Origin of the sequence: Microcoleus sp. B3-A4, from assembly GCF_036705385.1 — a bacterium.
In the GTDB taxonomy this organism is placed as follows: domain Bacteria; phylum Cyanobacteriota; class Cyanobacteriia; order Cyanobacteriales; family Microcoleaceae; genus Microcoleus.
In genome coordinates, this window is the sequence record NZ_JAUBUI010000042.1 from 1 (window position 1) to 51,323 (window position 51,323).

The 51,323-nt window shown below is 45.1% G+C and carries 43 protein-coding genes and 1 riboswitch; of the genes, 18 read left to right on the forward strand and 25 right to left on the reverse strand.

The genetic code is table 11. The features are described from left to right. Nucleotides 1-240: 240 nt before the first annotated feature. On the forward strand, nucleotides 241-1,005 hold the full coding sequence (locus QUB33_RS17300) for a sulfotransferase domain-containing protein (protein ID WP_333351877.1): 765 nt from the start codon (nucleotides 241-243) through the stop codon (nucleotides 1,003-1,005). A gap of 270 nt (nucleotides 1,006-1,275) precedes the next feature. Here QUB33_RS17300 and QUB33_RS17305 read toward each other — a convergent pair whose 3' ends face one another. Genes QUB33_RS17305 through QUB33_RS17315 form a run of 3 tightly spaced genes read right to left on the reverse strand, consistent with a single transcriptional unit; the run spans nucleotide 1,276 to nucleotide 2,159 of the window. Continuing rightward, on the reverse strand, nucleotides 1,276-1,683 hold the full coding sequence (locus tag QUB33_RS17305; RefSeq protein ID WP_333351879.1) for a hypothetical protein: 408 nt from the start codon (nucleotides 1,681-1,683) through the stop codon (nucleotides 1,276-1,278). Further along, nucleotides 1,673-1,888 carry a hypothetical protein gene (locus QUB33_RS17310; protein WP_333351881.1) on the reverse strand — a complete coding sequence of 72 codons (216 nt, stop codon included), beginning with the start codon at nucleotides 1,886-1,888 and terminating at the stop codon, nucleotides 1,673-1,675. Before QUB33_RS17310 ends, QUB33_RS17305 begins: the two co-directional genes overlap by 11 nt. Before the next feature lie 55 nt (nucleotides 1,889-1,943). Then, nucleotides 1,944-2,159: a plasmid partition protein ParG gene (locus tag QUB33_RS17315; RefSeq protein WP_333351883.1), complete on the reverse strand. Its 216-nt coding sequence runs from the start codon at nucleotides 2,157-2,159 to the stop codon at nucleotides 1,944-1,946. Between the two features lie 228 nt (nucleotides 2,160-2,387). On the opposite strand from QUB33_RS17315, the gene QUB33_RS17320 reads away from it, so the two are divergent. The 3 genes from QUB33_RS17320 (at nucleotide 2,388) to QUB33_RS17330 (ending at nucleotide 3,975) form a co-directional block, all read left to right on the forward strand. Then, a complete protein-coding gene (locus QUB33_RS17320) occupies nucleotides 2,388-2,600 on the forward strand; it encodes a hypothetical protein (protein ID WP_333351885.1) in 213 nt (70 codons plus the stop codon). Nucleotides 2,601-2,700: 100 nt separating this feature from the next. Further along, nucleotides 2,701-3,603 (forward strand): 3-deoxy-7-phosphoheptulonate synthase, encoded by a 903-nt coding sequence (aroF, locus tag QUB33_RS17325; RefSeq protein ID WP_333351887.1) that lies wholly within the window; start codon nucleotides 2,701-2,703, stop codon nucleotides 3,601-3,603. A gap of 174 nt (nucleotides 3,604-3,777) precedes the next feature. Further along, entirely contained in the window at nucleotides 3,778-3,975 is a 198-nt protein-coding gene (locus QUB33_RS17330) for a heavy-metal-associated domain-containing protein (protein WP_333107044.1), read from the forward strand. A 121-nt stretch (nucleotides 3,976-4,096) separates the two neighbouring features. Here QUB33_RS17330 and QUB33_RS17335 read toward each other — a convergent pair whose 3' ends face one another. After that, a complete protein-coding gene (locus tag QUB33_RS17335) occupies nucleotides 4,097-4,507 on the reverse strand; it encodes a metalloregulator ArsR/SmtB family transcription factor (RefSeq protein ID WP_333351889.1) in 411 nt (136 codons plus the stop codon). 146 nt (nucleotides 4,508-4,653) lie between these two features. On the opposite strand from QUB33_RS17335, the gene QUB33_RS17340 reads away from it, so the two are divergent. Then, nucleotides 4,654-4,821 (forward strand): metallothionein, encoded by a 168-nt coding sequence (locus QUB33_RS17340; protein ID WP_333351891.1) that lies wholly within the window; start codon nucleotides 4,654-4,656, stop codon nucleotides 4,819-4,821. Between the two features lie 289 nt (nucleotides 4,822-5,110). Then, nucleotides 5,111-5,371: a DUF7219 family protein gene (locus QUB33_RS17345; protein WP_333351893.1), complete on the forward strand. Its 261-nt coding sequence runs from the start codon at nucleotides 5,111-5,113 to the stop codon at nucleotides 5,369-5,371. A 113-nt stretch (nucleotides 5,372-5,484) separates the two neighbouring features. Here QUB33_RS17345 and QUB33_RS17350 read toward each other — a convergent pair whose 3' ends face one another. Beyond that, complete coding sequence (locus tag QUB33_RS17350; RefSeq protein WP_333351895.1) at nucleotides 5,485-6,558, reverse strand: metal ABC transporter solute-binding protein, Zn/Mn family; 1,074 nt, start codon at nucleotides 6,556-6,558, stop codon at nucleotides 5,485-5,487. 90 nt (nucleotides 6,559-6,648) lie between these two features. Between QUB33_RS17350 and QUB33_RS17355 the strand changes: the two genes are divergently transcribed. Next, complete coding sequence (locus QUB33_RS17355) at nucleotides 6,649-7,368, forward strand: metal ABC transporter ATP-binding protein (RefSeq protein WP_333351897.1); 720 nt, start codon at nucleotides 6,649-6,651, stop codon at nucleotides 7,366-7,368. Between the two features lie 157 nt (nucleotides 7,369-7,525). Further along, nucleotides 7,526-8,362 carry a metal ABC transporter permease gene (locus QUB33_RS17360; protein WP_333351899.1) on the forward strand — a complete coding sequence of 279 codons (837 nt, stop codon included), beginning with the start codon at nucleotides 7,526-7,528 and terminating at the stop codon, nucleotides 8,360-8,362. Nucleotides 8,363-8,623: 261 nt separating this feature from the next. On the opposite strand, the gene QUB33_RS17365 is transcribed toward QUB33_RS17360, so the two are convergent. The 4 genes from QUB33_RS17365 to QUB33_RS17380 all read right to left on the reverse strand — a co-directional run bounded on the left by QUB33_RS17365 (nucleotide 8,624) and on the right by QUB33_RS17380 (nucleotide 12,638). After that, the gene (locus QUB33_RS17365; protein WP_333351901.1) at nucleotides 8,624-9,712 is read right to left on the reverse strand and encodes a WD40 repeat domain-containing protein; all 1,089 of its coding nucleotides are present in this window, start codon (nucleotides 9,710-9,712) and stop codon (nucleotides 8,624-8,626) included. A 137-nt stretch (nucleotides 9,713-9,849) separates the two neighbouring features. After that, complete coding sequence (locus QUB33_RS17370) at nucleotides 9,850-10,821, reverse strand: GTP-binding protein (RefSeq protein ID WP_333351903.1); 972 nt, start codon at nucleotides 10,819-10,821, stop codon at nucleotides 9,850-9,852. Nucleotides 10,822-11,002: 181 nt separating this feature from the next. Beyond that, on the reverse strand, nucleotides 11,003-12,037 hold the full coding sequence (gene cobW, locus QUB33_RS17375) for a cobalamin biosynthesis protein CobW (RefSeq protein ID WP_333351905.1): 1,035 nt from the start codon (nucleotides 12,035-12,037) through the stop codon (nucleotides 11,003-11,005). A 190-nt stretch (nucleotides 12,038-12,227) separates the two neighbouring features. Continuing rightward, nucleotides 12,228-12,638, reverse strand: a complete 411-nt coding sequence (locus QUB33_RS17380) for a DUF1636 domain-containing protein (RefSeq protein ID WP_333351907.1) — start codon at nucleotides 12,636-12,638, stop codon at nucleotides 12,228-12,230. Nucleotides 12,639-12,660: 22 nt separating this feature from the next. Next, nucleotides 12,661-12,807: riboswitch (cobalamin riboswitch) on the reverse strand. A gap of 269 nt (nucleotides 12,808-13,076) precedes the next feature. Here QUB33_RS17380 and QUB33_RS17385 point away from each other — a divergent pair. Both QUB33_RS17385 and QUB33_RS17390 read left to right on the forward strand, forming a co-directional pair. Continuing rightward, the gene (locus tag QUB33_RS17385; protein WP_333351909.1) at nucleotides 13,077-15,062 is read left to right on the forward strand and encodes a serine/threonine-protein kinase; all 1,986 of its coding nucleotides are present in this window, start codon (nucleotides 13,077-13,079) and stop codon (nucleotides 15,060-15,062) included. 88 nt (nucleotides 15,063-15,150) lie between these two features. Next, nucleotides 15,151-16,425 carry a serine/threonine-protein kinase gene (locus QUB33_RS17390; protein WP_333351912.1) on the forward strand — a complete coding sequence of 425 codons (1,275 nt, stop codon included), beginning with the start codon at nucleotides 15,151-15,153 and terminating at the stop codon, nucleotides 16,423-16,425. Here QUB33_RS17390 and QUB33_RS17395 read toward each other — a convergent pair. From QUB33_RS17395 to cynS, 3 genes are all read right to left on the reverse strand, one after another. Further along, nucleotides 16,417-17,025, reverse strand: a complete 609-nt coding sequence (locus tag QUB33_RS17395; RefSeq protein ID WP_333351914.1) for a type IV pilin-like G/H family protein — start codon at nucleotides 17,023-17,025, stop codon at nucleotides 16,417-16,419. The two genes, QUB33_RS17390 and QUB33_RS17395, sit on opposite strands and share 9 nt — an antisense overlap. A gap of 55 nt (nucleotides 17,026-17,080) precedes the next feature. After that, a complete protein-coding gene (gene clpX / locus QUB33_RS17400; protein ID WP_333105768.1) occupies nucleotides 17,081-18,463 on the reverse strand; it encodes an ATP-dependent protease ATP-binding subunit ClpX in 1,383 nt (460 codons plus the stop codon). A 227-nt stretch (nucleotides 18,464-18,690) separates the two neighbouring features. Continuing rightward, on the reverse strand, nucleotides 18,691-19,134 hold the full coding sequence (gene cynS, locus QUB33_RS17405) for a cyanase (protein WP_333351916.1): 444 nt from the start codon (nucleotides 19,132-19,134) through the stop codon (nucleotides 18,691-18,693). Nucleotides 19,135-19,578: 444 nt separating this feature from the next. Between cynS and QUB33_RS17410 the strand changes: the two genes are divergently transcribed. The 3 genes from QUB33_RS17410 (at nucleotide 19,579) to QUB33_RS17420 (ending at nucleotide 23,029) form a co-directional block, all read left to right on the forward strand. After that, nucleotides 19,579-19,923, forward strand: a complete 345-nt coding sequence (locus QUB33_RS17410; protein ID WP_333139100.1) for a slr1659 superfamily regulator — start codon at nucleotides 19,579-19,581, stop codon at nucleotides 19,921-19,923. Nucleotides 19,924-20,069: 146 nt separating this feature from the next. Continuing rightward, nucleotides 20,070-22,208: an ATP-binding protein gene (locus tag QUB33_RS17415; RefSeq protein ID WP_333351919.1), complete on the forward strand. Its 2,139-nt coding sequence runs from the start codon at nucleotides 20,070-20,072 to the stop codon at nucleotides 22,206-22,208. Between the two features lie 545 nt (nucleotides 22,209-22,753). Next, on the forward strand, nucleotides 22,754-23,029 hold the full coding sequence (locus QUB33_RS17420) for a hypothetical protein (protein WP_333351921.1): 276 nt from the start codon (nucleotides 22,754-22,756) through the stop codon (nucleotides 23,027-23,029). A 78-nt stretch (nucleotides 23,030-23,107) separates the two neighbouring features. Here the strand turns inward: QUB33_RS17420 and QUB33_RS17425 are convergent, their stop codons facing one another. Next, nucleotides 23,108-23,233, reverse strand: a complete 126-nt coding sequence (locus QUB33_RS17425) for a hypothetical protein (protein WP_333351923.1) — start codon at nucleotides 23,231-23,233, stop codon at nucleotides 23,108-23,110. 13 nt (nucleotides 23,234-23,246) lie between these two features. Between QUB33_RS17425 and QUB33_RS17430 the strand changes: the two genes are divergently transcribed. After that, nucleotides 23,247-25,745 carry a PAS domain S-box protein gene (locus QUB33_RS17430; protein ID WP_333351926.1) on the forward strand — a complete coding sequence of 833 codons (2,499 nt, stop codon included), beginning with the start codon at nucleotides 23,247-23,249 and terminating at the stop codon, nucleotides 25,743-25,745. Between the two features lie 93 nt (nucleotides 25,746-25,838). Here QUB33_RS17430 and QUB33_RS17435 read toward each other — a convergent pair whose 3' ends face one another. From QUB33_RS17435 to QUB33_RS17490, 12 genes are all read right to left on the reverse strand, one after another. Next, entirely contained in the window at nucleotides 25,839-26,300 is a 462-nt protein-coding gene (locus QUB33_RS17435; RefSeq protein WP_333351928.1) for a VOC family protein, read from the reverse strand. Nucleotides 26,301-26,792: 492 nt separating this feature from the next. Beyond that, entirely contained in the window at nucleotides 26,793-27,278 is a 486-nt protein-coding gene (locus QUB33_RS17440; protein ID WP_333351930.1) for a glutathione peroxidase, read from the reverse strand. A gap of 290 nt (nucleotides 27,279-27,568) precedes the next feature. Beyond that, a complete protein-coding gene (locus QUB33_RS17445; protein WP_333351932.1) occupies nucleotides 27,569-28,462 on the reverse strand; it encodes a DUF2382 domain-containing protein in 894 nt (297 codons plus the stop codon). 221 nt (nucleotides 28,463-28,683) lie between these two features. Beyond that, nucleotides 28,684-29,544 carry a DUF2382 domain-containing protein gene (locus QUB33_RS17450; protein ID WP_333351935.1) on the reverse strand — a complete coding sequence of 287 codons (861 nt, stop codon included), beginning with the start codon at nucleotides 29,542-29,544 and terminating at the stop codon, nucleotides 28,684-28,686. A gap of 389 nt (nucleotides 29,545-29,933) precedes the next feature. Continuing rightward, entirely contained in the window at nucleotides 29,934-30,449 is a 516-nt protein-coding gene (locus QUB33_RS17455; protein WP_333351937.1) for a DUF1499 domain-containing protein, read from the reverse strand. Nucleotides 30,450-30,517: 68 nt separating this feature from the next. Beyond that, nucleotides 30,518-32,176 carry an adenylate/guanylate cyclase domain-containing protein gene (locus tag QUB33_RS17460; protein ID WP_333351940.1) on the reverse strand — a complete coding sequence of 553 codons (1,659 nt, stop codon included), beginning with the start codon at nucleotides 32,174-32,176 and terminating at the stop codon, nucleotides 30,518-30,520. Next, a complete protein-coding gene (locus QUB33_RS17465) occupies nucleotides 32,151-34,721 on the reverse strand; it encodes a response regulator (protein ID WP_333351942.1) in 2,571 nt (856 codons plus the stop codon). The genes QUB33_RS17460 and QUB33_RS17465 overlap by 26 nt, the downstream gene beginning before the upstream one ends. Continuing rightward, nucleotides 34,718-35,110, reverse strand: a complete 393-nt coding sequence (locus QUB33_RS17470) for a response regulator (protein ID WP_333351944.1) — start codon at nucleotides 35,108-35,110, stop codon at nucleotides 34,718-34,720. The genes QUB33_RS17465 and QUB33_RS17470 overlap by 4 nt, the downstream gene beginning before the upstream one ends. A 210-nt stretch (nucleotides 35,111-35,320) precedes the next feature. Then, nucleotides 35,321-36,745 carry a response regulator gene (locus QUB33_RS17475; protein WP_333351947.1) on the reverse strand — a complete coding sequence of 475 codons (1,425 nt, stop codon included), beginning with the start codon at nucleotides 36,743-36,745 and terminating at the stop codon, nucleotides 35,321-35,323. A gap of 7 nt (nucleotides 36,746-36,752) precedes the next feature. Then, the gene (locus QUB33_RS17480; protein ID WP_333351963.1) at nucleotides 36,753-40,697 is read right to left on the reverse strand and encodes a PAS domain S-box protein; all 3,945 of its coding nucleotides are present in this window, start codon (nucleotides 40,695-40,697) and stop codon (nucleotides 36,753-36,755) included. Between the two features lie 514 nt (nucleotides 40,698-41,211). Beyond that, nucleotides 41,212-43,953 (reverse strand): family 10 glycosylhydrolase, encoded by a 2,742-nt coding sequence (locus QUB33_RS17485; protein ID WP_445299534.1) that lies wholly within the window; start codon nucleotides 43,951-43,953, stop codon nucleotides 41,212-41,214. Between the two features lie 387 nt (nucleotides 43,954-44,340). Further along, nucleotides 44,341-47,079, reverse strand: coding sequence for a DEAD/DEAH box helicase (locus tag QUB33_RS17490; RefSeq protein ID WP_333351952.1), 2,739 nt, complete (start codon nucleotides 47,077-47,079; stop codon nucleotides 44,341-44,343). 189 nt (nucleotides 47,080-47,268) lie between these two features. Between QUB33_RS17490 and QUB33_RS17495 the strand changes: the two genes are divergently transcribed. The 4 genes from QUB33_RS17495 to QUB33_RS17510 all read left to right on the forward strand — a co-directional run bounded on the left by QUB33_RS17495 (nucleotide 47,269) and on the right by QUB33_RS17510 (nucleotide 51,166). Continuing rightward, on the forward strand, nucleotides 47,269-47,436 hold the full coding sequence (locus tag QUB33_RS17495; RefSeq protein WP_333351954.1) for a hypothetical protein: 168 nt from the start codon (nucleotides 47,269-47,271) through the stop codon (nucleotides 47,434-47,436). Between the two features lie 147 nt (nucleotides 47,437-47,583). Continuing rightward, nucleotides 47,584-49,542, forward strand: coding sequence for an adenylate/guanylate cyclase domain-containing protein (locus tag QUB33_RS17500; RefSeq protein ID WP_333351956.1), 1,959 nt, complete (start codon nucleotides 47,584-47,586; stop codon nucleotides 49,540-49,542). An 88-nt stretch (nucleotides 49,543-49,630) separates the two neighbouring features. Beyond that, entirely contained in the window at nucleotides 49,631-50,764 is a 1,134-nt protein-coding gene (locus tag QUB33_RS17505) for a succinylglutamate desuccinylase/aspartoacylase family protein (RefSeq protein WP_333351958.1), read from the forward strand. A 228-nt stretch (nucleotides 50,765-50,992) separates the two neighbouring features. Beyond that, complete coding sequence (locus QUB33_RS17510; protein ID WP_333351960.1) at nucleotides 50,993-51,166, forward strand: hypothetical protein; 174 nt, start codon at nucleotides 50,993-50,995, stop codon at nucleotides 51,164-51,166. Nucleotides 51,167-51,323: the final 157 nt, after the last annotated feature.

The window sequence follows — 51,323 nt, forward strand, 5'->3', positions numbered from 1 at the left end:
GGAGAAAACTGCGGAGTCTTTTGGGTTTGAGCTAATTGCTAAAACTCCGCAGTTAGATTAAGTTTCTTAGGAGGACTAATCAAATATTAAAATATTAGATAAATAAATACATCTTCAGTCATTTTCAAAGGACTTGCGCTAGGAGACAGGGGTTTTAACCGCCGGCGGACTATCGGTACAAATGCCAAATCCGAAACACTGTCAGTACAAGTGCAAAATATAAACCTACCATACCCACCCATGAAACAACCCCCCAAACCCCCCGAATTCATCATCATCGGTGCCCAGAAAGGCGGCACAACATCCCTGTACAATTACTTAATTCAACATCCCCAAATCGCCCCCGCCGCCCAAAAAGAAATCCATTACTTCGACTTCAACTTCGACAAAAGCCCAGACTGGTACTGTTCCCAATTTCCCCAGCCCCAAACAGGGGAAAATCTACTAACCGGAGAAGCCAGCCCCTACTACATCTGTCACCCCCAAGTTCCCCAGCGAATTTATTATTTATGTCCCCAAGTTAAAATAATCGCGCTGCTGAGAAACCCCGTAGAGCGGGCAATTTCCCACTATTATTACTATATCAAAATAGGCTACGAATCTCTCTCATTAGAAGAGGCGATCGCCGCCGAGCCCGAAAGACTCAAAGGCGAAATAGAAAAACTCCTAGCCAACCCAAACTACTACAGTTACGAACACCAACACCACAGCTATCTAACCCGCGGCATTTACGCCGATCAACTCCCAGCCTGGATGAAACTTTTTCCCAAATCACAACTTTTAATCCTCAAAAGCGAAGACTTGTATAGCCACCCATCGGAAATCCTCAACACCGTCCTCGAATTTTTAGACTTACCGCCCCACCAACTACAAACCTACGAAAAGTACAACGCCACCCAATATCCCCCCATCAGCGAGACAGTATACGAGCAATTGAGAGCATATTTTCGATCGCACAACCAAAGACTAGCCGAATTGTGCGATCGAGATTTCGGGTGGGATTAATAATGTCATTCGTGTCAACAATCGCCTAAAAACCTTTGTGTCTCTCGTTTATAGCCAAGACCATATCCCCCTCGCATCCCCCCTAAAAAGACCATTTGGACACGGCACCCTGTCCTCCAACCCAATCGCGCGATCGAATATCCGTAGTGTGCAATAGTTAAAGATTTGTGAGGTACATAGTTGCCAAGAGAGCGCTCTTTCATAGATATTAAGAGCGCCCAAGCGCAACTACGTACCTTTTTTGTGCCAGTTGCGCTCAGGACTAAAATATTAAGCAGCGGCCGTAGCATTTGCTTCCAGAGGCTCGATTTCCTCCGGCGTAGCGTGACGGCGCGGATCGTCAAAGCTGCGTGCCGCTAGCCAGTTAGAATTTTGCGCCGCCTCGCAACCAATCACGTAAAGCGAAGATTCGTTAAAAGCAGCCCAGAGAGCATCACAAGCCTGTTTATCCATCAGTGAATCGGCAATCGGGCGATCGTGAATCAGAGCAAATAAATCAAACTCATTTCGTTTTGGATTCCACTGATATTGCAAAGTAGGAGCATAACCCATTTCGATCAATTGTGCGATCGCGCGATCGGGCGTATATCCGTCCAAATGCACCCGATTGAGATAGATAGACACTTGGACATACTCATCTCTGGCAGGTAGCAGTCGGTAATTCGAGTTAGTCATCATTATTTGTCTCCGTGCAGTAGTAATAAGAACGGCCTGCAATATCGGGGCGTTTTTCAGCCTTCATTTTATGCTCAGCACATCGTCGCTTAGCATAAAGGTCTTTTTCAATTTCAGTCTCGCCAGGGGCATAAAAAGGACGTTGAGGAAGCAGTTCGGCTTCTAAATCCTCCCAAGATTTCTCTGGGTTGTCTGAATCTCTCAGCATTTGTCCCTCGCGGTTTGCTCGAGGATGCCATTTATTCGATATAGTCGATCGGTCATCAGTCTGTTTCCTCAGTTTTGGCGCTCGTCTTGACACGCTGGGGCTTTGGCTCTAAAACGGGTTCGTTTTCCTGTAACCAAGTTTCGATGTACTCCAACAGAACCTCATTCATGCTGAGGCTACGCATGGCGCAAGATGCTTTGAACTTGGCTCTTGTCTCTTCAGGTAGATAGATTTTTACAGACACAGTTTTACTTGTACTCAAAGTTTCCATATCGCTATATCGATTTGTCTATGTGTCTAGCCTGACACACAGGCGCGCGATCGGATAGGGTCGCTTGTCGATATAAGGACTTATCGGCTTGTCCCTATATCGATATAATAACAGACATAGCCAAAAAACGACAACCGCGCCGAGTTAAACGGCATTGCCGTTTCCGTACATTTTGCAAAAAATAACTTGACATCCCCCTCTCCCTGTGCTAGCTTGTCGAATAGTATTGTGTTTAATCCACAAATCGCAGCACTTCAGCTATGTTCACAGCCAGCAGCTATTTTTATTTTTGGTACAGCCAAGTTCGCCCGGAGTGAATTGGCAATTCACTGTGAACATCCGGGCGAACCGCAGATTAACACCTGCGGTTTTGTTTTTTCTACTTCTTTCCCCAACAACCAATCGAGTACAAGCGAAAACAGCAATGACATTATTCAGTAACTGGTACTACAGCTTTTATTTTTGGCCCAACAAAAGTTCTGGGTAAATTGTCGCGCTGTCTTTTCGCACGAACCCGGAACTCTTAAAAGTTCCGGGTTTTTTGTTCTCAACCACCAACTTAAAATTCCAGGAGAATTCCCCCATGTTAGAAGCCAAACTCGTAACCAAATCTCATCCAGAACACCAAACAATTGTCAAACTCTCAGAAACAGTCTCAGTCGGCGGCGAAGAATTATTAATCATCGGCGGCCCCTGTACCGTGGAAAGTCCCGCACAAATGGAAACAGTCGCCCGCCAACTATCCGCCGCCTCCGTGCAAGCTTTGCGGGGCGGAGTCTACAAACCTCGCACATCTCCCTATGCTTTCCAAGGGATGGGAATTGAGGGACTCGAAATTTTAGCCGATGTCAGCCGGCGTTACCGTTTGCCCGTCGTGACAGAGGTAATGTCGATCGCCCAAATCGAGCCAGTTGTCACCTATGCTGATATGCTGCAACTAGGCAGTCGGAATATGCAAAACTTCGAGTTACTAAAGGCGATCGGTCAAGCCGGAAAACCAGTCCTGCTAAAACGCGGCTTGTCAGCCACAATCGAAGAATTTGTGATGGCCGCCGAATACATTCTCAGTCACGGAAATCCTCATGTAGTTCTCTGCGAAAGAGGCATCCGCAGCTTCGACAATTACACCCGGAATGTATTAGATTTAGGTGCAGTCGTAGCGCTGAAACAGTTAACTCATTTGCCAGTAATTGTAGACCCTTCTCACGCCGTCGGCAAGCGAGAATTAGTCGCACCACTAGCCAAAGCAGCGGTTGCTTGCGGTGCAGACGGATTGATTATTGAGTGTCACCCGCAACCGGAAAAATCGGTTTCTGACGCGCGGCAAGCTCTTTCTTTGGCAGATATGGTTGATTTAGTTGTTAGTTTGCGGCCTGTAGCCGCGGCCGTTGGGCGGTGCATACCCGAGATTAATGTACCTTCAGAGGTATTAAGTTTGAAGTGATATTGGTAGGAAATAATCTATAACTTTTAACGTCAAACTCTACAGTCGGTTTTAACCGAATTGAGCTTTGAGGCAGGGGGCTTAAACCCCTGCCTCAATCGGGAACAGCGCGTGTTTCACGAATTTAGATTAAAATAAAAAATAATACTGTCATCTACGAAAATTTGCTTAATTATGGCAATACTACTTAACGTTCCCTCGATCGTCTGCTCCGGCTGCGGTGATACAATTACCAAAGCCATCAAAACTGTTGACTCCGAAGCTACTGTCAATGTGGATGTCGCAGCTAAGACTGTTACAGTAGAAGCTCAAGCTTCTGAAGAGTCAATTACACAGGCTGTTGTTGCTACGGGTCACACCGTCCAAGATTGATATTGAGTTTGGTGAGGGCGGGTTTACAAGATTATTGGTCTTAGGCTGAAATTATTGGTAAAAGCCGCCCCTACACAATTTTAAATCCATTATCAATGCCCAATGCCCAATGCCCAAAAGCTTATTCTGCTTCGTCTAAGTGTTCGGCGACTGCTTGGTAAAGTTCAAAAACGTGGCGATCAAGTAAACTATAAAAAACTTGTCTCCCAACCTTGCGGTAACTTACCAACCGCATCGCCCGCAATGCCCGCAACTGGTGCGATACTGCTGACTCGCTCATACTCAACGCCGCAGCTAAGTCACACACGCACAGTTCTTGTTTTGCCAAAACCGACAGCAGTCGCAGGCGATTCGCATCTCCCAAAAGACTGAAAAACTCTGCCATCCGCTGAGCTTTTGCGGTGTTGAGAACTTGTGTTTGGATGTCCCCGGCCCGCAAACAGTCAACTAGGTGCGATGGATCGCACGTTGGTGTATCGTTTTGTTCGCGAGGCTGACTTATCGCTCCATTAACAGCAGAGTTGGGTGACATCTTTTCCCGCCTGGTTTTAATTCTCATTTTCATTTTAGTGCGATCGGCAAACCTTTTGTAACAAAACTTTTACATTCCCTTGACTAATGTCTGAATATGTGTTCAGATATTAGTAGAGACAAACAACCCCACCAGGAGAATTTAAAATGACTACCGCCACCCAAACAAAATGTGCCTGTCCTTCATGCTCGTGCGTTGTCAGCCCCAGTGAAGCCATTGAAAAAGACGGCAAAACATACTGTTCCAGTGCTTGCGCTGACGGCCACCCCAACGGCACTGGCTGCGGCCACACCGGCTGCGAATGCCACAAATAAATATTTGGCTGCAAAATAGATTAATCAACCATTCTAAAATCTATCGAAAGGGAGATGCGAACAGCGCATTTCCCATTTTTTGCGTTTTTAGGTTAAAGAAAAGTTAACATAAAGCTAAATTAAGGTTAAAATTGCATTAATAGACTCAATACAGAGCGAAAAAGCACAATTGCTACTTACGCCATACAATAGAAGCAAGTTAGCGCCGCGATACTGAGTACCAATAGTGCTATTAAAAACAGAGACCGAACCAAAAGTTGAATACCAAAAGTTTAATTAGGAGGGGGCAATGAAAGAGCGGGAAGATTTTTTACATCCTCGCAATCGCTACTACGGTGATTTCACGCCAGAAAACTTGGCGTTTAATGCCAACTTGCAGGAGTTTGCTCAGAAAATAACTTATATTTGCTCGCTGGAAACCGGGGGAAAAATTAGCGCTGAGAAAGCCTATAAAGATATTAAGGCGCTTTGGAAAGACTTAAAATCCTCTAAAAAGCAATTGGGAATTGGTCAAAAACCCCCCAGTACCGAGGAGAAAAATTCACCTTAAAGTCATCGCTGCAAACGCAGCGTTTGCAATCGAAAACCCCTGCGATTGGGAGCGCTGCGTTTTGCTGTGTACCCCGCAAATGTAAGGTGCTTGCTAGGCGCACTTTAGAAATTCTATGGTTTGGGATTTGGTGAAGTTTCTCCTGCAAAGGAAGTACAATTGCCACCGAGGCCAGAAATAATCGCGCAAGTATTAGTTTTCAGCATTCCCTGATATGTATCAGCACCGGTGCCGAGGCCGCCTAACTCGTCGCTGTAAAGTTCCTTGTCGGAAATTTCGACATTTGCCTCCCTCGCCACAGTCTCCATCAACTTCGGATTAGTTGTAGTTTCGGCAAAAATTGTCGGAACTCCTGCGGCCTTAATTTCTGAGGACAATTCGGCAATTCTTGCTGCTGTGGGCTGTTCCTCTGTTGTCACACCCTGCAAAGCTCCAGCAATCTCCAAACCGTAAGCATCGGCATAGTAACTCAGAGCATCGTGAGTTGTGACTAACTTCCGTTTTTGGGCGGGAATAGTCGCAATCTGAGCTTTTATCCAAGTATCTATTTTTTGCAACTCATCTGTTAAGCTTGCCGCATTGTTTGTATAAAGTTGAGCATTGGTGGGGGAAACTTTGATCAATTCATCCCGAATTGTTTTTACCATACGGATGCCATTTTGAGGGTTATGCCAAACGTGAGGGTCAGGGACTTTTTCGCCTTCTGCATGGGATTGGTTTGCCGTTTTCTCTTCGCCGTGTTCGTGCTCGTCTTTGCCTATCAGGGGTTTGGGAACTGCGAGTTCGTGTACGGCGATTTTGCGTGCGGAATTACTGCTGGATTGAATTAATTTAATGATGCTGGGTTCGTGGTTGTAGCCGCCGTATAAAATCAGATTTGCTGTTTCAATCGCTTTGCGGTCTTCCGGCTTGGTTTGATAGGCGTGGGGATCGTCTCCCGGCTTGATTAGACAGGTGGTGTCGATCGAACTTTGAGCGATTTCTTTAGTTAGGTCGCAGATAACGCCTGTCGTGGCGACGACTTTGGGCAAGTTGGCGACGGGACTGGCTTGAGTTTGAGTTGTGGCGGGACTCTCTGGCGCCCGGCTTGCGTTCTGTCCTCCACTGCACCCAACCAGCCCGCAGCCAATTGCCAAAACAGCCGCGCCCCACAATCTGCCAGTTTTTCCAGCCCAGTTCGTTAACATTTTCACCTTTGGAACGATAATCGTTATTGCTTTTTCGAGTTATCCTATTCTAGTAGCTACGAACAAGAATCGTTCTCAAAATCTCTAATTATGCTAGAAGTGCAAGACTTGGCTGTCAATTATCGCGGAATTGCGGCCCTCAACAGCGTGAATTTCCAGTTAGATCCCGGACAATTAACCGGTGTGTTCGGCCCCAACGGCGCAGGGAAAAGCACGATGGTGAAAGCGATGCTGGGATTGATCCCGGCCTGTCGGGGTTTGGTGAAATATCAGGGGCGACTGCTGAAGGAACAGTTGTCGCGGGTGGCTTATGTGCCGCAGCGATCGCAAATTGACTGGGATTATCCGATTACGGTGTGGAATGCGGTGATGATGGCGCGAACCGTCCAGACTGGTTGGTTTCGATCGCCCTCGAAGCAGTCGCAAGAATTGGTGAAAGCTGCTTTGCTGCGGGTGGGAATGTGGGATTTGCGCGCTCGGCAAATTGGCGAACTGTCTGGCGGGCAGCAGCAGCGGATTTTCTTAGCAAGGTCGATCGCGCAACAAGCCGATTTATTCTTTTTCGACGAGCCTTTTAACGCGATCGACAAAGCAACCGAAGAGATTATTTTCGATATTTTTGCCGAATTGAAATCAGAAAATAAAACATTGCTAGTAATCAGCCACGATTTAGGCAAAACTTTAAAACAGTACGACAATTTATTGTTGCTAAATAAGCATTTAATTGCAACTGGTTCCTGCCGGGAAGTCCTCACGGCAGCCAATATTCAAAAAGCCTATGGATACGATTTAAGTTTAGTTTCAGCGTAAGCAAAAAAAAAATATCTTTAAAATTGATTGTGACACGGGCGTCCCGCCTGTGCAGTTGATTGTGGCACGGGCGTCCCGCCTGTGCAGTTGATTGTGGCACGGGCGTCCCGCCTGTGCAGTTGATTGTAGTTGAAAAACCTATTATTGACCTAATTCAATGTTAAACCTACTAATTGAGCCACTACAGTTCGAGTTCATGCGAAATGCGATCGCCGTCGGCATTTTGCTAGGAATTCTCTGCGCCGTTGTCGGTTCCTACTTAATTGTACAGCAAATGGGAATGATGGTTGACATGATTGCCCATTCGGTATTAGCAGGATTGCCGGTGGCTTTTTCTTTAGGTTTCAATATTTCGATTGGCGCGTTTATATCGGGAATTATCAGCGCTGTGATTATGGCGTGGATTCAATCACAATCTCGTTTAAAAATTGATGCTGTAATGGCATTAATTTTATCTACATTCTTAGCAATTAGCGTCACGCTGATTAGCCTGTTGCGGACAACCAAATTAGATTTAGACGGTTTTCTGTTCGGGAATATCTTGTCAGTTGCACCTGCTGACGTGCAGCAGACTTTGGTCATAACTTTGATTATTTTGGTAGGGGTTAAACTCCTTTACAAAGAATTGCTCTTTTATACTTTTGACCCGCTGGGGGCGCAAGCGTCCGGTTTGCCTGTAAACTGGATTTATTTGGGGATGATTTCGGCGATTACCCTGACGATTGTTGCGAGTTTGCAAACTGTGGGTGCGCTGTTAGTAATTTCTCTGTTAATCGGGCCGGGAATAACCGCGTATTTGTTGGTAAAGGAGCTACATTTAATGATGGGATTAGGAGCCATCATTGGGAGTACAGCTAGCGTGACTGGTATGTACCTCAGCTATTATTTGAATATGCCATCTGGAGCGGCAATTGTATTAGTTGTTTTTGGGTTATTTTTAGTGGCTTTGCTGTTGAGTCCCAGTCAAGGAATTTTGACAAGAAAGAGAGGATAACAGTCCTGGACGCACTCTATCTGTTGTGCGATTGCGAGGTCGAGTTTACCTTCGTTCCACATTTGGTAGAACGGGTGTTTCAGCAGGTGGTTTTGGTCGAGAATACTGTGGAGTTGTTCGAGAAATTGCTGTTGAGTGACAATTGTCGATCGCCTTTGAGGATAGTGCAGCCACTAAAATGTTATTGTAATCTAGCATTTTGTCAAGACCAAGTTTTCAATTTTTATGTTGTGGTCAAACTGGTGCGATCGCTGTGCGAACTTAAGGCCCCCCGAACCCTTTGCTGCCCATAGATTGTGACCAAACCAGCAATTCACCTCCACAGCCGCCCGCGACCAGAAACTGACCTTCGGGATGCCATGCGAGACAGGAAAAACCGCCCTCTGCACCTTCTAGAATTTGCAGCAATTGTTCTGCTTCGTCCCACAAACAAACTTGACCGTCTGCGGCTGCGGAAGCTAATAAAAATGTGTTAGGTTGAAACGCGATCGCATTTACCACTTTTTCATGAACTTCTAACCCCCAAGAATCCCAACCGACACTTTCATCAGCGTGTTTTTCCCACACCGAAATGCCTTCCGAACTCGCAGCAGCTAACAAAGGCGCACCCAAGGAATTAGTTTTATCCGACCAAGCTAACTGCCGAACTTTCCCCGGAAAACCCTGCATTACCCAGGGTTCAAAATTGCCCCATTCATTAACAATTAGAGTATTGTCCATATTGCCGCAAGCTAAAAATTCCCCTTGTGGCGACCAAGAAACTGCACCTGTTGCGGAGGGTACTGATAAAATTTCCGGGTCTTCGTCCCAGTCTTCGCCATGCCAAACTTTGACACCTTGATAGCCACTAACTGCCAGATATTGAACCATAGGATGCCATGCTAAATCGAAGATAGATGATGAGTCGAAATTCAGCGTTACTTCAACAACATTATCCTCAGCATTCCATACTTGAACGTAGCGGCCCATACTGAATGCTAACTGGTTGCAGTTGGGACTCCAAGCTAACTTGTCAACCCAGACGCGCTGGTTATCCAAATCAGCAATTAATTCCCCAGAATTAACGCGCCAAATTCGGACTTTTCCATCTTGTCCGCCAGCAGCTAGGAATTGACTGTCGCGGGAAAAAGACAAGCAATCGGCTGATTTACCCGTGGCACTTTGTAGCGTTTGCAAGGACAATTCATTAACTGCCCCTACTTTCGCCAGCATCACTTCGCCGGCAGCAGAACAGACTCCTAAAGTTGTGCCATCCGGCGACCAAGTAACAGCAGTTACGTAGTCAGACAGCATTGCTTCGGCATGAAATTCCAGGGTTTGTTCACTTTTATTTGTCTTTTTGTTACCCATATTTATTGAATCAGAGATGTTGCACTATTGTTAAGAACGGGCAAGATGCCCGTTCCACAAGAGATGAATTTTATTCTTGTGGAACAGGCATCTTGCCTGTTCCTAAAAGACTTATTGAAAATGCTTCAAGATGTCAGTTAAACCAAGCACTTACGAAAATCCTCTCGCAATTGATTTTCGTTTAAGTTGCGACCGATGAATACAAGCTCGTTTTTCGGAGTTTCGGTAGCTTTCCAAGGTCTATCTGGTCTGCCATCAAACACCATGTGTACTCCTTGGAAAACAAATCGCTTGTTGTCTCCGGCGACATTCAAAATGCCTTTAGTCCGAAAGATATTCGGGCCTTGAGTTCGCAACAATTCCTCAATCCAATCGCTAAATTTGTTGCCGTCAATGGCGCCGGATTCTACTATTGCTACTGAGGTAACAGTTTCGTCGTGTTCGTGAGTGTGTTCGCCCAAAAAGTCGGGTTCGATTTCTAATGCCCGGTTCAAATCAAATGCTTTGACGCCCAACAAAGCATTCATTTCTAATTCAGCGTTGCGGGTGCGGTAAATTTTAGCCATTGCATTCATGGCGCGAATTCGCTTTTCTAATTCTGCCAATTCTTCTTCTGTCACTAAATCAGTTTTGTTGAGCAAAACTACATCAGCGAAGGCAATTTGTTCTTGAGCTTCGTCTGCGTCCCAGTGCTGCCAGATGTGCTTGGCATCGACGACGGTGACAACTGCATCTAGCAGTAATTTGTCCCGCATATCTTCGTCTACAAAAAATGTCTGAATTACGGGTGCGGGGTCGGCTAAACCTGTGGTTTCGATGACTATGTGATCGAATTTGTCGCGCCGCTTCATTAAGTTACCGATAATCCGAATTAAATCGCCTCGGACTGTACAGCAAATGCAGCCGTTGTTCATCTCAAAAATTTCTTCATCGGCATCAATTATTAGTTGGTTGTCGATACCTACTTCGCCGAATTCGTTGACGATGACTGCAACTTTTTTGCCGTGTTCCTGTGTTAAAATGCGGTTCAGTAGCGTAGTTTTGCCTGCGCCAAGATAACCCGTGAGAACGGTAACAGGAACTGATTCGATCGCCCCAGCAGTCACCATACTTTACCTCGATTATTGTACAATGATAACCATTATCGCTATTGTACACCAGGCAAGCTGGCAGCAGCAACATATTAAATAATGTTAATAAATTGTTGGTGAGAGCTTGTAGGGGCGACTTTTACCAATAATATTTGCTGCCATTCAAAATATCGATAAACCCGCCCCTCTCAGAGGACAATTAGTTGTTAATCATAGCTGCAATTCGATCGCGATCTAACTCTCGACCGATCAGCACTAATTTGGTTTGGCGGAGTTCCGAAGGTTGCCAAGGGCGATCGTAAAAATATTCTATGCGCGAGCCCACACCTTGCAACACCATCCTCATCGGTTTCTTGGGAACCGCCACAAACCCTTTAATCCGATAGATTTCCTCCTGCTGCATCAAGGATTGCAGTTTTTTCACCAATGCTTCAGGTTCAAATTCGCGATCGGCAATAAAGAAAGTCGAGTTGATATCATCATCGTGCTCGTGTTCTTCCTCAGTGTCGTGGTGACTCGGGCGAGACTCCAAATCATCCTCAACCGCCGCATTAAATCCCATTAGCACATCAGGGTTAATTTCGCCACCTTTGCAGGGAACAATTTTCACACTCGGACGCAACTCTTGTTGCAACCAGCTTTGGACTTTCTGGTGAGTTTCAGCATCTACGCGATCGACCTTCGTTAAAAGTACCATATCGGCACAGGCTAACTGGTCTTCAAACAATTCCTCGATCGGAGTTTCGTGATCTAAACTAGAATCAGCCTGTCGCTGTGCCATCAAAGCATCAATATCACCAACAAAAGTACCGCTAGCAACAGCTTCGCAATCGACAACAGCAACAACACCGTCCACTGTAGCACCGGTGCGAATTTCCGGCCAGCGAAAAGCTTGAATCAAAGGTTTAGGAAGTGCGAGGCCAGAAGTCTCAATTAAAATACAATCAATTTGTTCTCTGCGCTTCAACAATTCCTGCATAGTCGGCAAGAATTCCTCTTGAACAGTGCAGCAAAGACAACCATTTGTTAGTTCTACAATGTTGCTGCTGACATTTTCTTCTTCCTCGCAAACTTGGCAATCGCGCAGCAATTCTCCGTCAATACCGATTTCGCCAAATTCGTTAACCAGAACAGCAATCCGGCGACCTTGATTATTTTGCAATAAGTGGCGAATTAAGGTAGTTTTGCCGCTACCGAGAAAACCAGTGATGACAGTAACAGGAATTTTGTGCATTGATAGTTTTATGCTTATTTGGTGATGGGATATCTCGTTCCGAGGCTCTGCCTGGGAATACTAATCTAGAGGCTCTGCCTCGCTGGAATAAAGGAGCGCTTTTAATACGAGGCAGAGCCTCTGCGTATGCGTTACCAGGCAAAGCCTAGGAACGATAAGGAAAAAACTAAAGTCCTTACTACAAAGCTATCTAATTTGGTAGTGGTGGAATCTTTGCTAAAACACCTTTTTTCAGAGCTTGAGGACGCTCAGACCAAGGCAACAAACCGTCCGGTTTAGCATAGTATTGACCCGCGCATTCGAGTACCGCCTCGACGCTTTCCGACTCATTTGCTGGTAAATCGCCAAACAGATAAGTGTACTTTCCAACAGCAGCAAAAGACACCGCACAAGAGTGACTGCAAGCACTCATGCACTCAACCTCTTGAATCTCAAACTTATCAAAAAACTCCCAATCTTTAGCGAGTTTCGACAAATTTTCCATAAATTGTTGACCGCCGCTTTTACCTTCGCGCTTGCCGTTTTTCCAAACACTAGCGCAAGCAGTGCAAACAAATAGACTGTGCTTTGTGCGTACAGCCGTGTTAATTCCATCCATCATCCGTACCTCGCAGATGCGTTCAAAAGTGAGTTAGATATCGGCGGGCATTCTGACTTGAGAAACCACAACGGTTTCATTACAGTTGCGGGACAGCGCCGGACTTGCACCGAACTTTCCCCGTTTCCTCTAACGGCTGCTCCCCGCTAGAACCGATCGCGAAATCACATCATACCGCACTTGCCGCCTTTTTGTAAAAAAGTTATGTTGGTAATCTCGATCCATCAAAAAAAAAATAACTCTTTGTGGAACAGGCATCTTGCCTGTTGCCGACAGGATAGAAACCCACCCAAAAAAATAACTCTTTGTGGAACAGGCATCTTGCCTGTTGCCGACAGGATAGAAACCCATCCAAAAAAAATTCACTGTTTGTGTAACAGGCATCTTGCCTGTTAATGACGGGCTAGAAGCCCCTCCCACAAGAACATTACTACAAACTATATGAACGCCTTCCCCGATTTTTCCACTCACGGCTATCAGATTGAAAAAGAACTCGGACACAACAGTCTCGGCGGCAGAGTTACATACTTAGCGAAAAATACGAATACTCAAAAATTAGTTGTAATTAAGCAATTTCAATTCGCTCAATTAGGTGCTAGCTGGACAGAATACGAAGCTTACGAACAAGAAATTAAAGTTTTGCAAAATCTGGATTTTCCGGGCATTCCCCGCTATCTCGCTTCTTTTCAAACTGACAGCGGTTTCTGCATGGTGCAGGAATACAAAAATGCCGAATCTGCGGTCATGCGGACTTTTTCCCCGCCGGATATCAAGCAAATTGCGATCGCAACTTTAGAGATTTTAGTTGACCTGCAATCTCAGAAACCGCCGATTATTCACCGCGACATTAAGCCAGAAAACTTGTTAATAGATGACGAACTAAATGTTTATTTAGTAGACTTCGGTTTTGCTCGGCTAGGAGGGGGAAATATCGTGGCTAGCAGCGTCGTAAAAGGCACGATGGGGTTCATGCCACCGGAACAAATGTTCAACCGAGAATTAACAAAAGCATCCGACCTTTACGGCTTGGGCATAACGCTGATTTCTTTGTTAACTGGGACAAAATCTGCGGATGTCGGCAACTTGATCGATGCTAATTATAGCATTCATTATCGGCATTTAGTACCGCCGTTGCAGCAGGGTTGGATGAACTGGCTGGAAAGGATGGTAGCACCGAGACTGCAAGACCGATACAAGTCAGCGGCTGATGCTTTAGCCGTTCTGGAATCTCTGGATGTTACCCGCTTGCCGAAAGTCAGAAGTAATCGCGATCGCCTGGAATTAACCGCTACAGAATTGGGAGAAACAATAACAGAAATAATCGAAATTAGCAACCCAATTCCAGATACAATGCTTGCGGGCAGATGGGAAGTGACCGCGCATCCGAACGACCCGCCACACACACCTTACGACCACCCTTGGATATCGTTTGAGCCGCAGAAATTTGAGAGCAATAATGTTGCTTGCAAAATCCTAGTTGATACCAAACAATTGCTAGCCAGTCAAGCTTATGAGCGCTATATAATCTTGCATACTAATTCCGAACCTGATACTTATAAACTCAAAATCCAAGTCACAACAGGTCCCCTCCCCCTACCCGAACTAACTACTTTATTGTCTAAGGGCAACTTGATTTTTATCTGCTGCTTTGTCTTATTCGGCTTTCTCTTTAATAGGGGCGATGCCTATGACATTGCTTTCGGTATTATTATGAGCTTAGTCTATGGATTTGCCGTTGCTGAAATCACACTCTTAGCAGAATCACATGGAAATAAAAAAACTTGGGTAGGAGGATTATTGGGCTCGCTAATAGGATTAATTTTATTATATTTTTTTGTTAAGTCTGGTTTTATTGAAGTTATTGGTAATTTCCCCCAGTCGAACAATACAATTCTATCAATTGCTGCCTCGATCGGGATGGTAATTGCGCCGATATTCTTTAGTTTATGTGGAGCTGCACTTGGAAGTATGATGAATAGGGCTTTGGCTATGACTATTGCTATTATCGGGCAATTTTTATTATTTGCATTGCTTATTCTCGGGGCAATGATCGAGGATTCCTGGGCAGCATTTTTTGCAGCATTTTTTATTTTGCTAACCAATTTGTGTTGCATGATAGTTTATACGATTTTTCATAATCGGATTGACGAGCAGACTACCCTGAGAAGAATTATTAACATAGAGCGCAACAAAAAAGATTTTCTAGTTGCCGGATTTTGTACTAGCTTGGCAGTAGCATTTCGACTGTTTTTAAACGTTGTCGCTCAGCGAGAATGGGTTGAACCAATGGAAATAGTAGCTGTAGGAGGAGCGACAATCGCCTCTTTAGCTGTCACTGCTATTCCATTACTTGAGATGATTGTTTTTAAGCCGAATAGAATCCTTGCTAATTATCGCAAATTACAAGCAAGTTTAATTAAACCTTAAATAATTGCTCGCTTGTTTTGCTGATTTTTTGAGGACTGAAGTCCGAAAAATCTAACCTTTTTGTAACTGAAGTTGTGATTGCGAAGCTATGAATGATTTTCCTGATTTTTCCAACTACGGCTATCAAGTAACTCGCGAACTCGGACACAACCGCGCGGGTGGTAGAGTTACTTATCTCGCTACTGAAATTAATACTCAACGTTCCGTCGTTGTCAAACAATTTCAATTTGCCCAGACTGGTGCTAATTGGGCGGAATATCAAGCTTATGAAAAAGAAATTCAGATTTTGCGGGCACTCGATAACCCCAACATTCCCCGTTATTTAGATTCTTTCCAAACTGCATCGGGTTTCTGCATGGTACAGGAATACAAAAATGCTAATTCCCTCGCAACTTTGCCGCAGCAAACACCGCAAAAAACCAAGCAAATTGCTATCTCTGTCTTAGAAATACTCAAATACCTGCAAAACCGGGTGCCGCCAGTTATCCACCGAGATTTAAAGCCGGAAAATATCTTGGTGGACGATCGCCTCAATGTCAGCCTTGTCGATTTCGGATTTGCTAGAATCGGCGGGGGAGAAGTGGCGGCCAGCAGCGTTGTTAAAGGCACTTTGGGCTTTATGCCGCCAGAACAAATGTTCAACCGCCAGCTAACAGTCGCATCCGATTTATACAGTCTTGGCGCCACGCTAATTTGCTTGCTAATCGGCATCAATTCTACCGAAATTGGCAGCTTGATGGACGACACGGGGCGGATTAATTTTAAACATCGCTTACCGCAGCTAACTCCACAATTTCTTGAATGGCTGCAAAAAATGGTGCAACCTAATTTCAAACACCGCTATGCTTCCGCAGATGCAGCCCTCAATGATTTAATTCCCCTGAAGGTAGTTCGCCAGCGCAATAAGTCAAAACTTGCGTTGATGTCAGTCGGATTATTGACAGCAAGTGCTGCTATTTTTCTCCCGTTTATTTTGAAATATCCTGAACTTCAACAAGTAGTTAAATCCCAACCAGAAACCAGCCAACAAAATTTAAAACCTGTGACTCAAGTGATGTTAACTAGCGAACTAAAATCCCAACAAATTATAGATTTTGTGTCTTTAAAAAAACAGCAGAAAGTCTATTTTGCTGTCAGTGTCACTAACTTGTCAAAGGGAGAATATGAAGGTATTTGTAGGGTATTTGACTCTCAAGGAAAATTGGCAGCCCAGGGTATATCTCGTTTAAGAACAACCGCAGATCGACTAAATACTTGGTGCGGGTACAATTTTACAAAGGATGCCAAGCCTGGGAATTGGAAGTTTAAATTTTATTTAGACAATCAAAGAATGGCGCAAAATAGTTTAAAGGTATTACCTTAAAATATGTGTACCGGGCGGGCAGTGAATTTCTGTGCCGTCAAAAGTGGGCTGCGTCGGATTGCTTCGATAGCCCTCCTTTTGCGGCTCGCTTTGGCAGATGGCTGAAATAGTTGTTAGTTGATTGCTAACATCTTTTTGGAAAGCAAATACTGCTCCTATGTATACTGCACCGTAGTCTTTTTCCTCTTCCATAGAGTAATCCAGAGGTATAGCAATCGCGATCGCGGTTTCAAATTGTGCTGGTTCGCGCTTATTCTCCAACGTTTGAACTGGCTTCATTAATGATGACTGAATTTGACGCCTATAGTTATCTCTGCCGCCATCTTGTAGACCCAACCCTTCCAGGGAATCACTAAATTTGTTATTTTTTGCATAGTAATCTTCCTGCGCTTTATTGATCGAAGCCATATCTGATTCTGCTGCCCAAGATTTGCCACTACTTAAGATTTTAATAGTGTTAAGTTGGAAATTGTAAAAAGATGCTAGTAGGCCAGCCATAAAACCGCTGTAAATTACAGTCCGTACCAGCACACTGGATACTAAAAATCTGATTTTTTTACTTATTTTATCGATATCTGTGGACATTTTTTTAACTGTCATAAAGTAAATTTGCCAAGCTTGTAGGGTGCGCCACAAGCACCCTACAGATTACAAATTATGCAGTTTCGTGCTGTTTGTGCCATGCGGGATGCCACAGCAATTCAGCAGTCGATCGCTTCTCGACCATTTCAGGAGTAATCATACAGTTAGCCACATCCTTGCGAGAAGGCAACTCGTACATCACATCCAGCATTAACTCTTCTAAAATGCTGCGGAGAGCTCTGGCGCCAGTTTTGCGGCGGTAGGCCTCCTGGGCGATCGCCCGTAGCGCTTCCGGCTGGAATTCCAATTCCACGCTGTCCATCTTCAACAGCTTTTGATACTGCTTCACCAGCGCATTCCGGGGCTCGGTCAATATCTGCATCAAAGCTGCTTCATCCAGCGGCGAAATCACCGTCACCACCGGAATCCGCCCTACAAACTCAGGAATCAAACCAAACTTGACTAAATCGTCTGGCTGTACCTGCTGCAAAATATCAGCGGCCCGCTTATCCTTCGCCGGCAAAGTTGAGTTGCTGTCGCTTTCTGTTGGCTGAATAAAGCCCAAGGATTTTTTACCCAAACGCTGTTCAACTATTTTTTCCAAACCGACAAAAGCACCGCCACAAATAAATAGAATTTTGCTAGTGTCAACTTGAATAAAATCTTGGTAAGGATGTTTGCGGCCGCCTTGCGGGGGCACGTTAACCACTGTTCCTTCCAACATTTTTAGCAGCGCTTGCTGCACTCCTTCTCCCGATACATCCCTGGTGATGGAAGTGTTTTCGCTTTTGCGAGCAATCTTGTCAATTTCATCAATATAAATAATGCCCCGCTGCGCCGCTTCGACATCAAAATCGGACATTTGCAACAGCCGCAGCAAGATATTTTCTACATCGTCGCCCACATATCCAGCTTCTGTCAGCGTCGTCGCATCCGCTACAGCAAACGGAACTTCGAGCATTTGCGCCAAACTTTGCGCTAACAAAGTTTTGCCACAACCTGTGGGCCCGACTAGCAGGATGTTGGATTTTTGCAGTTCTACATCGCTGTCAGGGGAAGACTTGTCGCTATCTTTAGCTTGGTCAACGCTCAAGCGCTTGTAGTGGTTGTAAACTGCTACAGAAAGGACTTTTTTTGCTGAATGCTGGCCAATGACGTGGTTGTCTAAATGCTGCTTAATCTCTGTTGGTTTCGGAATCTGAGCTAAAACGATTTTCGATTTATTCGATCGACCCGGGCGCCGCGTTCCTTGTCCCTGAGACTCTCGCACCTCTGATTGGGGAATCTGTTGACCAATTGTTTTACTGGAGTCAAAGAACTCCTCCTCTAAAATTTCATTGCACAGTTCCACGCATTCATCGCAAATGTAGACGCCGGGCCCAGCGATTAACTTGCGGACGTACTCTTGCGACTTGCCGCAAAACGAGCATCTGAGATGGGAGTCATATTTTGACATATTTGCCTCTTACTTTACGGTTGCGGTTGCTTGTTTCGACTGGGGAAGTTGCCGCGGGAGCGACCTTAGCTTTGCCCTAGAAGGGTTTCCCGATCGGATACCCAAGCCAGTCAAGCTTCGCGATCTCTATTTCTAAGTTAACACTTTTGAGGCTTCAGTCATTAGTCATGAGTCATTCGAGCAAATTTGAATTTTTATTTTTCATTTGAAAGTAAAGCGGCCCGGGCTTACCATTTTTTGTATTCCAAAAACTTTCCCGACATAATTATTTTCACTCGATCGCCTTTTGGGTCTGCTTCTTTCTCGACATCCATAGTAAAGTCGATCGCGCTCATAATCCCGTCACCAAATTTTTCGTGAATCACTGCTTTGAGTGGCATTCCGTAAACCTGGATAATTTCATAGAAACGATAAATCAGGGGGTCAACCGGAACCGAGTCCTCCAAAGAACCTTTTAAGGCAGGTTCACAGAGAACCGCAGCCGTCTCGCTATCTAGTCCCAAAGCCGAGACAATTTTCTCGGCTTCATCTTCTGATGCGGTAGCTTGACGGTAAATAACCGCCGCAATCCAAACTTCGTCGCGCCCCAAAACTTTTTCCAAATCTGCAAAACTAATTCCCTTAGCTTTTTTAGCCGCCAAAAGCTTTTCTGTAATTCCTGAAATTGCCATTAAATATTCTCCCCTTCACTTCAGTGTCAGATGTGCAATATGTCTCACATTTTGGTGATTTTGTCAATACTAAGTTGAGAATAAAAATCGAATTAATAGCTCGGAACTTCAGCAAAAGCTGCTCTCGTCAACTCACAACTCATACAATTTGAGATGTGAAATTTGAGATGTTAGATTGGCAATGACTGATGACTATCAGGGTTTGGAGCTAGTCAACAGTTGCATTATTTTTTCCAACTGGTATCACAACTGATAAATCCTAAAATAACTCATAACTGCCCTGCGGCAATGGTACAGTTGGCAGTATATGTAATAAAAGTTACACGCGCAAAGGCCTTCGGCATTCGGCAAACTGCTGAGTCTCGATCGTGCTAGCGTGAAGCTCAATCCTCGCTCACGCAACCAAAACCCCTTTACCACTCAAAACCGGCAACTGACAAAAGTATGGAGATTCAGACCAAAGATTACACGATCCAGTACGATCGCGCTACGCAAACAGTCACCTGTAGCGGGTCGTTCCGACTCAGCCAGGTGGAAGAATACGCACCGATCGTCGATCTGCTCAACGAAGTGGCTGACTCCTGCCCAAACACGGTTACTCTAGACCTGCGAAAGCTAGAATTTTTAAATAGTTCTGGAATTAATATTGTCTCAAAATTTGTGATCAAAGTGCGCCAGCAAAAAAATATTCAAATCGCCATCAAAGGTTCTAAACAGATCCCCTGGCAGATAAAATCGCTGAAAAACTTGCAGCGGCTGATGCCTTCCTTGCACTTAGAATTGGAATAATAGCGAAAAAGGTAAAGATGAATCCCCGGCTAAGCCCGAGAACCAGGATGAGGGTGGCTGAAGTTAATCGGAATAAGTCATAGTTAAACTAGCACAAAACCGTAAAAAACTTCAGAACCGACTAAAAATTACCAATTTTCATTGCTATGCAGGAAGAACCATCGACAGAACAGCTACTTTTCGACGTTCAGCGGCTGAGTGCGGAACTTGAAAACTTGAAGCGCGAAAAGGTTGACCTAGAACTTTTGCTGGAGACTACCACCGAACATTCAGATACGATGGAAGCTCACTTGCTGAGCAAAGCTGAGTTGGCGCTGCGTTCAAGCGAAGAGCAGTTTCGGGCGATCGCCGCGGCAACTCCCGTGCCGATATTAGTTTCTCGCCTCTGTGACGGCTTAATTATGTATGCGAACGCTCAATTGGCTTCTCTCCTGAACATACCCCTAGAAAAATTGATCGGCTGCAGCACTCCAGACTTTTACTTAAACCCCGCCGATCGCCCAAAGGTACTTGAGGCACTTGCTAAAAACGGATACCTCCAAAACTACGAACTCCACTGCAAAAAATCAGACGGCACCGCTTTCTGGGCGATGATCTCGGTTCAGTCGCTGGTGTTTAACGGCCAGCAGACGGCATTGTGCGCCTTGTACGACCTCACCCAGCGCAAGGAAGCAGAACAAACCCTCCAAGAGAGCGAAAAGCGGCTCCGCCGCCAGAGTTTGGCTTTGTTGCAGCTAGGTCGGCAGAGGACTCTCAACAGCGGTGCGCTGAATGTGGGAATTCGCGAAATTACCGAGGCTGCCGCCCGGACTTTGGATGTGGAAAAAGTCAGCGTCTGGCTTTACAACCATGGAAGATTTGGAACTCGCTACCCGAGCGATCCCCAGCTAAATTTTACCGAGAGAGTGCTCGCCCAGAACCAAACAGAGCCACTCGATACAGAGGCCGCTGCCTCAGAGCAACACGAGGGGGTGAATCATTCTAAGTTTAAAATGCCCAACCTCAAATTAGTTTGTCTCGACTTGTACGATCGCACCCAGGAGAATCATTTGAGCCGGGAGTCCATATCGGCAAGCGATTTAAATTTATCAAGTTTAGATGTTGAAGGCGACGCACCGGGCGAAAATTTGCGATCGGACAATGCTTTAGAACCTACGACAAAGACTCAAAAATCTCTACAAACAGATTTGTCCCACTCATATTCGGTAGCCGAACATTCCGCTGTGCTGCCAAATTCCAGCCAGCCCAATTCATCCATATTAAATGTAGCAATTAGGCTCGGCGGGCAGATCGTGGGCATCCTCTCTCTCGAACATATCGGCGCGCCCCGCCAGTGGGCTCTGGAGGAGCGCACCTTTGCTGATTCTTTGGCAAATTTGGTAGCGCTGGCGATCGAAGGATTTGAGCGCCAGCGGGCTCAGGAAGCACTCTCCAAAGCCAAAGCGCAGCTAGAAATGACCGTCGATCAGCGCACCGCTCAACTCACCGCCGCCAATAAACTGCTCCGCATCGAAATTGCCGAGCGCAAAAGAGCCGAAATAGCTTTGCAAGAAGCCTTACACAAAGCGGAAGCAGCTTCGAGAGCTAAAAGCACTTTTTTAGCCAATATGAGCCACGAGCTGCGGACACCGCTCAACGCGATTATCGGTTACAGCGAAATGCTACAAGAAGAAGCACGGGAATCGGGACTCGAAGACATCATTCCCGATACCCAAAAAATTTATAACGCAGGCAAACATTTGCTGACTTTAATTAACGATATTCTAGACCTTTCTAAGATAGAAGCCGGTCGGATGGAGCTTTATTTAGAAAAATTTGACCTCAGTAATTTAATAGAAGAAGTCGTTGCAACTTTGCACCCTTTGGTAGAAAAAAATCACAATCAATTGCAAGTTTATTGCTGTGAAAATTTGGGAGTGATGTATGCAGATTTGACTAAAGTCCGGCAAATTCTGTTTAATTTGCTATCCAATGCCCTGAAGTTTACCGAAGGTGGAACGGTGCTGTTGAGCGCGACTCGCGAACCAGCAGGCGGCAGCGATTGGGTTTATTTGCAGGTATCTGATACGGGGATTGGAATGTCGGCAGAACAGCAGCAGGGTTTGTTTGAACCTTTTATTCAAGGGGACGCTTCCACTACTCGCAAGTACGGCGGCACAGGTTTAGGATTGGCCATTAGTCGCTTGTTTTGCCAGATGATGGGAGGCGATATCACTGTTGAGAGTCAGTTGGATGTTGGCTCTACTTTTACGGTTCATTTAAAGGCAAAAGTTGATATTAGTTAAAAGCAAGTTGGGCAACTAGCAATCTAGGGGATTTAAGGGATTTAACGGGTGGGGGTTTTGCCAGCAATTGTGTACCGGATTTAACGGATTTAACGCATGGCAAAAGAGGGAATAATTTCCCAATTACCCATTCCCCCCCTTACCAATTAGCCATTACCAATTACCCATGCGCTTTTTAATTGTGACACCGATCGCGATCGACCTCTGTTGTCGATCACACAGTAGCATTTTTTTTCAGCCTAGAATAGCTATATTATCCCAAAATTGTCCTGCAGGCACGATCGGGCGCCTCGCTGCATTTACAAATCCCACCTCAACCTAGTTAAGGGGGTGGGGGGTTGCTTCCAGAAGGGCAATTTGGTAAAAGTAATGCTATGGTCGCGAAGCAGTAGAAGGCAAAAGTTAACAGGAAATCAGGAAGTTTCAAAAGTCTCTGGACGCAGAAACACAATTCTGCTTTTTACCTTCATACTGCTTCTACTGGCGAGATAGCACTGCTGCTGAAAGCAATTCACAATTTCTCAGAATCAAAGGAGTGCATCTACATGATTAAACCTTGCAGTCAACCGCTAAACATAAACCCTTTTACTTGTTATCGCGATCCGGCTACAGGCAGGTGGACTACTGTAGTTACAAGTGTTTCAAACACTTGCGAAACAGACTCTAGTTTAAAAGCAGAAGCCGAAGGCGAAAACGAAGGTAAAGCAGAAACGATCCTTTCTGCTCCGCCTGCTGTCTCGGTGTCGAAAAAAGTCCTTTCTTTCTCCGTGCCTCAGTTTAAACACCGTGCCAAAAAATCTGCTGTTAGTGTCAGCAGGTAGCTATCGCAGGGGTCTAATCTAGTTTCCACGGTTAGTCCCCGACGATCGCAAAATAAAAAAAACGAACTTATCCATAGCCTAAACTGCCAAAAAGCGATATACTGGCAGCAAACTTTCTCCTTCAATATCCGTGAAGTATTTGCTCGATCGCTGCCTCCACTTTGTATGGACAGACCGACCAATTCGCCAGCGGGGAACAGTCATAATTGCTATTCCCATGATTTTTCTGTTTGCTTCGCTGCTAGCAATTGCAAGCCTCCGGCAGATTACCCTACAGATAAGAGAGCGAGCAGATACTAATAGGGCAATACTTCAGGAAACTAACCGCTTGTTAACCCTCGTGGTGGATGCGGAAACGGGCATTCGAGGTTACGGCTTGACGAAGCGCCGCACATTTCTCTCACCCTACTTAGAAGCCAAGAAGAGTTTGCCTCCGCTGCTGGCTGAACTCAAGGTTATGGTTCAAGAAAATAAACTGCAAGCTCAGCGATTTGAAGATATAAAAAAAAGTACCGAACAGCATATAAATTTCTTGCAAAACACTTTGAATAAGCTCGACAGTTCGGCAACAAGCGTGCAGTCGCCGGAAATAATTGAGGTGTTTACTCAAGGCAAATTGAGGAGGGATAACCTGCGCGCAAAAATTAATGTGTTTGCTAATGCCGGCGAGGCCTACCAGAAAGCTCTAGATCAGCAAAGACGGGATTTGATAGATTTCACTAATTTTGTGCAAGTTGCGGGTTTGCTTTCCGGCTGTTTGGGTGCAGGGGCTTCCTGGTATTTATTTGATAGTTTAGAGAAGGAATTGAGGAAGCGGGAAGCTGGTCTGGAAGAAAGTAAAAGTCGCATTCAAGCTGTGGTAGACAATGCGGCTGACGGGATTATAACTTTGGACGCACGGGGAAATATTGAGTCTTTTAATAGGGCAGCAGAAAAGATTTTTGGCGAGAAAGCCGAGCGAATAATTGGCTCTAACCTGCGGCGCCTGATAGCTCAACCGCTTCCGCACTGCAGCGTAGGGGATTATTCGATCGAATATTTTGTGTTACATCCAAACAGTACGCTGAAGACTTACCAGCAAGAAACAGTTGGACTTCGCCACGACGGAACTAAGTTTCCGATGGAGTTAGCTATCAGCGAAATGCGTCTGGCAAATCAACACTTATTTATTGCGATTTGCCGCGATGCCAGAGGACGAAAACAAGCCGAGGAAACTCTGCGAAAGCAAGCACAAATTCTGGATTTGGCAAACGATACGATCGCGGTACTAGACTTGAACGGGGCGATTTCTTATTGGAATTCGGGGGCAAAGTGGCTTTACGGCTGGCGGAAGTCGCAAGCAATAGGAAAAAATATTCACAAGCTTTTACAAACAGAATGGACTCAACCTTTTGAGGTAATACAAAAAGTATTTTTCGAGAAGGGTTCTTGGCAAGGAGAATTGGTGCGAACCAAGAAAGACGGCACAAAAATAACGGTGGCAAGCCGATGGACTTTGCAGCATGACGAGCAAGATCAACCGGTGGCTATTTTGGAAATCAGCAACGATATTAGCGATCGCAAACGCTCAGAAATTGCTTTAGCCGAAAGCGCGCAGCGGTTTCGCGCTACTTTTGAACAGGCGGCAGTCGGCATGGTTCAAGCGAGTGTGGAAGGCAAATTTCTGTTAGTCAATCAAAAACTTTGCGAAATTTTGGGCTACAGCCGCCAAGAATTGCTGGAGAAAAGATTTCAGGATATTACTTGGCCGGGAGATTTGGCAAGCGAACTGGAACTTTTGCGCCAATTGTTAGCAGCAGAAATTGAAAATTTCTCTCTGGAAAAGCGCTACATCCGCAAAGACGGAGAGTTGGTGTGGGCAAACTTAACGGTTTCGCTGCTGCGAGAACAAGATGGCAGCCAATTTTTGATGGGTGTGGTAGAAGATATTAGAGATCGGAAACAAGCTGAGGAATCGCTGCGGTTGCGCGCTCAAGAATTGAGGTGGACGGCGCAAAATCTGGCTCAAACGACGAATGTTTTGAAAAAGCGGAATCAAGAATTAGACCAGTTTGCTTATGTAGTTTCTCACGATTTGAAAGCGCCGCTGAGGGCGATCGCAAATCTCAGCAGTTGGATAGAAGAAGACCTCAGCGAGTCGATGACAGAGGATACTCTGCACCAAATGAACCTGCTGCGCGGCAGAGTTCACCGCATGGAAGGTTTGATCGAGGGACTGCTGCAATATTCCCGCGTCGGACGGATTCAAGTGCCTTCAGAAATGGTAAATGTTGAGAAGTTATTAGCAGAAATTATTGATTCGTTGGCGCCGCCGTCTGAATTTGAGGTGAAAGTTGAACCGGGAATGCCAACTTTTGTGACCGAAAAATTGCCGCTACAGCAGGTTTTTTCTAATTTAATTAGCAACGCAATTAAGCACAACCGAGCTGAATCGGGTTATGTAAAAATATCGGTTAAAGAGTTAGATGATTTTTACGAGTTTTCTGTAGAGGATGACGGGCCGGGAATTGCTCCTCAATATCACGATAAAGTTTTTGTAATTTTTCAGACCTTGGAAGCTCGCGATAAAGTTGAAAATACTGGCATTGGTTTGTCGCTCGTGAAAAAAATTGTCGAAGGTCAAGGGGGCAGTATTTCCCTAGAATCTGCTGAAGGTGAGGGAGCAACTTTTCGGTTTACTTGGCCGAAGCAACCTATTAGCCAAGATGGAAAATAAAACAACTTTAAAGGTAGGATGTTTGCGGATCGCCCCGCTCCAAAGAGTAAATGTAGGGTGCACCCGGACTGCCAAGAACCAGATAGCGACTGTTTAAACTGCATCACAACGGATTTCGATGATAAATCCATCAGGATCGTAAAAGTAAATGCCGCGTCCTGTAGCGCGAGTGACGGGGCCGCTATCGATCGCAATTTGATTTGACTTTAGCACTTCCAGAGCGCGATCGAACAAATCCGGATCTATATCGAAGGCTAAGTGGTTGGCGCGGGTAAAAGCTTTCTCCGGGTCTGGGTTTGGCGGTTCTAAGTCGGGCTGCCAAAATAAGTCAATAACAGTGCCGTCAGGGGTAACGAAATTCGCGACTTTACCAGCGGCTACCATTTCTGTTAAAGTTGCGGGAATTTCTGCACCTGTTAGTTGGTGCAGACCGAGAATTGTACCGTAGAAGTGGCGGGAAGCTTTCATGTCGCGCACGTTTAAAGCGATATGGTGAACGCGGCGCAAATTCCCCGGCGCGAGGGCAATTTTGACGTTGTTTTCGGTAGTTTGCATGATTGTCAATTGCGAATGTTCAAATTAAATCTAGTTGGATTTATTCAGATCCTCTGCTGTAAAATAAGCATTTTAAGTGGGTAGTGAGGACTGGAACCCTCAGATTTATATGAGGACTTCAGCCCTCGCTACAAAGACTTTTATTCAGACCGTGCGATCGCACATCATATCGATTACTATTATTTTTCTTTAGGAAACGAGCCCACGCCTACAAATAGCATTGCCAGACCACCTGCCAGAATTGCGAAGGCAAGTAAACCTACCACTAAATCTAATCCCGATGTATTTTCCATTAAATTAAACCGTTCTCCAATTAAATACAATTATCGGTATTTGTTCATTGTTGAGTGCTTGCACACAATGGGGAAGATCGCAAGAAAAGAATTAGCTCTTAACTTCTTAGAAAAAAAGCCTATTAATTTCTTCCGTCTTCCCTAAACATCCATCCCTTAAATCCGTTAAATTCTTTACACTGCTTATTTGCCGAACTTCTTATTTTGCCAATTCTCGATCGATAGCAGCGATCAGTTCGGGCGAATCGGGGCCAACACTGCTGCGGAATCTAGCAACCACTTCACCCTGTTTGCTAACTAAGAATTTCTCAAAATTCCAGGAAACCTCACCCTTGGGATCGACTGCATTCGTAAGCTTAGCGTACAGCGGGTGCTGTTGAGTGCCTTTAGCGCGTACTTTGTCAAATAATTCAAAGGTGACGCCGTATTTTGTAGTACAAAAATTGACGATTTCTGGATTACTTCCGGGTTCTTGACCTCCGAAGTCGTTACAGGGAAATCCTAAAACACGGAGTCCAGCCCCGCTGTACTTCTGGCTCAATTCTTCGAGCCCTTTGTATTGAGGTGTATAACCACATTTGGAAGCTACATTAACTATCAAGAGTACGTGACCAGCGTACTCTCCTAGCTGCTTGTCTTCGCCTGCGATCGTTTTTACTTTAATGTCGGAGATTGTGCTGGGCATTTTCAAATACTTTTAAATTTGACCACCACAATTTTACCGCAATTGGCTACAATTTTGTCTAGAGGTCGATCGCTAAAAATTTCAATATCCCGGTCGGGGCGGGTTGACCGAGCTCGCGCTTATATTATAGATATAGGTGAACCCGCCCCTACCAAAATTACGGTTAATTTACCGAACACGATCTTAGTAGAAGGCGGTGAACTTTCTCCCCAGCACGACTCGCCACAGTCCGCTCTTAGATTTAAGTTTGTCGCTAATAGCTAAAATCTACACCGAAAAGGACGAATATTTTAACTCTCTGAGTGGTGTTCCGTCATCCATTTTTGGTAAGTATCCTCAAGTTGCTTGTCTTCCAGAACGAGTTCTAGGCGGACTTTGACGCAACCGTGACGGGGTTGAGAGGCGATCGAATTTAAGATCTTGCTAGCTTTGTGGACAGAGGTAAATTCAGCCTTAACTGTCGGTTCTTGGCGATCGCTCTTAATCTCCGTCAAATCTATACCGGTGATGTTTCCCTCACCTAAATCTATTTCTGCCAACACCTTCGGATCGTCGCCGACTTGTTCGACAATCAGCTTTTCCCACTGGATGGGTACTTGTACCATCCGAGTTTCAATTTCTTTACGCACTATGACTTCGCCGACTTTGCGCTTGCTGCGATTGATCACCAATCGTTCTTCTAGCAGGCGAATTACTTCTTGATCGACAATATCGAAGTTTTCCTCATCCTCATCTGTCTCCAAATTTGGATCTGTGAGCTCGGCATCTGTTAGATTTGACATATCTGTTGAGGGGTTGGTTAACTCACTGTTGCTAAATTCACTATGCGTTTCAGAGGCATTTTCTAAATACGGATGACCCCCATTTGCCGAAACTATCGGCAGCATATCGACTTGATCCGAATTAATAGTTACAAACAGCGACTTTTGGTGATAATCGACTTTTTTGAGCAGCTTAATACTTAATAAAAAAGTGCGGGGGTTTTCACTCCCTAACCCGGCTACCACAAAGTTTAACTGACCTTTAGGATCAAAATAGACATCTTTAACTTTGCCTACCAAGTGACCTTTGTTGTCTTTGACGGTAAAACTTTTTAGCTTAGTTCTGACTTTTTCAGGCACCCGGTTGAGACGGGTTATTGATTTTGCAGTTGCTATCTTTTCTGCTGATGCTTGACCGTTCATTTTTTAAACTTTCCTGCTTAGGGATTTTTATTATGAAGTGGTAAGGGGAAATTGGTAAAGGCGGGGAAAGTGCATCAACTTTGCCAAAACTAGACAAGTGTTGTGCCCCCGCCCCCGCTCACATAGGAATTGCGCGATCGCTACCAATCAAATCAAACCTGCACGCTGACAGAATTATGTCATTAAGGCGCAATTCCTCTGCAATACCTGTTGCGGTTGGTTTAGATCCTTGGATTTTTATTATCTACAACCGCAGTTCCATCGGTCTTAACGTCTAATTCTTCACGACGCAAGGTTTCTTCGCCCTCAACAGTGGTGCGAACAACTTCTTTTCTGACGTTGACTTCTTCCCGGACGAAAGCTTCCTTGTGAATGTCGGCCGTTTCTTCGTAGACTTCCATACGTGCAACTTCCCCTGCTTGGAAGTCAGCTTCACCGACTGAAACTACTCGACCCGCTTCTACCGGGGTTACTCGATCGATTACGACTCGTTCTTTTTCAATGGGGACTGAAGCTCGCGCTGTTTCAGTTTCCACGCGCTTGCCAACTGCTACTTCGCCTGTTTTTGCGCGGTGTTTGTTGGCAATCAAGCGTTCTTCATAAAGCTTGAGATTTTGGTGCTGCTGTTCGTTGGTTTCGTACAGGGGGCGGTCCATATCGTAGTTGTAGCTGCTGCGATCGTAGCTAGCCGCAGTTGCAGTGCTTGGAGCGGCAGTTTCTTGATTGCGGTAGACGCCTCTTACCTGTTCTTCGCGATCGTAATCTACTGCTTCTAAATCATTGTAAGCCGGCAATTGTTCTGCTTGAGCTTTGTTGCGAAGGCCTGTGGCGTGGACGCGGCGGGCTCCGTAGTCGAAGCGAGCCGAACCGATTGGCAACAATACTTTTTTGCCAAAAATCCAAATACCGGTATCAATTACCAGATAGCGGAAACGACCAGTGTCATCAACCAAAGCGTCATAAACGGTGCCTACTTTTTCATCAGAGTCGCCAGCATAAACATCAAATCCCTTGATGTCGTCTCCAGCAAAGATTTCTTCCTGATAGTTAGGATAAAATTCTGCTAATCTTTGAAGTGCCATGTCTTTCTTCCTCTTTGCTCTACTTACATAAATAGTAGAAATTAATTCGTTCAGTTCCCTCTCCCTAAAGTCAGAAGTGTATAATTTAGGTTGTTTAATACTATAGGAATACTACGGTATCTCTTCTTCTGTGCTAGCGCGCTCAGCTATTTTAAAGATTGTAAAACTATACAATCATCAATCTTATAACAAGTATTAAAACTCAAAGCCAACCGTAGGGACACGGCATTGCTGTGTCCTACTCCCCCTGCCGGAGACTCCTTTGCGGTGTACCTACTGTTAATAATTGTTAACTAAATGGTGAAAAATAAAAATTACATAGTAATACCCAAATATTAAGCCCCTCATCTTGCAGGAGAGGGGCTTGCGGAAAGCTAGAAATTTTAAGTTCAGGGTTGATTGAATTCAGTTCTAATAGCTTCTATCCGACTGCGGTTAACTCCCATATCCGACTCTCCCAGACGCGAAGCCGATCGCACATGGATAACTTTTGCTTCATCATCTACCAAAAATTCAACGTCATCAACAAACCCCATTAAAGCACTGGTGAACTCCGCATAGAGGTAATTATCAGTTGCCGTGATAATTTTAGTTTTTCCATAGGACTCGATCGCCCCTTTGAGCTTTACCATCGCTTCACTCTGGGACGAAGTGTATGCCAAAGGCTCAATTTTGTGTTCGGCATCTTGACTGAAGCTGCTGACGCAGTTGGGGGAACTCGGGCACGCTGCGAGTTTTCCTGACTGAATCCCGATATTGGCAGGTCTTGTTCCAGCAAACATTGTTTTTTCTCCTGGTATAGCGATAAAAGTCGCGATCGACAGTACCGCTACAGCTAGCAGTGATATTAAAATAACCAGGACTTTTTTCCATGCTGTCGGCGATTTTGTTTCAAATGTTTGCAAAGGATTAGCCCTCCTGAAAGTATAAGTGCGGTCTAGTTTTCATATTAATTTAAATTAACATCAAAAAATTAAAAAGATTTGTTTTGTTCTTCAATTAACCAGTAAGTCAGCATTTTTCCTTTACCTTTAATCGGGATATGACCCCGTTCTTCCAAAACAAACTGCTCTTTCAAACGCTCGTAAGTCGCCGCCGTTACTTGAATTTTACCAGGCAATCCGTTAGATTCCATGCGTGAAGCAACATTAACAGTATCCCCCCACAAATCGTAGCTAAATTTACTAATCCCAATAATTCCAGCCACCACCGAACCGCTGTCAATTCCGAGCCTCAATTGAAAATTTTCTCCCATTTTGGCATTAAACCTCCTCAAAGCTGCCTGCATCTCCAAAGCTAAAAGTGCGATCGCCTCAGAGTGATCCTCCCGCGGCGTCGGCAAACCCCCAACCACCATGTAAGCATCCCCAATCGTCTTAATCTTTTCCAACCCGTGCAATTCAGATAACCTATCGAACTCCGAGAAAATCCCGTTCAAAATTTCTACCAACTGCGTCGGACTTTTGTGAGCCGAAAACTCTGTAAAACCCACCAAATCAGCAAACAAGACGCTCACCTCATCAAAATGCTCCGCTATCAATTTTTGCTCTTTTTGCAAGCGATCCGCAATAGATTTCGGTAAAATATTCAGCAGCAATTTCTCGGTTTGTCCTTGCTGCACTTTCAGCGCTGCTTCAGCTTGTTTCCGCTGAATCAACGAACCTAGCTGCGTAGCAACCGCACTGACTAATTCCAACAAGCGCGGCTGACATTTCAGAACTTTTTCGCGATAGAAAATCAAAATAGCTAACACTTGGTTGTCCGCCACAATTGGCACCCCAAAAGCCGCTTTCAATCCCACACTAACCGCAATTTCCGCTCGTAAAAAAACTTCTTCCGGTGCAGTAGAAACATCCTCGATCCATTCAGACTGCTGCGACTGCCAAATCCTGCCTGGGAGTCCCACACCGGGAGCAAAAATCAACTGCCAACTTGTTTGTCGGAATTGGGCAAACCTCAAGTCGCTGACGTACCTGCCTGTAGCGCATTTTAAAAAGCCCTCACTGCAAGGAATCCAAGCTTCGCCCAGATTCCATTCAATAGTTTTGCAAATTAAACCTAAAATCACATCTATACCCGACTCAAAATCCTCAGATTTGCTAATAGCTTGAGTTGCCTGCAGCAGCAATCTTGTTTCCATTTCCACCTGGTGGCGTTCAGCGATTTCCTGGTGCAACTGGATATTTTGAGCTGTCAATTTTTGATTTTTTTCTTGCAATTGTATTTGCAATGAACGCACAGTAAGCTGATTGCTTACTCGCGCCAATACTTCTTTGACCTGAAAAGGTTTGGTGATATAATCTGCTCCGCCCACTTCAAAAGCTTTTGCTTTATTTATTCCTTCTTCTAGCGCGCTGAGAAAAATGATGGGAATTTCCCTAAATTGCGGTTGTAATTTTAATTTTTTACATAGTTCGTAGCCGTCAATATCCGGCATCATAATATCGAGTAAAATCAAATCTGGTGCGCTAGATTGAATGGCATCTAACGCCGAAAAACCATTAGTAACCGGTCGAACTTTATAGCCATTTTTTTGCAAAATTCTAATCAACAGACGCAGATTATCTGGCGTATCGTCAACTACTAAAATATCTGCTTGATAGTTTTCATTTTGTTCCGCCTTCATCTGCACGATCTGATTCCTCCGCCTCGGCAATTAAATTGAGAATTTTCTGGTAATCAAAATTATCGAGATGACCCTGGAGGATTTCCGCCAATTCAGGATGAGGCTCCCTTATTTCGTCGATTGTCCTGACAATTAACTCAAAATCAGCACTGCGGATTACCTGCTTCATGTTGTCTATCCATTCTGCGGGAAGTGTAGGTAAATAAGCAAGCGCAGCATTAGGGAGGCAGTCAGATAAATTATTTCGATCGCCTGTTGAGATAAAGTCCGTTGAGTTAGAGTAGACATACTTCACCCCCAAGTGTTTGCTGAGGGTATCAAATATATCTGTTTTGCGGAAAGGTTTGCTAATAAAATCGTCGCAGCCGACTAATAAAGCAAACGATCGCTTTCCTTCAATTGTACTAGCTGTCAAAGCAATAATCTTCGGGATCGGGGAGTCGGGATGGGAAATATCCATTTCCCCATTTCCTTGCTGCTCTTGCTCTCTCTGTTTGATTCTAGCCTTAATTTGTTTAGTAGCTTCGTAGCCGTCCATCACTGGCATTCGCACATCCATCAAAATTAAATGCGGATGCCAATTTTCCCACATTTCTATTGCTTCCTGGCCGTTAGTGGCTTGTTCCACCACGAAACCCAAAGGAGAAAGCATTTTGACTAAAAGTTGGCGGTTGTCTTCGCGATCTTCCACAATTAAAATCCGGTAGCACGGTTGATTGGATTCCAACCCACTAACTTGGCGGTTAAGTTGCGGATCTGGAAGCTCAGCAGCATAAACTGCACCGACTGGAATTTCAAATTTAAAAGTGGTACCGAGTTCTCGTTGACTTTCTACGACAATTTCTCCTCCCATCAGGCGGACAAATTGACGGCTGATCTTCAATCCTAAACCCGTACCTTTCTGATTTTTTTTACCGGAAGCTGTTTGCACAAAAGCCTTAAAAATATTGCCCAATTCTTCCGGACTAATGCCAACTCCTGTATCTTCAATTTCAAACAGAAGGAAAAAAGCCGACCCAGTTGAATCCTCAGCCTCATCCCTCCATGGAACCGTTGCAAAATCACTGCCAGTTCTCGAAAAATCCCGAATACTTCTGGTGGTATCAAAGCAAGCTGTGGGACTATCCAATAAATCCAGAGATGCCGATTTTTCTAACTTTATAACTCTTAAGATGATTTCGCCTGTTTCCGTAAACTTAATCGCATTACTCAGAAGATTAATCAGCACTTGCCGCAGTTTAATATCATCTGTTCGCACGTACTGAGGAACCTCAGCATCGCGGTGGAAACGCAACTGCAACTCTTGATTCTCTACCCGCAGTTGAAACATATCTTGCAAATCGTCAAGCAAGCGGTAGAGGTCGAAGCTTTTCGGGTTGAGCGTCATCTGCCCCGCTTCGATTTTTGACAAGTCTAAGACTTCATTGATCAAGGTCAGCAAGTGTTCGCCACTACGCCGAATAATTCTCATATTTTCTCGGTTTTCGACACTAAGATCCGGGCTGGGTTCCATGATTTGTGCAAAGCCGAGTATAGAATTGAGAGGGGTGCGTAACTCGTGGCTCATATTGGCCACAAAGGTGCTTTTAGCTTTGTTGGCTGCTTCAGCAGCTAATGCGGCTTGTTGCAGTTGTTCTGTGCGTTCGTCAATTTGGGCTTCTAAGGTGTGGTGATATTTTGCTAGTATTTTTTCGGCTTGTTTGCGATCGCTAATATCTTGAAAAGCTGCGATCGCATAAACAATATTTCCGCTAGCGTCAAAAATCGGCGTGGTATTGATCTCGATCGCAATTCTTTTGCCATCTTGACAGATTTCTACATCGTCAACCTTGACAGATTCTCCTTTCAGTGAGCGCAAAATCGGCAGATTATCCGGCGGGTACAGCTCATCAGTATTGGCAACATAAAGTTGATAAGTGGCAGCTAATTGTTCCGCAGTGCTTTCCGGGATAGTGTCTGCACCCAGCAAGTCCCGCGCTGCCTGGTTGAAATAGGCGATCGAGCCATCGGGATGATAAACAGATACCCCCACTGGCAAAGCTTCTAAAAATTGACTCAGGCGGCTTTCACTCGCAGACAGCGCCTCATTTACTAGCTTTAACTCCTCGTTTATTTCGTGGCGCTTATGAATTTCATCTGTTAACTTTTGATCTTGCAAATAACTGTGAACTGCTTCTACTACCGTTAATTTTAAGTCTTCATTTTGCCAAGGTTTAGGAATATAACGGTACAATTTAGCATACTTAATAGCATTACTCAGGGCTTCCAAATCTGCTTGCCCAGTTAACATAATGGTCAGCGTTTCCGGCGAGCTTTCGTGAATTCTTCTGAGCAGTTCATCCCCTTTAATATCCGGCATGATATAATCGGAAAGCACCAAAGCAATCTCGTATTCATCTGCCTGCAGATCGGCCAGCAACTCTAAAGCATCAGCCCCCCCTTCAGCGGTTTCAATTATACACCGATCGCCGATCGCCTTTTTCAGCTCAATCTTTAAACTCTTCAAAACGTCAGGTTCATCATCAATACAAACAATCACAGGTTTTTTCATAACTTAGCCACCCCAGATTTTATAGTCTCTATTAAGTCTTTGCTTTGCCAGGGTTTGTACAAACAACAGTATAAATCTGCTTCTTCTACTGCCCGCTGAACAGCCGCTGCATCCACTTGTCCAGTCAACATCACTTTAATAATTTTAGGATATTTTTGGTGAACTTTAATTAAAAGTTCGTCACCTTTAATTCCCGGCATCAGCCAGTCAGAAACAACCACAATCACCTGAGCTTTTTCTTGAAACTCCTCCAGTAAATCTAAAGCTTCCTCACCACTTTCAGCTAATTCATAAAAGTAATCATTTTTAAATTCCTTTTTAAGCTGCATCTTGAGAGTATTCAAGATATCCGGTTCATCATCAACACAAAGAATTATAGGCTTATTCATCTTTTCTTATCTGCTTAAATTTTAGTAGGTTTGCTAACATGACTTGCTTTTACATTATTGATTTCGGGCAAGGATTCAGGATATCTGTCCCCTATCTTATTTTAATAGGACTTCCGAAGATAAACCCGGTTTCTTGTAATAAATCTTGTATTTGTCCGCGAGACAGCGACGAGTGTCACCGGGAATCAGTTCCCTGCGGGTAAGTTTTGTTTAATAAATAGGCAGCGAGACTGTAAAAGTTGTCTGCCCCGGTAGAGAATCTACAGCAATTGTGCCTTCGTGTTTTTCCACAATTTTTCTCACAATATCCAATCCCAAACCGCTACCTTCGCCCGCAGCTTTAGTCGTAAAAAACGGCTGAAAAATTTTGGGAATAACTTCTGAGGGAATACCTTTGCCGTTATCAGTAAACTTAAGGAAAATAGTTGCCTCTTGTTGCCGAGTTTCAATCGTCAAAATACCTTTATAATCCATTGCTTGCAGGGCATTATGAACGAGATTAGTCCAAACTTGATTTAAGTCATCGGGATAGCACATAATTTGGGTTAAATCTCCATAGTTTTTAACTACTTCTATACCGTGTTTCAGTTGATTTTGATAAAGCGTTAACACAGTTTCAATGCCCTCGTGCAAGTCCGCCTGGACTTTTTCTAGTTTGCTATCAAAATGAGCGTAGGTTTTTAAGGCAAATACTACTTTCCCAGACTTTGCTGTTGCTCTTTGGATCAGACTAATACTTTTTTTAAAGCTGGCAAACTGGTAAGCACTATTTAAAACTACTTCCCAATCCGGGGATTTAAAAAGCGGCAAGAACTCTTCTATTTTTTCGTAGATTTCCATGTCAACTAAAGTATCCGCAATTTCTTCATAGTTTTCAACAGATTCTGCCATCAAATCCGCTGCCAACTGCTGCTTAAATTTCCGTTTTTCTCTGCTTGTGAATAAAACTTCTTGATGGGTAGCCCTGTACAGTAAAGCTAAAAAATAAGCTTTGCTTTCGTCAGAAAGTTGTTGATAAATTTCCGGAAATTTTTCTAAAAACTCGTCTGAAAAATTAGCTATATTATTAACAGAGGAACCTATAATGCCCAGGGGTGTATTGATTTCGTGGGCAATTCCAGCAATAAGTTGTCCCAAGGCGGCCATTTTTTCCGATTGAATCAAATGCTCTTGGGTGGCTTGCAGTTGGTGCAGCGCCGTTGCTAAATCTTGATTTTTCTCTTGCAAAGTTTGTTGCAGCGAACAAATTTTTAAATGAGTTTCTATCCGGGCTAAAACTTCTTCAACCTGAAACGGTTTTGTAATAAAGTCAACTCCGCCAACTGCAAAAGCTTTAACTTTATCCAGCACGTCATTGATCGCACTAATAAAAATAACAGGAATGTCTTTGGTAATTTCAGAAGCTTTGAGTTGCTGGCAAACTTGATAGCCGTCCATTTCCGGCATCATAATATCCAGCAGCACTAGATCTGGGGGTATTTTTTGAGCAGCAGACAATGCTAGCTTGCCATTGGGTACGGGGCGAACTTGATAGCCTTTTTCGCTCAAAATTCCGGTCAGCAGCCGCAGGTTTTCTGGCGTATCGTCCACTACTAAAATATTAGCTCGATTGGTTATAGGTAAAGTTGAAGTCATCGGGTATTTACTGTTTTTCGCTAATATCGATTAGGTTCAAAATTCTGTCATATTCAAAATTATTAATGCAATCTTGAAGTTTGGCCGCAAGAGAGGGATTGACAGTGCCGATTTGTGCGATCGAACTAGCGATCGCCTCCATGTCCACACTCAAAATACTTTGCTTGAATTGGGCCATCCAGTCTGGAGAAAGAGAGGCAAAAGCCTCCGGTGTCAGCACCTCCTGACTTGACTCCTCTACACCTGCGGCACTTACTGCGGTTGGATCTTCATAAATATAGCGTACTCCTAAATGTTTTCCCATTGCCGCAAAGATATCCTCCTCTCGGAACGGTTTCCGCATAAAATCATCGCAACCCGCCGAAAGAATCACCGCCCGTTCTTCCTCCAAAACGCTAGCAGTTAGGGCCACAATCGCCGTTGCTTGCCCGCCAGTTGTAGTTTTAATCTGTTTCGTTGCCTCATAGCCGTCCATGACAGGCATTCTCATGTCCATCCAAATCAGATGCGGTTCCCACTCCATAAAAATATCAACCGCTTCTTTACCGTTATTTGCTTCTCTCAACTCAAATCCGAGTGGACTGAGAAGTTTTACTAACAGTTGGCGATTCAAAGGTTTGTCGTCCACAATTAGCAAGCGATAACTCGGCTGATTCGGTGCGAGGGCAACAACTCGACGTTGAGTTTTTTTGCTTTCAATATCACTAGCTTCAACCAGATGAACTTGGATGTCAAACTGAAATAATGCACCCTTTCCGATGTCGCTGCTAACAGTAATTTCACCTCCCATTAATTGCACGAACTGGCGGCTAATAGCTAAACCTAAACCCGTTCCTTCCTGAGAATCTTTACCTGTTTTCGTCTGCACGAATGCTTCAAACAACTGATGGATTTCCTCAGCAGCAATGCCTGCACCAGTATCTTGAACTTCAAAATGCAGCCAGTAGCGATCGGGCAATTGGTCAGTGCTGTTTTTATGTATGTTCCGCCTTCCTCCTTTGACTTGCACCGACACTCCCCCTTCTGAGGTAAATTTAATTGCATTATTGAGCAAGTTAATTAAGACTTGCCGCAATTTAACTTCATCAGTACAAATGAAATGGGGAACTTCTGCGTCTGTGTCGAAGATTAGTTGCAAACCTTTTTGCTCAGCTTTGAGAGCAAACATATCTTCTAAATCGTCGATTAGTTGGTACAAATCGAAGCTTTTTTCATTAAGCGTTGTGCGTCCGGCTTCGATTTTTGACAAGTCTAAAACTTGGTTGATTAAAGCCAGTAAATGTTCGCCACTCCGCAGTATGATTCCGACATTTTCTTGATTTTCCTGAGACAAAGTTTGACTGCGGATCAGGACTTGAGCAAAGCCGATGATCGCGTTCAGAGGCGATCGCAATTCGTGGCTCATATTGGCGAGAAAACTACTCTTAGCTTTGTTTGCGGCTTCGGCCGCTTCTTTCGCCTGCTGCATTTTGATTTCCACTTGTTTGTTATCAGTAATGTCTTTAATAAAACCTTCGTAGTAAAGTAAATTTCCTGCTTCATTGCAGACAGCGCGACAATTTTCCGAAATCCAGATTATGCTGCCATCTTTGCGGTAAATTTCTGATTCAAAGTTTGATAGTATCCCGCACTCATTCATCAGCGCTGCAAATTCGTCGCGGCGGTTGGGTTTCACGTAAAGCTGGTTATTGAAATTCGGCTGTGCTGCTATTAAATCTGCAGGCGAGTCGTAACCGTAGATGTTAGCTAAAGCGGGGTTAGCGCTGATGTATTTCCCGTCAACAGCAGTTTGAAAAATTCCATTCAAAGCATTTTCATAAATGTTGCGGTACTTTTCTTCGGCTTCCCGGAGGGCTGTTTCTGCTTTTTGGCGATCGGTAATATCGCTAGACATCGACAAAAAACAAGCTTCTCCGTCAATATCGATGGTTTCTATAGACAGCAGTGCCGTTCTTTCTGTACCATTTTTATTGCGAAACCTCAGCTCATAATTGTGAATTGCTGTCTTGTCTTTTAACATTTGAATCATGCGGTCACGCTCTTTCAAACTCGCCCAAAAGTTGAGTTCAACCGCTGTTTTACCGATAATTTCTTTCTGGGTGTAGCCCATCATCCGGCAAAAACTATCATTAACTTCTAGGTGGCAACCGTCACGAATTCTTGTAATTGTAATCGCATTCGGACTCGAACGAAAAGCTTTAGAAAACTTTTCTTTTGCCTTAGCAAGATCTGCGGTGCGTTCTGCAACTTGCACTGCTAAATTTTGGTTATATGCCCTTAATAATTTCTCTGCTAGTTTCCGTTTCGTAATATCTTGAAAAGCGCACATTCCGTAAAGAATATTTCCTTGGGCGTCGTAAATAGGAGTTCCCCAAACTTGCAGGGGAACAGTTTTGTTATTCGAGGAGATTTCAATGTCATCAACAGTTACAGTTTTACCCTGCAAAGCATTTAAAATTGGATCGCGTTCCGCTGGGTAAATTTCCTGAGTTCCAGCTAAATAAACTCGGTATAATTGGCGCAATTTTTCGGCATCTGCTGCCACAATTCCTTGAGACAAAAGTTTCTTTCCTGTAGGGTTAATGTAGTGAGGTTGACCGTTTGGCTCTGCAATAAAAATGCCTAGCGGTACTGCATTGAGAAATTGTTTGACTCGGCTTTCGCTTTCTGAGAGGGAAGTAAATGAATGCTGCAATTGCTCTGCCATGCTGTTAAAAGCAGTGGCAAGTTCTCCGAGTTCATCTTCGCGATTCAGAGTGAGCTTTGTATCCCATTCATTTCGCGCCAAAGCTTTCGCCGCTGCATTCAATCTTAAAATCGGCTGAACTACCCATTTAGCAGTAAGAATCCCCAGGATTGTCGCCCCCATCAAAGCTGCAAGCGACAGTAAAAAAGTCGTGCGCGTGTTGAGGTTAATTTGCTCCATAAAGTCAGACTCGGGTACAACTACTACAATCAGCCAATCCAACCCTCGATCGTCTTTAAAAGGAGCTACCTGAATAAAATTTCGCTTGCGGTCAATATCAAAAGTAAGTTGTTGAGGATTATTGATTTTAGCTAAGCTATCGTAGGATTTATCTAAATGCTGTGCAGTTTGGCGAATTACCGGATTCTCGCTTTCTGAAGCTTTAATTCGCCTTGTTTCTTTACCTTCCACCACGAATTCTTGACTCGCCGTTGAAGTAGCAATTAACATCCCCGATCGCTCCATGACAAAAGTTTGTCCTGATTTGCCAATTTTGAGGCTAACGAGAAATTCTTTGATTCGAGAAAAGAGCAAATCGCTGCCAGCTACTCCTAACAATTTGCCAGAATCGTCGTAAATAGGCAAAGCAGCAGTAATTGCCAGTTCCCTAGTCAAAAAATCTGTATAAATTGGAGTCCAAATAGGTTTTTTTGCCGCCGCTGCTGCTATGTACCAAGGTCGAGTTCGCGGGTCGTAAATATTGGGCGAAATTTGCACTAATTGAACGCGGTTTCCCTGAGAGTCACCCGTATAGCGAGCTAATTTATTCCCAGTAGAGCTGTCGGCAGCAGATATCAGAATCCGTTCATTAGTGCGGATTGCTCCCGAATGTTCTCCATTTTCTTTACCTGTGTAAATGATGCTGATCGAATCAAAATATTGAATTTGTTCTAGGAAATGATGTTCTAGTTTTTGGTTGTCTTCTAGGTTCAACTGCCCCAATTTTATGCCTTGAACGTTCAGGTGATTGACAATGTGGGGAATTGACATATAATTTTCCATGCGGTCTTTGATGCGATCGCTAATTTCTCCCCGCAACTGAGCGGCAACCTCATTAACTGCCCGCTGACCGTTTTGAAAAGATAGCCAACCTACAACTCCTACCGTGCCGACAATTTGCACTAAAAAAGGAACCACGAGCACCGTTTGTAATGGAGCTTTGCCGATAAATTTTGTAGCCAAACGATTGAGGGGTTTAGGAAACATATTCATCCTAAGAGGAATTGGGCATTGGGCATTGGGCATTGGGCATTGGTAATTGTTGGGAGTTTTGAGTATAAATTATGTTCCCTTTGCCCTTCCTTTTCTCCTTATGCTGTAGTTTACTGACGACAGTACCCGTCGATCAATTTAACTCAATATAGCGTATTTATACTCAGAGCTTTTTCGTAACTACTGATACAGATAAGTGGGCGCGATCGACCTAAGTCGAAATCATCTGATCTATTGCACCATTCTCAATAAGTCTTGAACGGGCGGATTCTCCTGCCCAACCCCTACTCCCCACAAGAAAATGCACTTTTTGTGAAACAGACCGTCCAGCCTGTTAAGCGAGAATAACCTGTCGCGCATTTAATTTGTATATTTTGGGCGGGCGGGACGCCCACCCCACAAGACTTGGATTTTTTTTGACAGACAATTTAAAGGCAGAACAGCTTAGTGCAACATCTCAGTTTGAAGCAAGAGTAGCTACACAAGAACTCCGCCCAAAAACCTGCATTTACCTGCGATTCAACTCCATCCTTTCGCCGTAACGTAACAGCATATCCAAACTCTCCAAACGATTTTGCCAAGTTTGCACCTGATAGCTATTTTCGGCAGAATGCAGGCGCATCGAAGATTGAAATTGAGATTGAAAACCCCTTAACAATCTTTTAGCAGTTGCTAAACTTTCCGTAGAAGGATTTGCCGCCAATTTGCTCAAAGCTTGCGCCAATTCCTCCGATCGACTTTGCAAAACCTTCAGTTCAGATTCCGACACCCGCAACTGATTGTTAGCCAACAAAAAACTCCATTCCTGCTTGAGAGCAGTATACCGCGAAGCCGCCGCCGCAAACGGCTGTCGGTAAGGAATCGGCTCCGCAGCAGAAGTAGAACGCACTGGCGGGCCTTGAGTGCGGTTAAAAAATCCCTGCATCCCGCTGCTGATACTTTCCACGGCAAAAATAGCATAGCCCCCAGTCGGCAAATCGCGCAAAGCTTGAATTTGGTCGATCGCCACAACTTCCGGGAGAGTCAACAACTTAACCGCTGGAGAAATCAAAGCCGAACCCAGAATTTGTTCCTTTACCAACGGTTCGGTGATGCGCTGAAGTCGGTTCGTATCCAAAGCATAAGTCATCGGCACAATCAAATCTACAATGCCCTGACGAGCCCAAAGTTCCCAATTTTGCTGAATTTTGTAAATCCGCTGACTTTCCGGGTGCGGAAACACCGCCACCGACAGAATTGTGCGCGGATAATTCTGCCGCAAAAGCTGAGAAACTTCAGCTACAAAACTATTAATTTGATTAGTTTTAAACTCAACCCACTGCCGCCACAAACTGCCGTCCCTGGGCGAAATATTCACCGGATCTGCACCCGTCAACTGCCTAAATTGCTGCCTCGCCGCAATACCGTAACCGTAAGTAAAATTCGCATTGTCATCTTGAAAAGGATAGCGAATATAGTCTAATTGCACCCCATCTACTTTATAGTTGTTGGCAATTTCGCTGACAATTTGCAGCAAATAATTACGGGCCTCCGGGTTCGCAGGATCGAGATAAAATTTGCCATCATTAGGATTTTGGGTGCGTCCTTTATTGTCAATATTCGCCCACTGTGGATGAGCGGAAAGTACCGGCCCGGGATAAGAACTAGGCTGGCCGATTAAAGTATTGTGGCGCTTATTTCCTGTGGCAAAAACCCAAACCCAAGCGTGCAGTTCCATGCCTCGCTCGTGAGCTAATTTAACCGCAGATGCCAGCGGGTCCCAGCCAACTGTTAGGGGATTTTGTTGCGGTGCAACTTGACTGGGATAAATCGTATATCCGGCATTCAAAGTTTCAAAGAAAACGGTATTGATACCGGCGGCGGCGAGCCGATCGAACACTGCCGCCAAACCCTGTTCCGATCGCGCTGCGACGATCGTCCCGCGATCGAGCCAAACCGCCCGAATTTCCGCCCCAACGCGCTGTCCTTCCTTCGGGTAATTTTGCCACAGCAACTGCCGCGCTTCCACCCACTGCTTTCTAGCCTCCGCGTAGTTTTGCTCTTGCAGGAGTTGGTCAAAAGTTTGCAAAACCTGCCGCGCTTGGGCGATCGCCCCCGTCCTGCTCGCTTGCAGAATAGTCAAGCGACTGGCTGCCGGGCCGCCGCCCCCCTGTTCTGCAGCCACCAGTTGAGGGGTGGTAGCAGCATTGAGATTGATGGCGGTATTGCCTGAATTAGATGCTGTTAGGGCGCTTTCAAACCGGCCCAGGAGGTTAGTGAGTTCTTGGCGCATCAAGTACGCTTCAATGCTGACGATCGGCTTATTGGAATTTGCCTGCACGTCCAAACCGGGCGGCGCCGACTGATCCGAAGGGTCTGTAAAAGTTGCAGGTACTGGATCGGAAACCGAGCCAGAGGAAGAAAGTCGGCTCAGCGGGTTACTACGCGGCGAATTAGGGCTGTTTCTAGTAACTCTTGAGGGGGGAGTTGGCAGTGGGGTCGCGGCAGCGGTGGGCGGCGCAGAGGGCTGCGAAGCGATCGTGCCTCCCCAGCGGGCGATCGAGGCTTGCAGCCAAGCCTTATCTACATTTGCCGAACCGTCGCTACCCCAGCGCCAGCCGAGATAGGTAGCGCGATCTGTGGCGATGGCTGCGGAGGAACCGGAACTATCTTTCCAAGTAGCAATAGTTTGACTGTTCGCATCGGCCGGAATCAAGACACCGCCTTGGACTGAGGCATTTTTTTGTTCTGGTGGCATCCAACTGCTAGAAGTAGTGCAAGCCAAATCCCGACAGCGGCTGCGCGGTTGCGGGTTCGCCGGTTGGGTTAACGGAAAAGCCCAATAGGCCCCGAGGAGCGATCGCAAAGATTGGCGCACCAAGGCCGGGGAACTGCGGCCGACTGGGCCCGAAGCAATCAAGCGGCCGCCCTGTTTTGTCCAAGCTTCTAAAACTTTAATTTGCGCCGGACTCAAAGTTTCAATGTTTGGCAAAAACAGCACGTTAACGCCTGCTAAATCCGCCAAATTTTTGATTTCTTCCAAATTGATTGGTTTGTAAGCAATGCCGCTTTCCCAGAGGCGCGTGGTAATCTTTACCCAATCGGGAGAATTTTCGGAACTGCGAACAACGCCCAGAACTACTTCTGCGAAACTCGGAGAGGGAAATAAAATAAAGAGATTGAGTAATGTACTTGCTAGAGTGCCAATTAAGACTCTTTGCAAGAAAGTGAAAAAGCGAAATTTTTGAGCCTGAGAGCAGGCATCAGGCATTTGATCGGGCTTATTGATTTGTTGCATAAATATGAGAATTACCCACCACACCGCTAGAGAAAAATTCAATAACAATTAAGAGCGATCGATCCGCACCATACAATTTTCTATCCTGTTCTGCAACCTGAATCAGGAAAATGTGCGATCGATCGATTTTAGATTTTAGATTTTAGATTTTGGATTTTAGATTTAAATCTGGGTCTATTCCTCATGACTGTTGACTGTTGACTGTTGAGTGTGGACTGTTTGGACATTTGAACAATACCGATGCAACCGGAAACGATTTTAAATTAAAACCTGGGTGCATTTGGGTTGAAAAACCAAAAATACAATTTAGATGCCGGACAGCCAACAGCCAACAGCCAACACTCAACAGTCAACAATTTTCTAACTTGCAGCTTCATTCACGGGGAATCGATCGATTAACTGCATCGCCCGACAAGCATTTCTCCGCAAAGAATCTGAAACATGAGGAACGTGAGGAATCTGAGACAAGAAATCCAAAGTCCGGCGCAAAATCCGCACCACATCCCCTTCATCCAAACTCGTATGGCTAATCAGTTCCAGCCATTCAACGCCCAGAGCCCACTGTTCGACCAAAGTCACTAAATCCCGTTCCAGCCAAATCGGGATTGCAGCTTCATGACGGTACTGCACTTGAAACAACCGGCGGCGCAGGCCTTTTTGCAGATTGTCCAAAGGTGCCAAAACTTCTGGCGACAGCGAGTAGTGAGTCCAACTGTCCGGTCTGGAAACTTCTGTAACTAAGGCCGCACAAGCAGCAGCGAGGTGGTGGGGGTCGAGTTCGTCAAACTCCGCAGACATCAGGGACAAACCCAGCCACAGTTCGTTATCGCCGCGAATGGCGGCGCAAGCTTGGCCCAAGATTGTGGGCACCAACCTGTCGGAGGAGTCATTTCGGTTTCCAGTTGCCGAAACTACTCTTTCCAAGCAGCCAAAATTCAGCAAGATGTCGATTAAGTTGAGAAATTGCTCCCAGTAGCGAGCTCGTTGCTTTTCTAACTCTTGTTCGCTTTTGCGGATTTCTTTTTTCAATTCTTCCCGGCGGCGCTGGCGTTTGAGCAAAGTACCGGGATTGCCCCATACTAGAACCGGGTGAATTTCTAGCTGAGCTTCTAGGGCTGCGATTTTATGCTGTTGCTCGATCGCCTCCGGACTCGGTTCCGGTGTCGGCAATTGTGGGATCGATGCAGCAATTGAAGCAGTTTCTTCAGTTCCCAAGCGGCACTGGCCGAGTCTCAGGGGCATTTCCGACGGTGGGTTCAAGGTATCTGCAACGCTCAAGCGGGGTAATTCGGCGTGCAGGCTAGCGACATCGCTAATGGCGACGACATACCAGCGGTTATCTTTGCCCAAGCACACTAAATTTGGTGCTTGGCCGGAACCTGCGATTTTGGCAACCAGTACGGCGGGTACAGGATTTGTGTGCGATCGTTTGGCTGTCGGAACGTGCTTGCCTTTGAGACTCAGAACCGTACCGAGCACTGCAAAAGCCACAGCTACGGACATCTCCTTAAATCTGGCTTCTTCAGCTTGCTGCAAGAGAATTTTGAGCAAACGTTTGTCTTCTTTGAGTCTTGCCTGCAATTTTTCGTAATGGGCGAGCTCTTTTTCCAGGGTGGAGACATTTCCTCCGGCCGCCAGGGACTGTTCCAGCACAGCCAATTCTGTTTGCAATCGGTCTAATTCTTCTTGCTGCGGCTGCAAGTACAACGTAGACAGGTATTGACCAAAACTCCGCTCTACCAACTCTTGAGCTTCGTCGAGAGTGTGAGTTTGCAGCAAATTCAGCACCATGCCGTAGCTGGGCGTAAACTGACTGGCGAGGGGGTCGGCTTTGGCTGTTGCCAAATACGAGGCTTCTTTTGCGCCTTCAAAGCGCGTCTGAACTGCGACCACGTGCCCCAGCTTGTCCATGCCCCGCCGACCAGCCCGACCGGCCATTTGCAGGAATTCTGAAGCGTTTAGCAGCCGATGTCCCTTGTCGGTGCGCTTGGACAGGGTGGAAATGACTGTGGTGCGGGCGGGCATATTAATCCCGGCTGCTAGGGTTTCGGTGGCAAATACGACTTTAATCAAACCTCTGCCAAAGAGTTCTTCTACTAAACCTTTCCAAGCGGGCAAAATGCCTGCGTGGTGGGCGGCGATGCCTTTTAAAAGTGCTTCTTTTTGACCGAAGCGTTCTGCTTCTGGGTTTCGCTGTAAAAAATCGTCAATGATGCGTTTGAGTTCGGCTGTTTCGGCTTCGTTAACTAGGGAGAAATTGCCGACTTCTGCGACTGCTTGGTCGCACCCGCGACGGCTGAAGATGAAGTAAATTGCTGGTAGCATATCTCGATCGTCCAACCGGGCCAAAACATCGGTCAAACTCGGAGTGGGGATGCTGCCTCTTTCTACTTTTTGCTGCTTCTTTTTGGGGACTAACCGGACATTCGCTCTTTTGCCGGTCTCGTCTAGCAGGGGAAATATCCCTTTTTGGTTGGCGAAGTGGAATTGCAGCGGTACTGGCCGAAAGTCTGAGTAGACGAGCTCTGTGGGCCCGTGGACTTTGTTAATCCAGTCTGTGAGTTGGTCGCTATTGGCAACGGTTGCTGAGAGGGCGAGCAGTTGAATTTCGCTCGAACAGTAGATGATGGATTCTTCCCAGACGGTGCCGCGCTGCCGATCGTTCATGTAGTGACACTCGTCGAGCACCACGGTTTCGACTCCGGTGAGGGAAGTACCGACTTCTCCGATCGGCGTACCGTAGAGCATATTCCGAAATATTTCGGTAGTCATCACCAAAATCGGCGCATCTCGATTGACGGAGATGTCGCCCGTTAGCAAACCTACGTTGTCGTCTCCAAATTGACTGCGGAAGTCGCGCAGCTTTTGGTTAGAGAGTGCTTTGAGGGGAGTGGTATAGAAGACGCGCCGCCCCCTGGATAGTGCTTGATGGATGGCGTATTCGCCGATTAACGTTTTCCCGGAGCCTGTGGGAGCGCACACGACAACGGATTTACCTGCATCGAGGGCGGCGATCGCCTCTCTCTGAAAGTTATCTAGCTCGAATGGAAATATGGTCTTCAGATCCAGCTCTGGGCGGTTCTGGGCAGTGTCTGGCACAAGGATTATTATAAGGTTGCAGGATAAGTATGCTTAAATCTTGCTGAAAGCAAGTCAGCAGAGGACTGTATTGATTTTAAACCTTCGCCACCAAATCGGCTAGGAAGGAATAAGTCTGTTGGCAGTTGTCATTAGTCATTAGTCATTAGTAACAATTACCAATTACCAGTTACCAGTTACCAATGCCCCATGCCCCATGCCCCATTCCCCATGCCCCATGCCCCATTCCCCGTTTTCTTCTCTATGATTCCAGTTATTTCGACTATTCCTGTGGTGCAGCTTGCTTCGGGCGATCGGCTTTCACTGCAAGTCTATCAGTTCCAAGGTGCCGTTCCTGAAACAAAGGGTTATATCTAGCATGATATTAACAAAAAATATAAATCAGGAATTAAGCCCCAAGTATTTTGACACGCTATTTATGGCGTAAGGTGTGCAGTGCACACCCTTTTTATAGGGTTTATGCGTAAGTCCTGTCAATCTCAGAAACATCACGGTTTTTTTTATATGAAAATTATCAAAAATCGCAGGTTCCGGCTCCGCATCGCCCTTGTTTTGCCCTTTGTATTGCAGATCGCTGGAACTGTGGGGTTAGTCAGTTATTTGTCTTTTCGCAGCGGTCAAAAAGCGGTTAACGATCTAGCAGCCCAATTACGCAATGAACTCACTGCCCGGATTGATGGAGAATTAAGAAAATATCTAGGTAGGCCCCACGATTTTAATCAGTTGAATGGAGCAGCTTTTTCTGAGAATAGTTTTGATATGGTTAATGCCAGCAATGCCAAGCAATTTTTGACCCAGATACAAATTTCTACCTTTATTGATTCATCCTACTGCGGTGACTCCCAAGGGCAATATCTGGGGGCATCTCGCCTGTTTTCTCAAGGTTCTGCAACGGTCGCCATGTCTGTTAGCAATCAAGAGAGCGACTACAATTTTTACTATTATGCTATGGATAGTCGGGGCAATCGGCAGCAGTTGCTAGAAAAACGCCGCCCCTACGATCCGCGCAAACGTCCTTGGTACATTGCCGCCATAGAAGCAAAACGACAGATTTGGAGTGAGGTTTACCTGGATTTTTCCGGCGGATTGCCCACGATTACAGCTAGCGAGCCAGTTTACGATAGTACGGGAAACATCTTAGGGGTTTGTGCCACGGATGTGGTGCTTTTAGAAGATTTAAGGAAATTTTTAGCTAGTCTGGCAATTGGCAAAACAGGTCATGCTTTCATTATGGATCGCAAAGGTTCCATGCTTTCTAGCTCCACCAATGAACCTCTGACTGTGGGCAAAGGGGAAAATGCCAAGCTGGTGATGGCGATTCAAAGCGAAGAACCCGTAGTCAGAGAAACTGCCCAATATTTGCAGCAGCATTTTGGCAGCTTCGATCGCATTGAAAGATCGCAACAAGGCGATTACCTACTCAACGGTAAGCGACAGTTCGTGCAGGTATCCCCCCTCAAGGATGGCAAAGGTATTGATTGGCTGATTGCGGTGGTGATTCCAGAAGCAGATTTTATGGCACAAATCTATGAAAACACCCAAAATACGATCGTGCTAGTTTTAATAGCCTTACTCGTCGCGATCGCGATCGGTATTCTCACTGCCCGTTGGATTACTCACCCCTTATTAAAACTTGCTCAGGCATCTCAAGAAGTTGCCAGAGGTAATCTCGACCAAAAAGTTGACGCTGGCTGGATTAAGGAAATTGCTATTGTGGCTGATTCTTTCAACAGCATGACCGACAAACTCAAGGAATCCGTAAAAGCCCTACGCTTAGCTAATGAGGAGTTAGAAAATCGAGTGGAAATCCGCACGGCAGAACTACGCAAAGAAAAGGAGCGATCGGAACAGCTTTTACTCAATATTCTGCCTGCCAAAATTGCCGAGCGCTTAAAACGAGCAGAATCTCCCACAGAACATTTTGAAGAAGTGACGATTCTCTTTGCTGATATTGTTGGTTTCACCAGTCTCTCAGCCCAAATGGAACCTATGCAATTAGTTGCCGGATTGAACCAAATTTTTTCTGCTTTCGATCAGTTGACGGAAAAGTATGGTCTAGAAAAAATTAAAACCATTGGTGATGCTTACATGGTGGTGGGTGGATTGCCAATCGCCAGTGAGGATCATGCCAGGGCGATCGCGGATATGGCTTTAGAAATGCAGGCTTACATGAAAACAATACCCAACTATTTAGGAAACTCACTACAAATACGGATTGGCATTAACACTGGTCCCGTCATTGCGGGAGTGATTGGCATCAAGAAGTTTATTTATGACTTGTGGGGAGATGCCGTTAATGTGGCTTCTCGCATGGAGTCTCACGGTCAACCGGGCTATATTCAGGTAACAGAGACCACATATTCTCATTTGAAAGATCTGTATGTGCTGGAACCAAGAGGTACTATTTCTATTAAGGGTCGGGGAGAAATGATTACTTACTGGTTAATCTGTCCAAAAAGCTAGAAGCCGATCGATGCTTCAATTGGGAAGATTGGTTTTGCCAAGTCTCACCTGCCTTTCTAAACGTGTTCCCTCTCTCCGAGTCTTGTCTATGATTCCTGTTATTTCGAGTATTCCTGTGGTGCAGCTTGCTTCGGGCGATCGGCTTTCACTGCAAGTCTATCAGTTCCAAGGTGCGATTCCGGGCAAAAAAGCTTATCTCCAATCTAACCTGCACGGCGCTGAGATTAGCGGTAATGCTGTGATTTACCAATTAATTGAGTTTTTAAGGTCTTTGGACAGCAGCCAGTTAAGCGGGGAAATTTGGCTAGTTCCTGTTTGCAATCCTGTGGGTGTCAGTCAGCGATCGCACCATTTTTCCCCTGGTCGCTACAATCTTTATGATGGGGTAAATTGGAACCGAATTTTCTGGGATTTTGAAAAACAAGGGGAAGATATTCTGGGTTTTGCGAAGTCTCACATCCATCTCGATGCCGATACTGTCAAAGCTAATTACAGAAAAGCGATTGCTTTGAGTTTTGCGAAAGAGTTGGAAAAAATTAACGCTCCTAGTTGTCGCCCCTACAGCGAATTTTACCGATATCAGCTACAATCTTTGTGTTTGGATGCTGACTATGTGCTGGACTTGCACAGTTCTACGAATCAAAGTTTAGATTACCTTTACTGTTTTAATTCCCGCGAGGAGAGTGCGAAAGCTTTTTTGCTCGATCGGGCAATTTTGATGAACGAGTACGACGGCGATGCTTTTGACGAGGCGTTTCTCAAGCCTTGGCTAGCTTTGGAGAAGATTTTGACCCAGTTGGGAAGTGCGATCAAATTTGATGTGGAAGCTTGGACTTTAGAATTAGGTTCGGGGATGGAAATGAATCCCCAGTCGGTGGCGAATGGCTTGCGGGGAATCAAAAATTACTTAGCAAGTAAGGGTTTATTGAAAATAGATGGATTTCCTCTGCCCGAAACTGCGAATCATCAAGTTATTTTTACCCCCAAGAATTCAGTGTTCAAATACTACACGCCTGCGGGCGGGATGATACAAAATCGAGTGGAATTGGGGAGTTATGTAAAAAAGGGCGATCGGCTTTATCAAATTCTCAGCTTTAATAAGAATGGGGAATTTCCGAGTTTGGTTGATGTTTGTGCTGAGTCGGATGTTTTCATTTTTGATGTTTCGACCAATCAGTCAGTAAATCAAGGAGAGTATGTGTTGTCTGTGATGGCAGATTGAGAATACCAAGAAACCCGGTTTATTGAATAAACCGGGTTTCTGAAAACCTATTGGTAGTCGAAGCATAATTTACGATATACTATTGAATAGCGCTTGTTTAAATTCCGCAGCACTTTTATAATAACTGTAGTTTAGACTAAATAAAGATGAGAAAGGTGGCTTCAGAAGAACTAGAGCCACCGCGCTGGGAGAGAATAAGGGTGAAAAGAAAACCTATCCACTCCCTTAATGAACAGTGAACGATTAAAAGACTTTCGTCAAGCAGCATACGAGTTATTAGTGCTGGCGAAAGATGCAACATTCGAGCTGATGGATGCAGTAATGACAACCAGGAATGCGGCTTGTTTGGCGGAATTTTCGCGAGCGTCCGCTATTCAATCGTCAATGGTCAAGCGTCTATGAAGCCTTACAAGACTGTAGACCAGACCGGAAAAAACTGATGATGCTGTATCAAGAGCAATTACAGCAGCAAGTACCTAGAACAATACTCCGGACAGTTTTTAAAGAGGGATGCGACGCCTACGGCAAGCAACGCTTACGCAATAAATCACAGAAGCGA

Coding starts and splice junctions, on each gene's coding strand:
- QUB33_RS17300 (WP_333351877.1), top strand. CDS start 241: ATGAAACAACCCCCCAAACCCCCCGAATTCATCATCATCGGTGCCCAG.
- QUB33_RS17305 (WP_333351879.1), bottom strand. CDS start 1,683: ATGATGACTAACTCGAATTACCGACTGCTACCTGCCAGAGATGAGTAT.
- QUB33_RS17310 (WP_333351881.1), bottom strand. CDS start 1,888: ATGCTGAGAGATTCAGACAACCCAGAGAAATCTTGGGAGGATTTAGAA.
- QUB33_RS17315 (WP_333351883.1), bottom strand. CDS start 2,159: ATGGAAACTTTGAGTACAAGTAAAACTGTGTCTGTAAAAATCTATCTA.
- QUB33_RS17330 (WP_333107044.1), top strand. CDS start 3,778: ATGGCAATACTACTTAACGTTCCCTCGATCGTCTGCTCCGGCTGCGGT.
- QUB33_RS17335 (WP_333351889.1), bottom strand. CDS start 4,507: ATGTCACCCAACTCTGCTGTTAATGGAGCGATAAGTCAGCCTCGCGAA.
- QUB33_RS17340 (WP_333351891.1), top strand. CDS start 4,654: ATGACTACCGCCACCCAAACAAAATGTGCCTGTCCTTCATGCTCGTGC.
- QUB33_RS17345 (WP_333351893.1), top strand. CDS start 5,111: ATGAAAGAGCGGGAAGATTTTTTACATCCTCGCAATCGCTACTACGGT.
- QUB33_RS17350 (WP_333351895.1), bottom strand. CDS start 6,558: ATGTTAACGAACTGGGCTGGAAAAACTGGCAGATTGTGGGGCGCGGCT.
- QUB33_RS17355 (WP_333351897.1), top strand. CDS start 6,649: ATGCTAGAAGTGCAAGACTTGGCTGTCAATTATCGCGGAATTGCGGCC.
- QUB33_RS17360 (WP_333351899.1), top strand. CDS start 7,526: ATGTTAAACCTACTAATTGAGCCACTACAGTTCGAGTTCATGCGAAAT.
- QUB33_RS17365 (WP_333351901.1), bottom strand. CDS start 9,712: ATGGGTAACAAAAAGACAAATAAAAGTGAACAAACCCTGGAATTTCAT.
- QUB33_RS17370 (WP_333351903.1), bottom strand. CDS start 10,821: ATGGTGACTGCTGGGGCGATCGAATCAGTTCCTGTTACCGTTCTCACG.
- cobW (WP_333351905.1), bottom strand. CDS start 12,037: ATGCACAAAATTCCTGTTACTGTCATCACTGGTTTTCTCGGTAGCGGC.
- QUB33_RS17380 (WP_333351907.1), bottom strand. CDS start 12,638: ATGATGGATGGAATTAACACGGCTGTACGCACAAAGCACAGTCTATTT.
- QUB33_RS17385 (WP_333351909.1), top strand. CDS start 13,077: ATGAACGCCTTCCCCGATTTTTCCACTCACGGCTATCAGATTGAAAAA.
- QUB33_RS17390 (WP_333351912.1), top strand. CDS start 15,151: ATGAATGATTTTCCTGATTTTTCCAACTACGGCTATCAAGTAACTCGC.
- QUB33_RS17395 (WP_333351914.1), bottom strand. CDS start 17,025: ATGACAGTTAAAAAAATGTCCACAGATATCGATAAAATAAGTAAAAAA.
- clpX (WP_333105768.1), bottom strand. CDS start 18,463: ATGTCAAAATATGACTCCCATCTCAGATGCTCGTTTTGCGGCAAGTCG.
- cynS (WP_333351916.1), bottom strand. CDS start 19,134: ATGGCAATTTCAGGAATTACAGAAAAGCTTTTGGCGGCTAAAAAAGCT.
- QUB33_RS17410 (WP_333139100.1), top strand. CDS start 19,579: ATGGAGATTCAGACCAAAGATTACACGATCCAGTACGATCGCGCTACG.
- QUB33_RS17415 (WP_333351919.1), top strand. CDS start 20,070: ATGCAGGAAGAACCATCGACAGAACAGCTACTTTTCGACGTTCAGCGG.
- QUB33_RS17420 (WP_333351921.1), top strand. CDS start 22,754: ATGATTAAACCTTGCAGTCAACCGCTAAACATAAACCCTTTTACTTGT.
- QUB33_RS17425 (WP_333351923.1), bottom strand. CDS start 23,233: ATGACTGTTCCCCGCTGGCGAATTGGTCGGTCTGTCCATACAAAGTGG.
- QUB33_RS17430 (WP_333351926.1), top strand. CDS start 23,247: ATGATTTTTCTGTTTGCTTCGCTGCTAGCAATTGCAAGCCTCCGGCAG.
- QUB33_RS17435 (WP_333351928.1), bottom strand. CDS start 26,300: ATGCAAACTACCGAAAACAACGTCAAAATTGCCCTCGCGCCGGGGAAT.
- QUB33_RS17440 (WP_333351930.1), bottom strand. CDS start 27,278: ATGCCCAGCACAATCTCCGACATTAAAGTAAAAACGATCGCAGGCGAA.
- QUB33_RS17445 (WP_333351932.1), bottom strand. CDS start 28,462: ATGAACGGTCAAGCATCAGCAGAAAAGATAGCAACTGCAAAATCAATA.
- QUB33_RS17450 (WP_333351935.1), bottom strand. CDS start 29,544: ATGGCACTTCAAAGATTAGCAGAATTTTATCCTAACTATCAGGAAGAA.
- QUB33_RS17465 (WP_333351942.1), bottom strand. CDS start 34,721: ATGAAAAAACCTGTGATTGTTTGTATTGATGATGAACCTGACGTTTTG.
- QUB33_RS17470 (WP_333351944.1), bottom strand. CDS start 35,110: ATGAATAAGCCTATAATTCTTTGTGTTGATGATGAACCGGATATCTTG.
- QUB33_RS17475 (WP_333351947.1), bottom strand. CDS start 36,745: ATGACTTCAACTTTACCTATAACCAATCGAGCTAATATTTTAGTAGTG.
- QUB33_RS17480 (WP_333351963.1), bottom strand. CDS start 40,697: ATGTTTCCTAAACCCCTCAATCGTTTGGCTACAAAATTTATCGGCAAA.
- QUB33_RS17485 (WP_445299534.1), bottom strand. CDS start 43,953: ATGCCTGATGCCTGCTCTCAGGCTCAAAAATTTCGCTTTTTCACTTTC.
- QUB33_RS17495 (WP_333351954.1), top strand. CDS start 47,269: ATGCCCCATGCCCCATTCCCCATGCCCCATGCCCCATTCCCCGTTTTC.
- QUB33_RS17500 (WP_333351956.1), top strand. CDS start 47,584: ATGAAAATTATCAAAAATCGCAGGTTCCGGCTCCGCATCGCCCTTGTT.
- QUB33_RS17505 (WP_333351958.1), top strand. CDS start 49,631: ATGATTCCTGTTATTTCGAGTATTCCTGTGGTGCAGCTTGCTTCGGGC.
- QUB33_RS17510 (WP_333351960.1), top strand. CDS start 50,993: ATGAACAGTGAACGATTAAAAGACTTTCGTCAAGCAGCATACGAGTTA.